We start from the raw sequence: 57671 nt of genomic DNA, 5'->3' as shown, positions 1-57671 counted from the left end.
CGCGGGCACCGCCGGCGGCATCAAGGTCACGACGTTCGGGTTGTTCGCCTTCATCGTCTGGGCCGAGCTGCGCGGCGAGCCGCGGGTCAACATCGGCCACCGGCGCCTGCCGGAGGGCGCGCAGCGCCAGGTGGTCGCGATCATGGCGCTCGGTGCCGGCATCGTCGCCGCGTCCACCTACCTCCTGCTGGTCATCACCCCGCACAGCTTGGACCAGGTGCTGTTCGAGGTCATCTCGGCCTTCGCCACGGTCGGCATCTCCACCGGCATCACGCCTGGCCTCGGCAGCCCCGAGCAGGTGGTGCTGGTGGTGCTGATGTTCATCGGCCGCCTCGGCCCCCTCACCCTCGGCTCGGCCCTCGCGCTCAAGGACCGCAGCCGCCGCTACGAACTCCCCGAGGAGCGAGTGATCGTTGGCTGACAGATCGAAGGACCCCGTCGTCGTCATCGGCCTCGGCCGCTTCGGCACCGCCCTGGCGCTGGAACTGACCCGCCGCGGCAACGAGGTGCTGGCCATCGACCATCGCCCCAAGGTGACCCAGCACCTGGCCGGCCAGATCACCCAGATCGCCACCGCCGACGCCACCGACATGGAGGCCCTGCAGCAGCTCGGCGTCCCCGACTTCTCCCGTGCCGTCGTCGGCATCGGCGGCGACCTGGAGGCGAGCATCCTGACGGCCTCCCTGCTGGTCGAGCTGGAGATCGACTCCATCTGGGCCAAGGCCATCAGCCGCCAGCACGGCCGCATCCTGGACCGCCTGGGCGTCCACCACGTCGTCTTCCCCGAACACGACATGGGCGAGCGCGTCGCCCACCTGGTCAGCGGCAGAATGCTCGACTACATGCAGGTGGACGACGACTTCGCCCTGGTCAAGACCCGCCCTCCCAAGGAGTACGTCGGCGTCCCCCTGGGCCGCACCAACCTGCGCCGCAAGTACGGCGTCACCATCGTCGCCGTCAAGACCAGGGAGGAGCAGTTCACCTACGCCGACGCCGAGACCGTCCTGTCCTACGACGACACCATCCTCGTGTCCGGCCGCACCGAACAGGTCGAACGCTTCTCCGAGCTCTGACGGTTCAGTGCCGCGGCGGGCGTCCGGACACCCGGCGCAGCACGTAGACCAGCGCCGACCCCGCGAACAGCGCGAGCGTCACCAGGATCCACCGGCCGAGGTAGGGACCGGTCCCGAGGGCCGCCGCCTCCCGGTACCCCCGGCTGGAGGCCCCGAGGACCAGCGGGAACCAGACGAGCAGCAGCAGCCCGGACAGGGCCGCCGGCACCCGCACATGGTTGACCACCGACGGCCGGCGGGGCAGGCGTCCGGTCAACGTGCGATCGGCCAGCGAATAGAGGGGCAGCAGCACCAGGTCGTGCAGGATCACCGCGCCGGCGAACCACAACGCGAACCCCGCGATGATGCCCGCGGCGACCACACGGCTGAGGACGTAGGCGGTCACCGCGAAGCAGGCGCACATGAGGACCGCGTGCCATGGAGCGGCACCGTACCGCGCCGCCACGCGCCGGAGCGGACCGGGACCGCCGGAGCCGCCGGGGCCGTTGCTGTGGGTGGGGGCGCCACCAGGGCCGGAGCCGGGCCTGGGGCCGGTCATGTGCTGGGCCGGTAGTCGAGTTCGCGTACCCACTTGGTGTTGTGCACGCCGGGGGCGCCCGGGACGATGATCCGGGCGGGGAAGCCGTGGTCGGGCGACAGGTCGGCGCCGTTGACGCGCAGGGCCAGCAGGGAGCGGGGGTCGGCCGTCTGCGCGGCGCTCAGCGAAGCGTGGCTGAACGCGCCGCCCTTCTGCAGGGAGCGCACATGGACGCCGTCGCCGCCGGCCGCGCCGCACAGCCGGGCCAGGTCGGCCAGCCGGACCCCCGTCCACTCCTGCTCGGTCGACCAGCCCTCCACGCAGGCGATCGGCAGCCGGTAGGTGTGCAGCGGCAGGGCCAGCAGGTCCTCGCGGGACAGCCGCACCTCACGGGTGCCGCGCACGGTCAGGCGCCAGCCTGGCCCGGTCTGCGCCGGTCCGATGCCGAGGCTCGCCGCGGTCTTGTTGACCTGGAAGTCGTTCGGCCCAGGGCCGTAGTGGCGCCCGTGCGGTGCGAGCAGGGCGGTGCGGCGCAGCGGGCCGTCCAGGGTCTGCCCGAAGGACAGGCCGAACAGAGCCGCCGAGGCACCGCCGACGAACGCCAGCAGCCCGCGGCGGGACATGGTCGGCGAGCCGGGCGCCGCGGGCACCAGGCCGTCGGGGTCGGGCGGCTCCGGCCGGGTGTCCCGCAGAGGGGTGCGCAGTTCCTGCCGGAAGCTTCGCGACCGCAGGGCCGTGACCGCCCGGGGCAGCTTCAGCGCCACGTGCGTCACCAGCGCCGCCATGAAGATCCACGCGCCGTACAGGTGCGCCGGGTAGAAGGAGAAAGGGAAGACGTAGAAGATCTGGATGTTGAGTATGCCGGTGACGAACTGGAACACCGCGCCACCGACCAGCAGCAGCAAGCTCCCCCGCTCCAGCAGTTGCGCCACCGACCGGGCGGGCGGCCACGCGAACAACTTGGGGATCACCGACCACAACTTGGCCAGCAACACCGGCACCAGCGTCAGCCCGAGAACGACATGCGTGCCCTGCGTGACGCGGTACAGCCACACCGGGCTCGTCGGCCAGTCGAAGAGATAGAACCCCAGCAGCCCGTGCTCAGGGGTGATGTCGTTCCCCGGCAGCCGCGGGTTGTAGGCGGCGTACGACAGCAGCCCCGTCACCGCCACGATCGGCAGCCCTGCCAGCAGCACCACCCCGAACACCGACGTCAGCCAGGGCCCACGCAGCGGGCTGCGCCAGAACCCCGGCCGGAACGGCCCCGGCGGCCGCTCCCGCCCGAGCACCCAGCCCTCCACCCGCGCCGCCCACCGGCTCACCGCGGCCCCCCGAACTCGGGGCGGAACGGCCTCGGCGGCCGTTCCCGCCCGGGCGTCCACGCCTTCGCCTGCACCGTCCGCCGGCTCACCGCGGTCCCGCCTTCACAGCCGGGGCTCGCGCGGGCGCGGCGGCGGACGGCCGGGACGTGCCGTCGATGGCGCGGAGCGCCGCCGCGAAGCGGGAGGCGGGAGCCCGCGCGGCGACCTCCGCGGCGTCGGCGGGGGTGTCGACGTCGCGCAGCTCAGGCAACGTCGCCACGGTCAGGCCGGCGTCTCGCAGCCGCCGCAACTGGGCGGCCCCGGTGCCGGGGACGGACATGGGAACGCCCAGCAGCAGCGCGGGGTCGGGGCGGCGCAGGCCGAGCAGCCAGAAGCCGCCGTCGGCGGCCGGGCCGAACACCGCGTCGTGCCCGGCGAGGGCGGCGGCGGCCACACGCAGCAGGCCCGGGGTGACCTGCGGGGTGTCCATGCCGATGAGCACGGCCGGCGCCGGGCGCAGGCGGTGGGCGTCGGTGAAGGCGGCCGCGAGCCGCTGGTCCAGCCCGTCGCCCCGTTGCGGGATCACGTCGAAACCGTCCGGCAGCCACGGGCCGGGGCGACCACGCAGGGCCAGCACCCGGTGCCGCACGCCGGAGGCCACAACCGCGTGCAGCGTGTCCTCCAGTGCGGCGGCGGCCAGCCGTGCCGCCTGACCGGGGGTGTACGCCGGGCACAGCCGGGTCTTGACCAGGCCGGGCACGGGCTCCTTGGCGATGACGAGGATCTGCGTCACGCCGTCTCCCGGATGACGCGCCGCATGTCGCCGATCGCCCGCGCGGTGCCGCGCACGGTGCCGGTCACCTTGGACCTGCCGGCCCGCGCCCGGTAGTCCACCTCGGTCTCGGCGACGACCCAGCCGGCGGCCGCCGCGCGCAGCACCATCTCCAGCGGGTAGCCGAACCTGCGGTCCCGGAGCTCCAGCGCGAGGAGATCCGCGCGACGAGCGGCCCGCATCGGCCCGAGGTCGCGCAACGGCACGCCGGTGCGTCTGCGCATCAGCCGGGCCAGCACCGCGTTGGCGAGCCGCGCGTGCGGCGGCCACGCCCCAGCCTCCTTGACGACCCGCCGCCCGAGCACCAGATCGGCCCGCCCGTCGAGCACCGGCCCCGCCACCCGGGGTAACTGCCGCGGATCGAGGCTGGCGTCGGCGTCCATGAAACAGACGACGTCCCCACGAGCCGCCAGCAGCCCCGCATGACAAGCCGCGCCGAACCCTCGCCGCGGCTCCCCGACCACCGTCGCCCCGAGCCGCGCCGCGACAGCGGCCGAGCCGTCCGTGGACCCGTTGTCCACCACGATGGCCCGGTACCCGTCCGGCACACGCTCCAGAACCCACGCGAGCGCGTCCGCCTCGTTCAAGCATGGCAGCACGACGTCGATGTCCATGCGCCCCACGTTACGGTCGCAAAGCCCCGCGAACTCTTACGAAGCGGTGACGTCCTCCCCGGGTATCCCCAGTTCAGCCCTACTGTTTAACCGTGGCAGGAAGATCAGGCCGGTGACGGACGGCACCCACGGCGAGTCCCGCGGCCCGTCCGCCGGCGCCCCGCCGCCGGGCCGCGGACCGGCGGCGCGGCCCCCGCGTCGCGTCCCGCCGGTGGGCGGGGCCGCGCCGGCGGGCGAGGCCGCGCCGGTGGGCCGGGAGGCGCGGCGGTGGCCGTGGGGGTCCGTGGACCGTGTGGCGGTGTGGGTCTGGGCGGGGCTGATCGTCGCGGGTTTCGCGGCGGGTGCCGTGTTGCACGGTGCGGGGATGCTCGCCATCGATCATCTGCCGCCGTTGCACGGGCACTTCCGGGTGCCGACCGTCGGCCTGCTGCCTGCCGCGGCCTTCGGGGCGCTCGCCGTCGCGCTGCTGCCCCGGCTGACCGGGCGGCTCGGCTTCGGCGCGGCCTCGATCGTGGCGTACGGGTGTGCCCTGGGCTGGACGGTGCTGCTGGCGGTGTCGGGCGACGCGCTCGCCGCGCCGTTCACGCATCCGCAGGAGTACCTCGCGGTGCTGCCCGCGGTGGGGGACGATCCGCTGGGCTGGCTGGCCACGTTCACCGGGCGGCTGCCGGAGTACCCCACGCACGTGCGCGGCCACCCGCCGCTGCCGGTCCTGGTGGTGTGGGCCCTCGCGGCGGCCGGCGCGCCGGGGCCGGTGTGGGCGGCGCTGCTGGTGATCGCGGTGGGCTGCTCGGCCGCCGTGGCGATCGGGCTGACCGTACGGCGGCTGGCCGGCGAGGAGACCGCGCGGCGGGCGCTGCCTTACCTTGCGCTCACCCCGGCCTCGGTGTGGATCGCCACCAGCATGGACGCGTTCTTCGCGGGCGCCGGGGCGTGGGGCGTCGCGCTGCTGGTGACCGGGCGGCGGCCCGTCACGCGGGTGGTGTCCTGCGGCGCGGCGGGGGTGCTGCTCGGCGCGCTGCCGTACCTGAGCTACGGCCTGGTGCCCTACCTGCTGATCCCCGTCGTGGTGGCCGTGGCCGTCCGGCCGCCGCTCCCCGCGGTGTGCGCGGCGCTGGCCGGCGCGGCGGCGGTGACGGCCGCGTTCGCCGCCGCGGGCTTCTGGTGGCCCGACGGTGTGGCGGCCACCCACGCCGAGTGGGCCGCCGACCCCGGGGCGGCCCGCCCGTACCTGTACTTCGTGGCGGCGAACCTCGCGGTGCTGGCCCTGCTCACCGGCCCCGCCACCGCCGCCGGCCTCGGCCGCGCCTGGCGCGGCCACGCGCCGCCGCAACTACGGGGCGGCCGGGGCCGGCCGTGGCGCCACCACAGCCCGAGCCTGACGGCCCATGAACGGCCAGGTCCGCGCCGCACGGGGACGAGGTCCGGCGGCCCCGTCGCCTCCGGGGTCACGCTACCGGTGGCCGCGGCGCTGATCGCGGTGGTGGTCCTCGACGTCAGCGGGGTGACGCGCGGCGAGGTGGAGCGCATCTGGGTGCCCTACGCCCTGTGGGTCACGGCGGCGGCCGCACTCGTGCCGGGTCGCCGCGCACTCGCGGCACACGCGGTGACCGGGCTGCTTCTCCAGGGCCTGGTGCTCTCCCCCTGGTGACGCGGCCGGTGTCAGCCGAGGGGGGCGGTGGCGAATTCGTGCATGCCCTGGGTGAAATCCATGCGGGCCCGGAAGCCCAGGTCCCTTGCCGCGCGGGCCGGGGAGGCGGTGACGTGGCGGACGTCGCCCAGGCGGTACTCGCCTGTGGTCACCGGGGGTGGGCCGCCGTGCGCCGAGGCCAGGGTGGCGGCCATCTCTCCTACTGTGCGGGGGCGGCCGGTGGCGATGTTGTAGGGGGTCAGGTGGCCGGGGTGGCCGGCGGTCAGGGCGGCGGTGTTGGCTTCGGCTATGTCGTGGACGTGTATGAAGTCGCGGCGCTGGCGGCCGTCCTCGAAGACCCGGGGGGCGCGGCCCGATTCCAGTGCCGACCGGAAGATGGCGGCCACGCCTGAGTACGGGGTGTCCCTCGGCATGCCGGGGCCGTAGACGTTGTGGTAGCGCAGCGCCACGGCGGTGCCGCCGGTCTCCCGTGCCCAGCCGGCGGCGAGGTGTTCCTGGGCGAGCTTGGTGGTGGCGTAGGCGTTGCGTGGGTCGAGCGGGGCGTCCTCCTCGATCTCGGCGGGGCGCAGCGGTGCGGCGCAGTGCGGGCAGCGGGGCTCGAAGCGGCCCGCCGCCAGGTCCTCGGCGGCGCGGGGGCCGGGGCGGACGCGGCCGTGCCGGGGGCAGTCGTAGGCGCCCTCCCCGTAGACGACCATCGACGACGCCAGCACCAGCCGGGTGACGCGGTGCCGGGCCATCGCGGCCAGCAGTACGGCCGTTCCGTACACGTTGACCGAGGCGTAGTCCGGGAGGTCCGCCACGTCCACTCCCAAACCGACCTTGGCCGCCTGGTGCGCCACGGCGTCCACGCCGGGCAGCACACGGTCCAGGTCCGCGGCGGTGCGCACGTCGCCGCCGGTGCGTGTGTCGAGGCCGGTCACCTCGTGGCCCGCCGCCTCCAGCGCCTTCGCCACATGAGTCCCGATGAACCCGGCCGAGCCGGTGAGCAGTACCTTCACGCCGCCGAGCGTAGGCGGCGCCTTCCCGCGGGGCACCGGCAGGCGCGCTTCCGTTCGCGGACCGTAAGACCCTCCTGGGTCACTCCTGAGCGAGCAGCGTTCGCTCGTCCACGGGGTTCTCGTGGGTGCCGGGGGTGGTGCAGGCGTGGGCGCCGGCGAGCGTGGCCAGGTGGAGGGCCCGTTCCGCGGGCAGGCCGTGCAGGTGCGCGTAGAGGTAGGCGGAGGCGAAGGCGTCGCCGGCGCCGTTGGTGTCCACCACGGGGGACTTCGGCACGGCGGCGGGCCGGTGGACGAGGGGGGTCGTGCGGGTGAGGAGGTAGGCGCCGGAGGCTCCGGCGGTGCAGATCACCTGGGTGGCGCGGCCGCCGGCGAGGATGTCGCGCATGGTGGCGGGCGGGTCGGTGAGGCGCGCGGCGGAGAGGAAGACGATGTCGGCGTGGCGGGCGAAGTCGCGGTGGTAGGGGTTCTCGCCGTCCCAGTCGTGCAGGTCGGTGGAGGTGGGGACGCCGAGGGCGTGCAGGTCGGGGAACAGGTGGCGGGAGAAGTCGGTGATGGACAGGTGGACGTGGCGGGCCCGCCGGACGGCGGGCAGGTAGAGGTCACGCGGCAGGCGGCGGCCGGGGACGTGGCGGGGGTCGAAGAGGGAGGTGCGGCGGCCGTCGGGGGCGACGAGCAGGACGCTGCGGCGGGTGCCTTCCGGGACGGTCCCGAAGGCGAACTCGATGCCGCGGGCGGTCAGGTGGCCCCGGACGAGGGCACCCTGGGGGTCGTCGCCGACGAGGTCGATCAGGATGGTGCGCAGGCCCAGGGCGTGGCAGCCGAGGACGACCCCGCTGCCGGTGTTGCCGATGCGGTCGACGGCGGGCGGGACGGTGTAGGTGTCGGCGTACGGGAGAGGCAGGCCGGGCACGTACACGGTGGTGTCCACACCGGCCCCGCCGACCACCACCACGTCGTAGACGGCGCCGCCCGGACCGGCTGCCACCTCCATCGGGGCCTCCCTCTTCTCCACTACGGTCGTGCCTCCTCGCACCCATGCCGCAGCAGGCGGAGCAGGTGGCGGGCGTGGGGGACGTCCCTGGCGGTGACGGCGGCGGCGTTCGCGAGGGACAGCAGGTCGTCGGCCGTGATGCCGGGACGGACGGTGCCCTGGTCCTGGGCGCGGCGGAGCAGGGCGCGGGCGGCTGATCTCATCGACTCGTGCCAGCGGGTGAACAATTCGGCGCGCTGGGTGCCTTCGGTGGCGGCCAGGGCCAGGGGGCGTTTGGTGGTGACGTGGGTGACGAAGACGTCCAGCCATTCGAACAGGGCGTCCGCCGGTGACGGGGCGCGCAGCAGCGCCGTGCCGTGCTCGGTCAGGGCGGTCACCTCCTCCGCGTACACGGCGACGAGCAGGTCGCCGCGGGTGGGGAAGTGGCGGTAGAGGGTCGCGTTGGCGACGCCGGCGTGGCGGGCGATGTCGTCCAGGGGGACCTCTGGGCCGTGCTCGTCGAACAGCTCCCTGGCCGCGGCGAGCAGCAGCGCCGCGTTGCGGGTCGCGTCGGCTCTGCGTGCCATCTCGCCGGCTCCGAGGGTTGTCGAACGGGGAACTCCCCGCTTACGGTAGTACCCATAAACGGGGAGTTCCCCGTTTCCGGCGACGAGAGGACCGCCATGCCATTCACCGCCGAGGATCGCGCGGCCGTCACCGAGCTGGTCGTGATGCACGGCCACCTGGTCGACGCCGGGGAGCTCGGGCGTATGCACGAGCTGTTCACCGAGGACGTGACCTACGACGTGACCGACCTCGGGGGCGGGACCGTCGTGGGGCTGGAGACGCTCCTTGAGGTCGCGCTGACGACGGGCGAGCGCAACCCGGTCGGGCATCACGTGACCAACGTCGTCGTGACCGAGGCCGGCGAGGACCGTGCGCGGGTGCTGTCCAAGGGGATCGGCGTCATGGCGGACGGCACCTGCGGCAGCGTCACCTACGAGGACACGGTGTCGCGCGGCGCGCAGGGATGGCGGATCAGCCACCGGAGGGTTATCGCCCGGCGCGCCCCCCTGGGTGCCGGGTGAGGCCCGTCAGCCGGTGACGATGCCGAGTCCTCGCGCGGTGAACCGGCCGACCAGTTCGGCCGCGCCGCGGGAGACGGTGCCGGGCAGCAGGAAGAACTCCTCCAGGAGGGCGCGGGCGGTGTCGTCGTCGATCACCGCGCAGTCCCAGATCACCTGGCCCTCCCCGGCCCGCACCTCGAAGGCGTAGAACCCGCAGCACGCCTTCTCCCGCGCGGCCAGGTCGCGCACCCACTCCTCCACGCCCGGCTCGGCCCGCAGGCGGAACCGGATCCCCTCGGCGGTCCGCTCCCGCCCGATCAGGGCCTGGGCGAACAGCCGCCGGTACTCGGCGAGGCGTTCCTCCACGGTGTCCGGGGCGCCGGTCATGTCGCAGACGACGGGGGTGGAAGACGGGGGTACGTCCACGGCGGGTCTCCTCGGTGTCGTGAGGTCTTGTGACGTCATGACCGGAACCCTAGAGTCTGGACCTAGGTCCAGAGTCAAGGGGTGAGTGGGTTGCGGATCGGACAGGTCGCCCGGGAGGCCGGCGTCAGCGTCGACACGGTCCGCTTCTACGAACGCCGCGGTGTGCTCCCCGCCGCCCCGCGCAAGCCGTCGGGCTACCGCGCCTTCCCGCCGTCCGCCGTGGCGAGGATCCTCATGGCCAAGACCCTGCAGGACCTGGGCTTCACCCTGGAGGAGGCCGCCGACGCCCTGCGCGCCCACGACACCGGCACCGCCACCTGCGACAGCGAACGCCGGCGCCTGGAGACCGTGCTCGACCGCATCGACGCGCGGATCGCCGCCCTCACCCGCGCCCGCGAGGACACCGCGGCGGCCCTGGACGACTGCCGCTCCGGCCACTGCCGGCTGGTCCCCGAGCGGGAACCGGAACTCAGCGAACGGCGACGTCCCAGATCTTGATCGTGCCGTCCGCGCCGAGGGTGGCGACGGACCGGCCGTCCGCGCTGAACACCACATCCTTCACATCGCCCGTGTGGCCGGTGAGCCGCCGTTTCAGCGTGCCGTCGGCGACGTCCCACAGGTGTGCGTCCAGGTTCTCGCCGTCCTGGTAGCCGTCCTGGTTGTACGCGGCGCCGGAGGCGGTGGCCAGGGTGCGGCTGTCCGGGCCGAGCCGCAGGACGAACCCCTCCCCCGAGGACCCGATGGGAACGGCGGTGTCCTCGAACCGGCCGGCCACGGCGCCGGTCCGGGTGTCCCACCGGAGGAGACCGTCGACGCCGTTGGCGGTGACGAGTGTCTTCCCACCGGCGGCGAACATCACCGTGTGGATCTCGTAGACGATCTCCCCGTCGAGGGGAAGCAGACGCCGTCCCCGTCCCGTCGTCAGGTCCCACACCCGATCCTCCGGGTCGGCGATCATGGCGAGGGCCCGGCTGTCGGCGCTGAACTCCAGCACCGACACCTGGTACGGCCGCCCGGACGCGACGGCGAGCCGGAGCCGCGGCTCTCCCGTCGCGGTGTCCCACAGCCAGGTGGTCGTCTCGTTCCACGGACCGCCGACGGTGGCCAGGGTACGGCTGTCCGGGCTGAACCTCAGCCAGGCGACCGCATGGACCGGGACACCCTTCACGTCGAGCCGGCGGCGCGGCCGGCCGGTGCCGGTGTCCCACAACCAGACGGTGCCGCCGATCTCGCTCACGGCCGCCAGGGTGCGGCTGTCGGGGCTGAAGGCGACCGACGCGACACGGCGGGTCGGCGTGGCGGCCGGCCACGGGAGGCGCCGTCCGGTCCGGACGTCCCACATCGTGACCTCGCGCCCGGCCTCGGGCGACTCCTCGGCGGTCACGGCGAGGAACCTGCTGTCGGGGCTGAACAGCGACTTCGAGCCGCTGAAGACCGGGTTGCCGCGGAGGCGGATCCGGTGCCTGAGCCGCCCGGTGGCGGTGTCCCACAACCAGATGCCGAATTCGGTTCTCATGACGTACGCCCCGCCGTACTCCTCGTCCACCAGCAGGGGCCTGCCGTCGTCGTCGCTGACCGTCGCGAGCGTGCGGCCGTCCGGGCTCAGCTTCATGGCGTACACCGAGCCGGCGGAGACGGTGCTTCTCGGCCTCGGCCCTCCAGGGCCGGCCCAGTCCCAGATCAGGACGGTACCGCTGTTCCCCCGGGTGGTGGCGAGGGTGCGGCCGTCCAGGCTGAACGCCGTGTCGGTCCCGGCGACCAGCGTGGCCCGGGACATGTCGTGGGGCAGGGCGCCGGTGAGCGTGTTCCACACGACCAGCACCACGGCCGCGAGGGCCGCGACGAACGCGCGCCGCCGCCATTTCGCCGTGCGCTCCCAGGTGAACGCCCGGGGTTCCGTCCCGGAGGGCTGGTTGGCCAGCCATTCCTGCACGCGGATGTGCTGGAACTGGTACGCGCCGCCCGACTGCCGCAGCAGTTCCTGTTCCCTCGCGTGCGCGAGGAAGGCGAGCAGCCGCACGGGCAGCCGGCCGCGTGCCGCCAGCACCAGACGGGCCACCAGGAACCTCGGCCAGGCGCGCGTCAGCAGGATCAGCAGCGCCAGCCCGAGGCCGACGAAGACCGTCACCGGCACCGTCAGCGCCCCGATGAGCGAGTCGCCGGTGGCGTTCGCCCGTGCCAGGTCGCCCGGCCGGGGTTCGCCCGACCAGCCGGTGCCGAGTGCCTCGGTGAGGCCCGCGACGATCGTGGCCAGCGTCAGGGCGGGGACCAGGACGAGGGTCGTCACCGCGCCCGCGGCCACCGCGCCGACCAGGGACGAACGGCGGTCCTGATCCATGAAGGCCCGCGGGCCGGCCTGCGCGGACCGCGACGGCGGGGCGTCCAGCCAACTGTGGGCGGCCAGGGCCAGACCGGTGACCAGGGCCAGCGCCACGGCCATCACCAGTTGCGTCCAGTAGTCCTCGACGGTGGCGGCCGTGACCGTTTCGACGTCGATCAGAGTGACCCCGGCGATGATGATCATGGTGGGGATCAGCAGGATCGTGGCCAGCGCCACCCCGGTGCGGAAGCCACGGCGCAGCCGGCCCCACGTCCCGGCGACCGTGAAGGACAGGCGTCCCGGCGCGCGGCCGGAGCCGATGAACCAGGCCACGACCGCCAGGACCGCGAAGACGACGCCGAGCCCGACCGCGATCGTGACACCGGTGGTGTCGCCCTCGTCCCCATCGGTTCGCAGGACGGCGGGCATGAGGGCGATCACGAGACCGAGCCCGCAGGCCAGGCCGACGCCGGGGGCGACCCACGGGGACAGCAGCCGCTGGCTGAGCAGCCACCAGGCCAGGTCGCGTTCGCGGTTGCGGTGGAGGTAGCGGGCCAGGAAGATCAGCCAGCGGCGGGCCTTGGCGGGGTCGTAGGGGCCGGGCCTGCCGGGGCCCTCGGGGGCGTACGCCGCGTCGACGGCGCCGTCCACCAGCCGGTCCTCGACGGCGTGCCGGGAGTCGAAGCGCCCCCGGTCGAGGAGTTCGGCCGGGTCACCGCCGAGACGCTGGTAGGAGCGGCGGGCCAGGGAGATCATCAGCGGGGTGGACAGGGCGGTGGCGAGCGGGCCGTCCGGCTCCTCCCGCAGCCGGGCGCGGACCGGCGCCCAGTCGGTGCCCGGGGGCCAGTCGATCTCGGTGAGGTAGGCGACGACGTCGTCCACGGGCACCGGGGCGACCTCGACCACGGGGGCCCGGCGCAGGGCGGGCACGCCTCCCTGGATGACGTCCTCGTACTCGGCGGACCGGCACGTCACCACGACCGGCCGTTCCTTTCCTATGGCACGGGCGATGCCCCGGACGGCGCTGCGCCGGACCGACTCGGGGATCTCGTCCAGGCCGTCGAGAACCGGCAGGAGCAGCCCGTGACCGGCGAGAAGGCGAGGGATGTCGGGACGGCCGTTGTAGTAGGAGACGGCCAGCGACTGCACGATCCACTCGTCCATCGTCTCGGCGACCGGGTCCCAGGAAGCGGCGGGGAGCAGCACGGGCAGCGGGTCGCCCGGCCCGCAGGCCTCCAGCAGCCCGAGGACGAGCAGCATCGCCAGCACGCTCTTGCCCGCCCCCGGCTCGCCGAGGACGATCAGACGCCCGCTGGGCACCCGGCCGTACTCCTCCGCGAGTTGCCGGGTGGCCGCCGTGAACCCGGCCTCCAACCGCCCGTCCAGCCGCAGCCGCACGACCCGCCCCGCCTCGGGCCGCGCCGCGTCCCCCACCTCCCGTGCGGTCGCCGCCCAGGCCAGCGGCAGCACGCCGCTGTCGCGCAGCCCGCGCCCCCGCGCCTCGTCCAGCCACTGGGCCCGCACGGTCGCCGCCAGGTCGTCGGCCAGTTCGGCGGGCCCGAGCTCCCGCTCACCTCCGCGGAGGTAGTCGGCGACGGACATGGCCAGCGCGGCGAGGCCGACGAGCAGGCTGATGAGGCCGACCCGGGAGTCCTTCGAGGCAACGTCCCCGTTGAACAGCCACACGGCTAATCCAATGAAAGCCGCACCAAATAGGAGAATTATCGCATTACGGAATTTACGCCGCTTTTCCCCGGGCATGCCCGGGATCCTAATCGACCGGGATTTACCTCAGGTCTCACCCCGGTATCACTTGCCCGCCCCCGGTCGCCGCTCGCACACCTCCAGGACTTTTCCTCTACGCCGTACTGCCGCCGGCGACCTGGAGTTGACAGGGAGACCCCGCTAAGGAGCACCGCACGATGTCGTCACAGCCGGGCACACCCCGGGGCAGACCGAAAGGGCATCCCCGGGCTCCGGCGGGATACGCTCCGCGGCGAAAATGGGCCGGGGGCGCGGTCACCACTCCGATTCTGGTCGGGGACACGCTACGCCGTCTACCGGACGCCTTCGTACGCGAGTCCGACGCGAGCAGGTGGCGGCAGAAGGATCCTCCGGACCTCACTCCCCCGGCCCGCCGCCGACCCCGGCGGCGGGCTTCGAGAGGTGTGTTACAGGCTGCACGGAAGCACCGCGCCGCCACCGGTGGACGTGGAACTCCAGCCTGTCGGCGCGGGCCTCCACGACGAAGTTGTAGCGGGTGAGGGTCTCGTGGCGGCACTGGATGGTGCCGTTCACCCAGGGGGTCTGGCTGACGCCGTGGTTCACCTCGTGATCCACGACGATCCAGCCGCCGCCGACGTCCTGCCTCAGGGAGACGCGCATGGAGAAGTCGACGGGACGGTCGCAGAAGTTCTTGGCGCCGTAGTCGATCCAGAAGCCGAACTGGTCGCGTTCGATGCGGGGGCCGTGGTAGCGCATGTCGCACCTGGGGCCGGGTGCCGTGCTCGCGGCGGCGGGGGGCACGGTGACGGCGGTCGTGAGTGCGGCCAGGACGACGGCCAGTACGGCACGGGGGCGCGCGTCGCGCATGATCTCTCCTCGAAGCGGGGGGTGGAGCCGCTCGACGGACGCACGGCACGGCTCGTCTCGCGACTCATAGTAGTTGATTGACCACTGACAGTGATAGCACTTGTGATCGTTTGAACGCTCGTTTAGATTTCTGTACGTGCCGTCAGAGGCTCGGACGTTCATCGAGGAGGCACGGCGGGCGCAGATCGTCGCCTGTGCCGTCGACGCCATCGCGACGCTCGGATACGGGAAGGCGTCGCTGGCGAAGATCGCCAAGCTGGCCGAGGTGAGCACCGGGGTGATCATTTATCACTTCGGGAGCAAGGACGAGCTGATCAGGGCCGTCGTGGAGGAGGTGGCCCGGATCGCGACCGAGATGATGGTGCCGCGGATCATGGCCGAGACCACGGCGGCGGGCGCACTGCGGGCGTACATCGAGTCGAACCTGGACTTCATGCGGCTGCATCCGCGGCCGCTGATCGCGCTTGTGGAGATCGTCGGGCACGGGCGGGCGGAGGACGGCGGACCCGGGCCGTACGCCGCCCAGCACGAGACCGCGCTCACCGATCTGGAGAAGGTGCTGGACTGGGGGCGGCGCACCGGGGAGTTCCGCGACTTCGCGATGCGGCCGATGGCGCTCGCGATCCGCGGGGCCATCGACGCCGTGCCCGCTGAGATGATCAAGAACCCTGAGCTGGACCTGCGGGACATCGCCCGCGAACTCGTCACCCTCTTCACGCTCGCGACCCGGAGCACACCATGACCCCCGCGTTGGAGACGTCACGCCTGCGCAAGGCCTTCGGCGAGAAAGTCGCCGTCGACGACATCGATCTGTCCATCCCCCAAGGTTCCTTCTACGGGCTCGTCGGCCAGAACGGCGCAGGCAAGACCACCACGCTGTCCATGGCCGTCGGGCTGCTGCGGCCGGACGGCGGCAGTGCGCGGATCTTCGGGGCGGACGTGTGGTCCGACCCCGCCAGGGCCAAGTCCCTCGTCGGGGTGCTGCCCGACGGCATGGCCATGCCCGAGCGGCTCACCGGGCGCGAGGTGCTCACCTACCTCGGCCTGCTGCGCGGGCTGCCACGTGAGGTGGTGGACCAGCGGGCGGCGGAGCTGCTGTCGGTGCTGGAGCTCGACGCGGCGGAGAAGACGCTGGTCATCGAGTACTCCACCGGCATGCGCAAGAAGATCGGCCTCGCCACCGCGCTGCTGCACGCGCCGCGGCTGCTGGTGCTGGACGAGCCGTTCGAGGCCGTGGACCCGGTGTCCGCCGCGACGATCAAGACGATCCTGCGCGGCTTCGTGGCCGGCGGCGGCTCCGTCGTGCTGTCCAGCCACGTCATGGCGCTGGTCGAGCAGCTCTGCGACCACGTCGCGGTCATCGACAAGGGGCGGGTCGCCGCGGCCGGCACCCTCGGCGAGGTGCGGGGCGGGACCACCCTGGAGGAGACCTTCGTCGGGCTGGTCGGCGCGGCCGACGGCGGGAGCAAGGAGCTGGCGTGGCTGTCGCGGTGACCATGGTCAGGATGAAGCTGGCCGTGCTGCGCCACTCCATGAACGGGCAGCGGGCGGGCTTCGTCGTGATGGGCGGGGTGACCGGCCTGGTCCTGGCCGGCGCGACGATCTGGCTCGGGCTGTCGGGCGCGGAGGTGCTGGCCGCCACGTACGCGGTGTGGATGCTCGGCTGGATCTTCGGCCCGGCGTTCGCCGGGGGCGGCGACGAGACGCTGCGCCCGGAGTTCTTCACCCTGCTCGGCCTGCCGCCGCGCCGCCTGGCCTCCGGGCTGCTGGCGGGGGCGTTCGTCGGCGTGGCGCCCGCGATCAGCCTGCTCGCCCTGACCGGGCTCACCGTCCACGGGGCCCGGCTGGGCGCCGGCGCGGCGCTGGTGTCGATCCCCGCACTGTTGCTGCAGCTCGCGGTGTTCGTCCTGGTGTCGCGGGTGGCGGTCGCGCTGCTCGGCCTGGCGCTTCGCTCGCGGGTGGGCGCGATCGGCGCCGGGCTGGCCAACGGCCTGATCCTGGCGCTGCTCGGGCAGATCTGGGTGGTGTTCGTGGCGCTCGGCCAGTCGGGCGGCGTGCCGCCGGTGGTCGGCGAGGTGGCACGCCACCTGCCGTCGGGCTGGGGCGTCGTCGCGGTGGAGGCCGCAGGGGCGGGCGACTGGGCTCGGACGGGCGCGGCGCTCGCCGCGCTCGCGGTACTGGTGGCGCTGCTGCTGGCCGCGTGGGCGGCGCTGCTGACCCGGCGCGCGGGGGCGGCGCGCACCGCCCCGAGGGGCCGGGTGCCGATCCGGGCCGCCACCGCGTCCGGCGCCGTGCTCGCCAAGGAGCTGCGCACCTGGTCGCGCGACCTGGTGCGCACCCACCAGCTCACCTTCGCCCTGGCGTACGGGGTGTTCTTCGCCGCCGCGCCGCTGCTGATCGGCATCCCCGACATGCTGCCGCTGGCCGGGCCGATCTTCGTGGTGATGGCCGCCGCCATGTCGGCCAACCTGTACGGCACCGACGGCACCGCGTTGTGGCTCACCCTCATGACGCCGGGCGCCAGGGACGTGCGGGGGCGGCAGCACGCGTGGCTGCTGACCGTCGCGCCGGTGGCGGTGGTGCTCACGATCGTGCTGACCGCCGTCGTGGACGGCCACTGGCCCGCGATGATCGCCCTGCTGGTGGCGCTGCTCGGCGGCGGCGCCGGGCTGGTGCCGCTGGCGTCGGTGTACGCGCTGATCCCCGGCACCGACCCGCACAGGCGCGGCGGCAACCCGCTGCGCTCCACCGAGGAGGACGGCGCGGTCACCGGCATGGTGTACGCCGTGCTCGCGCTGGCCGCGGTCACCGCCGTCCCCGCCACGGTGGTCGCCGCGCTGTACGGCTGGGCGGGTGTCGCGGTGGGGGTCGTGACGGGCGTGCTCTGCTACTGGGGGTTCGGGACGCTCGCCGAGCGGGGCCTGCTCGCCCGGGGCCCCGAGCTGCTCGAGACGATGCGCACCGGCCGCCGTCCCCCTCTGGCGCAGGGAGAACCGCGCAAGTGGACCCGGTTCGAGAACCTGCCGCGCCGCGACCGCGTCATCGTGGGCGTGTGCTACTCGATCGGCGCGATCCCCCTGTTCCCGCAGGGCGTCGTCCCGGCGATCTTCAAGGTGAACGGCGGGGGCGCCCGGTCGTGGTTCCTCGCGCTGTACCTGCCGGAGCCGTGGCAGTGGCCCACCATCGTGTTCATGATCGCTCTCGGTGTCGCCATCTACGCGACCGCCGTGATCATCCCGTTCCGCCGCAAGGCCGTCGCGGCGAAGGAGCCCGGCGGCGAGCGGGCCACCGTCCCCGCCGCCTGATCGTTTTCCTTTTCCTCCCTTTTCCCGGCATCCGCGGCAGATGGCTGCTTAACTAACCTCTGCCGCGAAGGCCGCTAATGCCGAAAGGCATCCCACAACTCCTATTCCTCGAAGTCAGCGTATGTGGCCTGGAGGCGCCGCCGCTAAAAATATGCGTTTATGTCGCTTATGGGAGCCGTTGGTGCGTCATCTTCGCGGAAATCCCCGTCCTCCCTGGACCCGCCCGTTGCCGCCGGGTCGTGCGATTTGCGAGGCAATCTGTGACAGACACCAAACGCCGTCTCGTTCAACTGATCCACCGCCACGCGGACGACCCGGGATCAGGGGTCGCCCTGGAGCAGGGTGAGCGTGCCGTCACCTACCGGGAGCTGGCGAAGCTCGTGGAGGAGCGGGCGCTCGAACTGGAGTCGCACGGGGTGCGCAGGGCCTTCGTGGCGGTCGAGCGGGTGAAGTCGGTGGAGTTCGTGCTGGATCTCCTCGCCGTGCTCACGGCGGGTGGCACGGTGGTGCCGATCGACCCGGACACGCCGGCGGAGCGGCGGGCGGTGTTCCTCGACCTGGCGCGGCCGGAGTTCCTCGTGGACGGCACGGAGGTGCTGCGCCTCGGCGGTCACCGGCACCCGGGGGTGCCGCCCGACGCGGCGTTCGTCTACTTCACCTCGGGGTCCACCGGCACACCCAAACCGGTGCTGACCTCGGCGGCGGCGGTCGGCGGCTTCGCCGAGTGGTTCGGGCCGGAGTTCGGCGTGCGGCGCCGCGACCGGTTCGCGTTCCTCACCGGGCTGAGCTTCGAGGCGGGGCTGCGTGACGTCTTCCCGCCCCTGGCGGCGGGGGCGACGCTGGTCCTGCCCGAGGAGGGCGCGGCGGCCGAACCCGAGGCCACGGTGGCGTGGCTGGCCCGGCGCGACATCAGCGTGGTGACGGCCGTGCCGTCCGTGGCGCGAGCGTGGCTGCGTCACGGGCGCGTGGTGTGCCCGGCGGTGCGGGCGGTGTTCTTCGTGGGCGAGCCGCCGGGCGGCGACCTGCTCACCGGGTGGCGTGCCCTGTTCCCGAACACGGCGCTGCGCGTCAACTCGTACGGCTCCACCGAGAGCGGGCAGGCCACCGTGTACAACCGCATACCGGACGACGCGGAGGCCGGGGCGGCCGTCCCGGCGGGCCGGCCGGTGCCCGGCACGCGGTACTGCTTCGTCGAGCCCGGGGCCGCGCTCGACGCCGCGCTGGTGCGGGAACGGCTGGACCACCCGGTGGACACCGGGGAGATCGTGCTGGTGAGCCGTTCGTGCAGCCACGGCTACCTCGGGATGCCCGCCGAGAACGCGGCCAGGTTCGCCGCCCTCGGCGACGGGGTCATCGCCTACCGGACCGGCGACCTCGGCCGTGTCGACGGGAACGGCGACCTGGTGGTCGTGGGCCGGGCGGACGACGAGGTGAAGATCAACGGGGTGCGGGTGCACCCCGCGGAGGTGCTGCGGGCCGTCCGCGCGCACCGGGCCGTGCGGGACGCGTTCGTCGCCGCGACCCGGACGGAGGACGGCTCGGCGAGCCTGACCGCGTACGTCGTGCCCGCCGGCGACCTGGACATCGCGGAGCTGCGGCGGCACCTGGCGAACACGCTGCCGGCCGCGATGATCCCCGCGCGGTTCGCCGAGGTGGCCGAGCTGCCGCGCACCCGGACCGGGAAGGTCGACCGGGCCGCGCTGACCGAGCTCGCCGGACGGGCGGCGCCCGCGTTCGCCGAGCCGTCCGGCGAGGAGGAACGCTGGGTGGCCGCGCGATTCGCCGAGCTGCTCGGCGTGGAGCGGGTGTCCGCGGCCGACGACCTGTTCGCCCTCGGAGGCGACTCGATCACGGCCACCAGGCTGCTGTCCAGGATCTGGCAGGACTTCGGCGTGCGGCTGTCCCCGCGCGAGCTGTTCACCGCCGCCACCGTCACCGGGGTCGCCATGATGATCATGGAGTACCGGCTCCTCGCGGAGGACCCCGGCGAACTGCGGGCGCTGCTCGACGCCCTGGACGGGACGGGCGAGGGCGACCTCCACCCCGAGGGCACGTCATGACCGAGCCGTCGCTGGCCGAGCGCCTGAGCCGCCTGTCGCCCGAGCAGCGCGCCAGGCTCGGCCGCATGATGCGGGACCGGGAGGCGCCCGCGGCCGGCGGCCCGCCCGCTCCCCCGGGCCCTGAGGCGCCCATCCCGGTGATCGACCGCTCGTCCGGTGTGCTGCCGATGTCGTTCGCGCAGCGCAGGCACTACTTCCTGCAGTGCCTGCGGCCGGAGAGCCCCGCGTACAACACCGTGGAGGCGGTGCGGCTGCGCGGGCCGCTGGACGCCGCGGCCCTGCGCGCGGCGGTGGCGGCGGTTGCCGCCCGGCACGAGGTGCTGCGGACCAGGTGCCTGCCCGGGCCGGGGGAACCCGTGCTGGTCGCGGACATGGACGGCGCGGCCGTCGAGTTCGCCGACCTGTCCCCCGGTGGGGCGGCGGCGGCCGGGGAGCTGTTCGCGCGGCTCGCGGAACGGCCGTTCGACCTGGAACGGGAGGCGCCGCTGCGTGTGACGCTGGCGCGGCTCGGCGAGGACGACCACGCGTTGCTGCTGGTGGTGCACCACATCGCGTCGGACGCGTGGTCGTGCCGGCTGCTGATGGAGGAGATCTTCCGCGGGTACACGGGGGTGGCAGAACCGCCGCTGCCCGTGCAGTACGCCGACCACGCGGCCTGGCAGCGGGCCCGGCTGGAGTCCGGCGAGGGGCGGGCCGCGCAGGCGTACTGGCGGGAACGATTGGCCGGCGCGCCGCCCGTCCTTGAGCTGCCGCTGGAGCGGCCGCGGCCCGCCGTGCGCTCCGACCACGGCGCCGAGCTGCACGTTCACCTCGGCGGGGACGTGCGGCGCCGGCTGCACGCCGCCGCGCGGGACGCCGCGGTCACGCCGTTCGCGTTGCTGCTCACCGCGTTCGGGTACGTGCTGCACCGGCACTGCGCCACCGGGGACGTGGTGGTCGCGACGCCGGTGTCGGGGCGCGACCGGGTGGAGACGGAGCGGCTCGTCGGCTGTTTCGTCAACACGATCGTGCTGCGGCTCGGTTTCGGCGCCCCGGAGAGCCGGCGGGACCTGGTGCGGCGGGTGTGGCGGCACACGCTGGACGACCTCGGGCACCAGGACGTGCCGTTCGAGCACCTGGTCGCCGAGCTCGGCCCGGACCGCGACCTCAGCACGGGCAGGCTCGCGCAGGTGATGGTCAACTACTACCCCGCCACCGAGGTCGAGGCCCGCGTACCGGGTCTTGAGATCCTGCCGCTCGACGTCGCGCGGGCGCGGGCCAAGTTCGACCTGACGTGCACCGTGGTGGACGCCCGCGACTCGCTGCGGGTGACGCTCACCTACGCCACCGACCTGCTCGGGCCGGACCTGGTGGCACGGCTCGGCGACCACCTGGTGGCCGTCCTCGAAGCACTGCTCACCGACCTGGACGCCCCCGCGGGCACACTGCCCCCGGTGCCGCCGGGCGACCCGGCCCCCGCGGCGGCACCCCCCGCCCGGGACACGACGCCCGTGCTGGCACGGTTCCACGCCCAGGTGGCGGCCACCCCCGGCCGGGTCGCGGTGCGGTGCCGCGAGGAGGCCGTCACCTACCGGGAACTCGACGAGCGGGCCGGGCGGCTGGCGTCCTCCCTGCGCGGCCGGGCCACACCCGGCGGACGGGTGGCGTTGCTGTTCGAGCGCTCGCCCGACTACGTCGCCGCGATCCTCGGCGCGCTGAAGGCGTGCGTGAGCTACGTGCCGCTCGACCCGGCGATGCCGCCCGGCCACCTCGCGGCGGTGCTGGAGGCGTCCGGCGCCGAGGTGGTGCTCACCCACGCGGAGGTGGACGCGACGGCCGTACCCGAGGGGGTGGCGGTGACGCGGATCGAGGACCTGGCCGCCCGGGACGGATCGGAGGGCACCGCCGGACGCTCCGGACCCGAGGCAGGAGCGGAACCCGCGGCCGGACGAACCGGGACCAACCACCGGACCGGAACGGGAACCCCGGCCGGACCAAGCGGAGCACAGCACGGGGCCGGAGCAGAACCCGCGGCCGGAGGAACCGGGACCGAGCACCGGACCGGAGCAGAACCCCCGGCCGGACCAACCGGGACCGAGCACCGGACCGGAGCAGAACCCCCGGCCGGACCAACCGGGACCGAGCACCGGACCGGAGCAGAACCCCCGGCCGGACGAACCGGGACCGAGCACGGGGCCGGGAAGGAGGATTCCGGCGGGCGCGTGGGTGCCGGTCCCGGGGAGGAGATGTACGTCCTGTTCACCTCGGGGTCCACGGGGCGGCCCAAGGGGGTGGTGGTCGAGCATCGGCACTTCTCCGCCTACCTGGACTCCGTCCTCTCGCGGATGCGGGTGCCTGAGGGGCTGCACTTCGCGATCGTGTCCACGTTCGCCGCGGACCTCGGGCTGACGAACCTGTTCGGTGCGCTGGCGACCGGGGGGACGCTGCACGTGCTGCCGTACGAGGAGGCGGCGGACCCCGGGCGGTTCGCGGCCTACTTCCGGCGGCACCCGATCGACTTCATGAAGCTGGTGCCGAGCCATCTGCAGGCCGTCGCCGAGGCGGGCCTGCTGGCCGACGTGGTGCCCGCGCGGTTCCTCGTGCTGGCCGGGGAGCCGTGCCCGCGGGACCTGGTGGACGCCGTGCGCGCGGCCCGGCCCGGGGTGGCGGTGTGGAACCACTACGGGCCGACCGAGACCACCGTGTCGGTGCTGGCGTACGAGATCCCGGCCTCGGCGCGGCGCGGGACGGCCGTTCCCCTCGGGTTCCCGCTGGACCACGCCCGCGCGCACGTCGTGGACGGTGAACTGCGCCCGGTCCCCCGGGGCACGGCCGGGGAACTGCTGATCACCGGGGGCAGCGTGGCCCGGGGGTACCTCGCCGCGGACGGCGCGGCCCGGTTCGTGCGTGACCCGTTCTCCGTGGACGCCCGGGCCTACCGCACCGGCGACCGCGCGCGGCTGCTGCCGGACGGCGCGGTGGAGTTCCTCGGGCGGCTGGACCGGCAGGCGAAGATCCGCGGGCACCGCGTCGAACCGTCGCACGTGGAGGCGGTGCTCCGACGCCACCCGGCTGTCGCCGAGGTCGCGGTGGACGTGCGGCGCGACCGGGAGGGGCGCACGTTCCTGGCGGCCTACTACGTGCCGGCACCCCGTAGGGAAACCTCCCCCGGGGACGGCTCGGACGGCCGCACGGCGACCATGACGGTCCCCCCGGCGGGAAACGGCACGGGAACCTTCGCGGGAAACGACTCAGACAGCCACGCGGCGACCACGGCGGACCCCGGCACGGAAACCGTGCCCAGAGGCGGCTCGGACGGCCGCACGGGAACCACGGCGGACCCCGACACCGAAACCTTCCCGGGAGGCGGCTCGGACGGCCGTGCGGGAACCGTGGCGGTTGCCGACTCGGACGCGGTGGAGTTGATGGAGTTCGCGCGGGGCGCGATGCCGCCGTACATGGTGCCGGGGGCCTGGACGGTGCTGGAGCGGCTGCCGCTCACTCCCAACGGCAAGGTCGACTGGGCGGCGTTGCCGGAGCCCGCGCCGGTCGTGCGGCGGCAGGCGGCGACGCCGCCGCGGGACGCGCGGGACGCGAGGATGTGCCGGATCTGGGCGGAGGTGCTGGGGCTCGGCGAGGTGGGCATCGACGACGACTTCTTCGAGTCGGGCGGGGACTCCTTCACCGCCATGCGGCTGGCCCGCCGGATCGGTGAGGACGTGCGGGTCATCTCGATCTTCCAGCACCCCACCGTGCGGCGGCTCGCCGACCACCTCGGGGAGGGCGCCGCCGGCGGGTACCTGTGGCGGCTCCCCGGCGCGGGCCGGGCGGCGCGGGTCACGGCGACGGTGGTCGCGGTGCCGTTCGGCGGAGGGACCGCGGCCGCGTACGCCGAGCTGGCCCGTGCGCTGCCGCCGGAGTTCCCGCTGTACGCCGTGGACCTGCCCGGCCACGACCCGGCCCGGCCGGACCAGCCGCTCGAACCGTTCGCCGTCACCGCCGAGGGTGTCGCGCGGGAGATCGCCGCCACCGTCGAGGGCCCGGTGGTCGTGTACGGCCACTGCGTCGGCGCGGCGCTGGCGTACGACGTCGCGCGGCGCGTGGAGGCGTCGGGCGGCGAGGTCGCGGGCGTCGTCCTCGGCGGGGCGTTCCCCGCGCCGCGCCTGCCCGGACGGCTGTTCGACCTGTGGGCGCGGCTGTTCCCGAGCGACCGCTGGCGCTCCGACCGGCTGTACCGCGACACGCTGCGCGGCATCGGCGGCCTCACCGGCGTGCTGGACCCCCGGGAGCAGGCCCTGACGCTACGCGCGGTGCGGCACGACGCGCGCGAGTCCGAGGAGCTGTACACCCGGCTGTGCTCCTCCCCCGGCCCCCGTACGCTGCGGGCGCTCGCCGTGGTCGGCGAACGGGACCGCATCACCGAGTTCCACGAGGAGCGGTACCGCGAGTGGGACCTGCTGTGCGCGGACACCGCCCTCGCCGTGATCCCCGCCGCGGGCCACTTCTTCCTCAAGCACCAGCCCGACCTCCTCGCCGCCGCCATCACCGGCTGGGCAGACCACCTGCTCGGCACCACTCCGGCCGGAACCCCGGCCGGCCACGACAAGGCCACGGACACCACTCGCACCGGCCGTCTCCCGGCCCCGCCGAGTGCTCAGCCGGCCCCGCCGGATCCGCTCCCCGCTCTACCGGGGTCTCCGCCCGCTCCGCCGCATCCTCTCCCCGCCCTAACGGGATCTCCGTCCGGTCCGCCGGATCCCCTCCCCCCTCTGCCGGGTTCTCCGTCCGGTCCGCCGGATCCTCTGCCCGCCCTACCGGGTTCTCCGTCCGGCCCGCCGCATCCGCTCCCCGCCCTACCAAGTTCTTCTCCCACCCCTAATGCGGCACCGGCCGAAGCCCCGCTCCATCCCTCCCACGCCATGGACGGGACTCCCCCCACCCCGCCACCTCCGGTGGTGTCCGCTCCCGCGGCCCGCCCGCCGCGCCGCCGTACGCGCACTCCTGCCGCGAACCTGCGGGGGTTCGCCCTCGTCACGGCCGGTCAGCTTGTGTCCATGACTGGCAGCAGGGCGCTGGCGTTCGCGCTCGGCATCTGGGTGTACCTCCAGACGGGGAGCGCCACGCAGTTCTCCGTCATCCTGGTCGTCGCGCTCCTGCCGGGGCTGCTCGCGCTGCCGTTCGCGGGGGCGGCGGCCGACCGGTGGAACCGGCGGACGCTGCTGATCGCGGCGGAGGCCGTCAACGCCGCGGGCACCGGGTTCTGCCTGGTGACGCTCGCCACCGGGTCGCTGCAGGTGTGGCACATCTACGTGGCCGCCGCGCTCGGCTCGGTCGCCACCTCGTTCCAGCAGCCGGCGTACCTGGCGGCCGCCGCGCAACTGATCCCCAAGCGGTACCTGGCCCGCGCCAACGGGGTCCTGCAGGTGGTGACGGCGCTGAGCCAGGCGGGCGGGCCGCTGCTCGGCGGGGTGCTGATCGCGTCGGCGGGCCTTCGCGGCGCCATGCTGGCGGACCTCGCGACGACGCTCGCCGCAACCGTCACCCTGCTCGCGGTGCGTTTCCCGGACCTGCTGTTCCGCAGGCGCGAGGAGTCGATCGGCAAGGAGATCGCCGGCGGCCTGCGGTACATCGCCCGGCGTCCCCCGCTGGTCGCCATGGTGGTGTTCTTCCTCGGGTACAACCTGATGCTGGGCTTCGCGCTGGCGCTGTTGCCGCCGATGGTGCTGTCGTTCGCGGGCACGGGCACGCTGAGCCTCGCCACGACGGCCGGCGCGCTCGGCGGCGTCGCGGGTGGCACGGTGATGGCGCTGTGGGGCGGTTTCGAGCGGCGCGCCACCGGCATGGTGGGCTTCGCCGCGCTCACCGGCGTCGGCATGGTGGTCGCCGCGCTGCGTCCCGAGCCTCCGTACCCGGTGATCGGCCTCGTCCTCGTCATGGCGTCCATCGCGCTGATCAACGGCCACTGGCAGACGATGATCCAGCTCAAGGTCGGCATGGAGCTGCAGGGCCGGGTGCTCGCCACCAACCGCATGACCGCCAACCTCACCGAGCCCCTCGGCTACCTCGCCGCCGGCGCGCTCGCCGACGCCCTGTTCGAGCCCGCCATGGCCCCCGGCGGCCCGCTGGCCGGGACGGCGGGCGGGCTGCTCGGCACGGGCCCCGGCCGGGGCATGGCCCTGATGATCGTGCTGCTCGGCGCCGCCCTGATCGCCCTGACGGTCATCGGCCTGCGCTGGCGCACCCTGCGCCGCATGGAGGACGTGCTGCCCGACGCCATCCCCGGCGCGGTCGTCACCTGGGACCGCGACGAGCTCCAGCGGGCCTCGGACGCCCGGCTGGAGGAGCCCGCGGCGGGGCGGTGAGCCGGACGTACAGTACTGCGCATGGGTATGGACATCACCGAGGCGCGCACGTTGTGGGACCCGATGCCGGGCTGGCTGGACACCGCCAGCTACGGCCTGCCGCCCCGCCCGGCCTTCGAGGATCTGCAGCGGGCGCTGGCCGACTGGCGGGTGGGCCGCACGAGCTGGTGGCCGTGGAACGACGCCACCACCCGGGCCAGGGCCGCGTTCGCCGCCATGACGGGCGTCGCGCCCGAGGACGTCGCGGTGGGGGCCACGGTGTCCCAGATGCTCGCCCCCGTCGCGTCGTCCCTGCCGCCCGGGTCCCGCGTCGTCGCCCCGCAGGAGGAGTTCACCTCCAACCTGTTCCCGTGGGCGGTGTCGGCCGACCTGCGCACCGTCCCGCTGGACCGGCTGGCCGACGCCGTGGACGCGTCCACCCGGGTGGTCGCGTTCAGCCTGGTGCAGTCCGCCGACGGCCGCGTGGCCCCCGTGGAGGACATCCTGTCCGCCGCCCGCACCTATGACGCGCTGGTCTGCGTGGACGCCAGCCAGGCCTGCGGCTGGTTCCCGGTGGACGCGTCCCGTTTCGACGTCCTGGTCTGCGGCGCCTACAAGTGGCTGATGGCCCCCCGCGGCGCCTCCTACGGGTACCTGTCCCCGAGGGCCCGTGCCGCCATGCGCCCCACCGCCGCCAACTGGTACTCCGGCGCCGACCCCGCCACCTCGTTCTACGGCCCCCCGCTGCGCCTCGCCGAGGACGCCCGCGCCTACGACCTCTCCCCCGCCTGGTTCTGCCACGTCGGCGCCGCCCCCGCCCTGGAACTCCTCAACGACATCGGGGCCGACCAGATCCACGCCCACAACACGGCCCTGGCGTCCCGCTTCCTCACCGCCCTCGACCGCGAACCCACCGGCAGCGCCATCGTCACCGTGGACGTCCCCGGCGCCGAGGACCGCCTGCGCGCCGCCGGCATCCGCACCTCGATCCGCGCCGGCAAGGTCCGCGCGTCCTTCCACGTCTACACCACCACCGACGACGTGGACCAGGCGGTGAAGGCCCTGACCGGCTGACACCCCGCGGCGATCACATGTTCCCCGCCGTCCTCGCGGGGCAGGGACCGTCCGTCAGGACGGCGGCGAAAGGGGAGGCCAGGGTGCGGTGGCCGGGTTCACGGATGCGGAAACGGTTCCGCTGCACACGGGCGGCACGCAGGTCGCTGGGGCTCGCGGACCTGCGGCCGGGTCAGCTCGACGCCATGACCGCGCTCGCCGAGGGGCGCGACACCCTGGTGGTGATGCCGACCGGCAGCGGGAAATCGGCCATCTACCAGGTGCCGGCGCTGCTGCTGCCGGGGCCCACGCTGGTGGTGTCGCCGCTGATCGCCCTGCAACGCGACCAGGTGGAGGCGCTGCGCCGGCGGGCCGAGGTGGCGCGCAGCGTCAACGCCGGCACGCCGGCGCGGGAACGGGCGGCCACCTTCCAGGCGCTGCGGGCCGGGACGGCGGAGTTCCTGTTCTGCGCGCCCGAGCAGCTCGCCCGGCCCGACGTGGTGCGCGAGCTGGCCGCCGCGGCGCCGTCGCTGATGGTGGTGGACGAGGCGCACTGCGTCTCGGCCTGGGGGCACGACTTCCGCCCCGACTACCTCCGTCTCGGCGCGGTCGCGGAAGCCCTCGGGCGTCCCGCCATCGCGGCCCTGACCGCGACCGCGGCCCCGCCGGTGCGCGCCGAGATCATCGAACGGCTCGGCATGCGCGACCCGGTGACGATCGTCCGGGGCTTCGACCGGCCCGGCATCTCCCTGGAGGTGCGGCGGGTGAGCGGCGACGCCACCCGCGACGTGACGGCGGCCGTCCTGGCGCAGCCGTCCCCCGGCATCGTCTACACCGCGACCCGCAAGAGAACCGGCGAGCTGTCCGAGGCGCTGCGCCGCGCCGGGCTGCGCGCCGAGGCCTACCACGCCGGACTGCCGCGCGCCGAGCGGGACGAGGTGCACGAGCGCTTCATGTCCGGCGGGCTCGACGTCGTCGTCGCCACCAACGCGTTCGGCATGGGCATCGACAAACCCGACGTCCGCTACGTGATCCACGCCGAGACCCCTGGCTCCCTGGACGCCTACTACCAGGAGATCGGCCGCGCCGGCCGCGCCGGCGACCCCGCCCGAGCGGTGCTCTTCTACCGCCCCGAGGACCTCGGCCTGCACCGCTTCTTCACCGGCGCCGTCCCCGGCACCGGCCCCCTGACCCGCGTCGCGGAAGCCGTCGCCACCGCCGGCCACGCCGACCGCGGCCAACTGGCCGAGCACGCCGGAGTGTCCCCCCGCCGCCTCACCCTCCTGCTGGACCTCCTGCACCAGGCCGGCGCCGTCCACCTCGGCCCCCGCGACATCACCCCCGTCCCCGACGGCCCCTCCCCCGCGGCCGCCGCCGAACAGGCCCGCGCCCTCGCCGCCCGCCGCCGCGACGTCGAACGCACCCGCCTGGAAATGATGCGCCGCTACGCCGAAACCGACGACTGCCGCCGCCGCCTCCTCCTCGGCTACTTCGGCGAAGCCCTCCCCACCCCCTGCCACAACTGCGACACCTGCTCAACCGGCACCCCCGCCGCCCCGGCGCCCGCCGAGGGCCCGTTCCCCGTCCACGCCCACGTGGAACACGACCTCTGGGGCCCCGGCCAGGTCATCCGCCGCGACACCGACCGCCTCACCGTCCTGTTCCAGCAGGCCGGGTACCGCGAACTCCTCCTGGAGACCGTCCTCGAACAGCGCCTTCTGCGGGAGACGGGATAGATACGTCCCCACCGCCGACGAACGGATCCGGGGCGAGTCCCTGAACGGGCGCCTGGACCGGCGGGCGGTCATGGCTCATGGGCGGCGTCCACGGCACGCAGGACGACCGGGACGGCCGAGGGCTCGGTCAGTCGTTCGAGGATCTTCCTGAATCGTCTCCTGCCGAGGACGCGGTCGAGCTCGGCGAGCTGACGCAGGGCCGGGACCGCCACCTGGTCGTCGGTCTCGATCGCGAGCGCGAAGCCGCGCAGGGTCGGCGCCACCGCCCCCTCGGAGCGGCCGTGGAGATGCTCCAGACGTCCCAGTGCGCAATGGACCCGCGCCAGGCCTCCCCGGTCCTCCAGCTCCTCGAAGATCTCCTTGGCGCGGTCGTACCAGTCGCGGGCCTCGATGAGGCGGTTCTCCTCGACATGGAGCATGCCGAACTCGTGATACGCGCGGGCGATGCCGTCCCGATCACCGACTTCCTCGGCGACGGCGAGGGCCCGGCGGTACTCCTCCCAGGCACGCGGCAGGTCGCCCCTCGTGCTGGCCAGCATGCCGAGCTGGTGGTGCACGGTGCCGGCGGCCGCGCGGTCCCCGGCGGCGGTGAGCAGGGCCAGGGCACGGTTGTAGTGGGCCTCGGCCTGGCCGAGGTCCTCCGCCTCGTGGGCGATCATGCCGAGCAGGTGCTCACCGCGGGCCACGTTGGGGAGGTCGCCCGCCTCGTCGTCGATGCGCATGGCGCGGCGGCAGTGGTCCGTGGCCTCCTTCAGCTCGCCCTGTTCGTAGGCGAGCATGCCGAGCTGGTGATGCCCGGACGAGACGCCGGTGCGGTACCCCGCCTCGGTGGCCAACTCGATGGCCCTGCGGTAGTGACCGGCCGCCTTCTCCGGCTCACCGAGCCCGTGCTCCACCACGCCGAGCTGGTGGAGCGTGCCGGCGATCCGTTCCCGCTCCCCCAGCTCCTCCTCGATGGCGAGCGTGGCCTCGTAGTGCCCGCGGGCCGTGACGTTGTCCCCCATGAGGACGTGGACGTTGCCGAGGTGGTGGCGCGCCCGGGCGACCTCGGCCATGTCCCCGGCGGCGGTGAACTCGGCGAGGCCGCGCTCGTACCTGGCGATCGCGGCCGGGTAGTCGCCGATGTGCTCGTCCAGTATGCCGAGCTGCAGCTCGGCCGAGGCGGCGTCGATCCGCTCCCCCGCCTCGCCGAACAACCGCACCGCCTCCTCCAGGAGCCCGCGCGCCTCGGCGGGACGGCCGGTGTCCTGGGCGATGACCCCGGTGCCGTACATGAAGATGGCCCGGTTGTGGCCGTCGAGGTCCTGCCAGGCGAGGGTGTCCCGGGCGATCCGTTCGGCACGGGCGAAAGCCCCTGTGGTCTGCAACCTGTCGCACAGCCCGGCGGTCACCATGGCGGCGTCGCCGGTCCTGCCCGCCTGACGGAAGTGGTACCGCGCCTCGGCGAGGTCCTCGACGACCCGCCACTCGTCCCCGGCGTCGCGCTCCAGCCGGAGCCAGTGATCCGCGGCACGGGCGTGCGCCTCCCTTGAGGCGGGCAGCGCGCCCGCCAGCCAGCGGTGGACCAGCCGTCCCGCTCCGGGGACGGGGGCGAGCAGGCCCGCCGCGTCCAGTCTGGCGACGGCGCCCGCACAGGTGCCGTGCTCATCGTCGGCGGCCGGGCGGCGGAACACCGCGAGAGCGCTCAAGGCCTCGGCGTCCTCCTCGGTGAGATCGGCCAGGAGACGGGCGGCGCCCGTCTCGTGCGTCACGAGGTCCGCCGCCATGCGGATCGCGGCGTTGAGTCCGTGCTCCCGTGCCTCGCCCAAGGTCCTTCCGAGAGCAGCCAGCGTCCGGTCCAGCCGTTCACGCAGGTCCGGGTGCCATGGCCGGTCGCCGCGGAGAAGGGCGTCGACGTAGCCGAGCGCCACCGGGTGACCGCCGATCCGCTCGAGCACCCGGTCCACCGCCCAGGCCGGCACCCGGCCAAGACCGGGGAGCCGGGTGGCGAGCAGGCGTGCCTCACCGGGGGACAGCGGGCCGAGGTGGTACGGCGCCAGCCGCTCATGGGCGGCGCCGGGCAGCGTGACCGGGTGACGGCCCGTGAGGATCAGCCGGAACGCCGGGGGGCCCTGGATCCACGCGGCGAGAAGATCCGCCAAGCCGCCATCGGGTGGTGTCGTCCCGTCAGACCTGGCGGTCATCCGATGCAGTGCCGTCTCCACCACGAGGATGACCGTCTCGTCGTCCCGCCACGCCGCGCGGAACGCGACCAGCCGTTCCCGCCACGGACTGGCCTGGTCCCTGACGCGCGCGGCGGCCGGCCCGGTGAGCAGGCCGGCCAGGGCCCGCAGCACCCCGTCCGCGCCGCCGTCCCCAGGCGCCAGGACCACCGCCCGCCCCAGCCGTTCCACCAGGTCGTTCACCACGACCGTCGTGCCGGACCCGCCGATGCCGTAAACCATGAGTCCGGCGCCGACGCCCCGCCAGAGCCGCGCGAGGTCACGCAGCACGGCCCGGCGCACGACGTGCGGGGGCACCGTCTCCTTGGCCGCCGTGTCCTGTGTTCCCGGTCGCGGCGGTGACCGGTCGGCGAACAACCCCGCCGTGTCCTGCGTGCCCGGCGGCACCTGGGCCTGCGGCGCCGACCCGTTGACGAACAACCCCGCCGTGTCCTGCGTGCCCGGCGGCACCTGGGCCTGCGGCGCCGACCCGTTGACGAACAACGCCGGCGTGGGCCATTCCGACAGGTCGGACGGACCCGGCCGCTGCCGCAGCCGCCGTCGTGCGTCCGACACGGCCTGGAGGACATCCGCTCCGCTGCCCGCCATGTCCTGGTACATCTCCGCGCAGAACCGGCTGGCGTACCCGTCGCTCACCGGTGCCGTCATCGCCAGCACCGCCGGAACCCCGGCGTCCACCAGCGCCGCCGCCATTCCCGTCAGCGCCCGCGCCCGCGCGAAGCTCCCCGGTTCGTGCGTCTCCGCCCCGGTCGAGCAGCCCGCGAGCACCACCACCGGCGCCGCCTCCTCCCCGAGCGCCCCCGCCAGCCGCTCCGACGTGACCATGTCGACCGCCCCGAGCGCGTCCTCAAGCAGCAGCGCCCCCGCCCGCGCGTGACACGACAGGTGCACGATGTCGTACAGCCGGGCCCGCAGATGCCGCCCCATCTCGCCCAGCGTGTCACCGCCGTCCACGACGTCGACCACGATCCGTCCCGCGTCCACCCCTGGCCGCAAGGCGCCGAGGACCCGCAGGACATCGGCGTCCACATCCAGCAGCGGTAACCTTTCGTCCCCGTCCGGGCCGGCGAACGCCGCCAGGATCCGCAACACCCCGCCCGCCTGCGGCGTCCCCCGCCGCACCGCCCCCCGCCGCACCCGGTACATCCGCGCTCCCGGCACCAGCGCCAGCGGCTCCTCCTCCCCCGGCAGCACCACAACCTCCCACGGAACCCCCGCCAGCTCCGCGTCCTCGACCTCCACCCCCACGTCCAGCCGCTCTCCCCCGCCCGTCAGGGCCTCCCCCACCGCCCCGCCGAAGAACTCCTCCCCCACCGCAAGCCCCAGCACCCGCACCGCGTACTCCACCGCCCCCGTGACCGGCGCCACCTCCCCCGTCACCGGATCCAACGTGGTCAGCGTCGGCCGCCTCCGCCGCAACCGATCCAGCCGCCACAACCGCTCGTTGACGGTGGCCGTCAGCCCTCTGTGCCGGTGGGAAGCGACCAAGCCGCCGTCCTCGCCGTACACAAGGGTCTCCCCGGCGCCGACGCGAACCCGGAGCAGCGGCACAGGACGTCACCGCGCCGCACGGCCAGCCGGACGGGGGCGTGTGAGCAGATCATTCACTGGGCACCCATCCGAGAACGGTGTTCAGCAGCCCGCAGGGCTTCGGCGATCTCGTCGGCGCGGCGGCCGAGCGTCTCGCCGGTGCGGTCGCGCAGGTCACTGTAATAACGGGTGCGGGCGAACTCGGGCAGGGGAACGTCGTCGATGAGCACCGGGATGAAGAGCTGCCCGGTCTCGATGGCACGTTGCATCAGCACGTAGTACTCGTTGGTGACCCACCCACTGGCGACGGACGCCTTGCTGAAGACCAGCAGTCCGTGCGCCGCGTCCCGGATGGCCTGCTCCACCGCGTGGACCAGCGGGACACCCGGCCGCATCACGACTTCGTCCAGCACCACGCCGACGCCCCGGCACCCGAGATGTTCCACGAGGTCCCTGACGAGAGACGCATCGTCATGGGAGTAGGACACGAACACGTCGTGGTTCACGTCACCTGCCTGGTCCGCTGCGGGGAGGGACGCCGGGACGGCCGTCCGCCCGGCACGGCGGCGGCTGATCTGACCGCGTAGGGGAACCCAGGCGAAGTAGGCGCCCGCGATGCCGGCAAGAGTGCCGATCAGGGTCAGGGCGAACCCAGCCATGTCCATACCAAGCAGGCTAATCTGCGTAGGCGAGCCGTGGCGCTAGGTAGCCGAAATCGGCCGACTACGGGAAACACGGCAAACCTTCGCCCGGTGGTGAGCGTCCCACCGGCAGAGGACGGGACGACGGACGCGGGGCGGGACAGGATGGCCGAGCCGGGCGGCATCACCTACGAGGTGTTCATCGTGCACGCCCAGGCCGACCTGGAGTGGGCCCGCCGGTTGCAGGCCCGATTGTCCGGGGACGGGGTGCGGGCGGCGCTGGAGCACTACCTGCCCGGCGACATCATCGTCCGGCGCGTCGAGGACCTCATCCGCGCGTCGGCCGCCGTCGTCTTCGTGTACAGCCGGCACACCGAGGCCGACCCGATGATGGCCGCCAAGTACGCGGCCCTGCTCACCGGCCCCGGCGAGCGGAGGTTCATCCCGGCGCTCGTGGACGACGTCCCCCTCGGGCCGTTCGCCGCCGCCCGCCATCCGCTGAACTTCCGCGGCGAGGACCAGGAGACGCCGTACCGGGACCTGCTCGACGCGATCCGGGAACAGCGGCCTCCGGGTGAGCCGCTGGAGCCCTACAAGCATCACCGGCCCGAAGGGGCGCGGGAGGCGCTGCTGCGCATCGGCCGGGACACGGTGACATTCGGCCCGGTGGACGGCGACCCCGTGTCTGCCCATGTGCCGGGCCCGCTGACCCACGTACTGGAAGAACGGCTGTGGCAGCTCGACCGGGCCCGCATCGGCCGCCCCGAGGGGACGCTCACCAAGAGCGGCGTCCCGGCGGAACACCCGGGCACCCTGCTGGACCTGCGGTCGCGTGAGGCGGGCGCCGCCCTGGGCGGCGTCTTCCTGTCCGGGCCGGCCGGCGAGGCGGTGGCCACGGCGGTGGCCGAGGCGGCCGGGCGGAACAGCACGGTGCGGCTCGGGCTCCAGGTGGACGGCGAACTGACCGGGTTGCCCTGGGAGACGCTGACCCTCCCGGGCGAGACGCGGCCCCTGGCTCTGCACCCCTGCGTGGACCTGTTCCGTCACCTGCCCGCCGGCTGCCACACCCCCGCGATCGGCATCCTGGCTCCGCTGCGCATCCTCGCCGTCGCGGCGGCCCCGGACGGGCCGGAGGGCGGGCCGTTGCTGGACCTGGAGGCGGAGCTGCGCCGCGTCCTCGACGCGGTGGACGAAGCCCGGCGGCACGCGGCCGCGCACGTGCGCATCCTCAACCAGGGCACCTTGGCCGCCGTCGTGGACGCGCTCAAACAGGAACGTTTCCACGTGCTGCACATCTCCTGCCACGCCGCGCCCGGCGTGCTGCTCCTGGAGGACGAGCAGGGCGGCGTCGACAAGGTCACCCCCGACCGGCTCGTCCGGGCGATCCCCCGGGACCGAGGCGTCCCACTGGTGGTGCTGTCGGGCTGCTCCACCGCGCTCGACATCCGGACGGCCTCGGCCGGCGACGACGCCACCGAACAGGGTGAGGCCGCACTGAGCGGGCTGGCGCGGGAGCTGTCAGCCGCCGGGGTCCCCTCCGTGCTCGCCATGACCGCGCCGGTGACCGACCGGTACGCCAGCCTCCTCACCGCGGCCGTCTACCGCGAACTGGCGATCCGCCCCCAGCCCGACGTGCTGAGCGCCCTGTCGGAGGCCCGGCGCACCCTGGAGGAAGACCGCAGGACCGCGCCGGACGGCAGCAGGGACGCCGACCTCGCCGAGTGGGCGACCCCCGCCCTGTTCCTGCGCGGCCCGTCGATCCCGCTGTACGACGTCCACCGCGGCGTCGACACCGACGTCCAGCCACCACCCGCCGTGTCCCTCGACCCCGGTGTCGTCGTCCGCCCCGTCGGCGACTTCGTCGGCCGCCGCACCGAACTGCGCACCCTGCGATCCGCATTGCGCGACCGCCCCGGCGTGCTGCTGCACGGTATCGGCGGCGTGGGCAAAAGCACCCTGGCCGCCGAACTCATCGGCTGGCTCGGCCCCGACGCAGGCCTCGTCGTCTCCATCGTCGGCCGCACCTCCCCCGACCAGGTCCTCGACACCATCGCCGCCAAGCTCCTCACCGCCACCGCCACCGCCGGCTCCCCAGCCGGACCGCTACGCGAACTCAGCCAGTTCCTGCGCCGCCTGGACCACCCCTGGCAGGCCCGGCTCGACGCCCTCGTCCAGACCCTCGGCACCGTGTCCCCCTGGCTGCGGCAGCGGATCGCCGCTCCCCCGATCACTCTGCTGCTGGACAACTTCGAGGACAACCTGGACCGGGACGCCGGGTTCTCCTTCCTCGACGAGGAACTGGCCGCCTTCCTCGCCGCGTGGATCCGGTCGCCACGGGGCACGCGACTACTGGTCACCAGTCGTTTTCCTTTTGTGTTGCCGGGGGGTGCGGAGGGGCGGTTGGTGGTGTGGCATGTGGGTCCGTTGTCGTGGAGTGAGGCGCGGAAGTTGATGTGGCGGTTGCCGGGGTTGGATGGGTTGTCTGGTGGGGAGCAGGAGCGTGCGTGGGTGGTGGTAGGGGGTCATCCGCGGGCGTTGGAGTATGTGGATGCGTTGTTGCGGGGTGGGCGTGCGCGGTTCGCCGATGTGGGTGAGCGCCTGGAGGGCCTGGTGCGGGAGCGTGGGGTGGCGGATGTGGCGGGGTGGTTGGGGGTGGGGCGGGGGTTGGATGGTGCGTTGGCTGAGGCGGTGACGCTGGCGGTGGATGACGCGTTGGTGGGTGAGCTGGTGGGGTTGCTGGATGATTTGCAGCGGCGGGTGTTGGTTGGGGTGTCGGTGTATCGGCGTGCGGTGGACCGGGCCGGTCTGGTGTGGCCGGTGAGTACCGAGACGCCGCCGGATCCCGATCGGGAGCGGCGGCTGGAGCGGTTGGGTGAGTTGTTGCGCCGGGCGCGGGTGCAGGATCCGGGGGCGGGGGTGGAGGACCTGGGGTTGGGTGCGGGTGAGCTGGTACAGGCTCAGGTGGATGCGGCGGCGGCTCGGGTGGTGCCGTTGGTGGAGCCGGGTGGGGTGGATGCGGCGGTGGAGGTGTTGGCGGGGTTGGGTTTGGTGGTGCCGGGGGTGGATGAGGAGGGGGTGGGGGTGTTTGTGGTGCATCGGTGGACGGCGGAGGCGTTGGCGCGTCCGGAGGTGACGCCGGGTGAGGTGGTGGTGGCGGCGCATGCGGCGGCGGCGCGGTACTGGCGTTTCCGGGTCCAGACCCGGCCGCAAACCGCCCAGCAGGATGTGCAGGACATGGTGGAGGCCCGGTATCACCATCACCGGGCGGGGGATCTGCGGGCGGCGGCCGGGGCGACGGATTGGGTGTGTGAGCGGTTGCGTACCTGGGGGGCGTGGAGCTGGGAGCAGCAGCTCTACGTAGAGACGGTGTCGTGGTTCGCTGACGGCAGCCGTGAGCAGGCTGCCGGGTTCCACCAGCTCGGCCTGATCGCCCAGCGGTGGGGGGAGTACGACCGGGCGCTGGAGTGGTACCGCAAATCCCTCACCATCAAAGAGGACCTCGGCAACCGCGCCGGCATGGCCGCCAGCTACCACCACCTCGGCAGGATCGCCCAGGAGCGGGGCGAGTTGGACCAGGCGCTGGAGTGGTACCGCAAATCCCTCACCATCAGCGAGGATCTCGGCGACCGCGCCGACATGGCCGCCACCTACCACCACCTCGGCACGATCGCCCAGGAACGGGGCGACTATGACCGGGCGCTGGAGTGGTACCGCAAATCCCTCACCATCAAAGAGGACCTCGGCGACCGCGCCGGCATGGCCGCCAGCTACCACCACCTCGGCAGGATCGCCCAGGTGCGGGGGGAGTTGGACCAGGCGCTGGAGTGGTACAGCAAAGCCCTCACCATCAACGAGGACCTCGGCAACCGCGCCGGCACGGCCGCCAGCTACCACCACCTCGGCATTGTCGACCAGGACCGGGGTGAGTACGACCAGGCGCTGGAGTGGTACCGCAAAGCCCTCACCGTCAACGAGGACCTCGGCAACCGCGCCGGCATGGCTGGCAACTACCACCAGCTCGGCAGGATCGCCCAGGAACGGGGCGAGTACGACCAGGCGCTGGAGTGGTACCGCAAAGCCCTCACCGTCAACGAGGACCTCGGCAACCGCGCCGGCATGGCCGCCAGCTACCACCAGCTCGGCGTGATCGCCCAGGTGCGGGGGGAGTTGGACCAGGCGCTGGAGTGGTACCGCAAAGCCCTCACCATCAAAGAAGATCTCGGCAACCGCGCCGACATGGCCGCCAGCTACCACCAGCTCGGCGTGATCGCCCAGGTGCGGGGGGAGTCGGACCAGGCGCTGGAGTGGTACCGCAAAGCCCTCACCATCAACGAGGACCTCGGCAACCGCGCCGGCATGGCCGCGACGCTCAGCCAGATCGGAGTGCTGTGCACCAAGACCGGGCAACCGGCCGACGCAGTGGCCTACAACCTGCACAGCCTGAGCATCCGAGCCCAGCTCGGGACACCGCAGATCTCCATCGACCTGTACTGGCTGCGCGAGCAGCGGCAGGCGCTGGGGAAGCGAGAGTTCCGACGCATCCTCGCCGAACAACTGGACCCCGCGTCCGTCGACGTGGTTCTTGCTCGACTGGATGCGGGCTGAAGAGTGTTCTGGTCAGCGGTTGAGGAGGGGGCCGGAGCCGGTGGAGCCGCGGACTATCAGTTCTGGTTGGAAGATCAACTCGGTGTTCTTGGGCTTTGTGCCGTTGATCTCTTCCAGGAGCGTTTGGACGGCGGCGGCGGCCATGGGGCCGATGGGTTTGCGGATGGTGGTCAGAGGGGGGTCGGTGAAGGCGATGAGTGGGGAGTCGTCGAAACCCACTACCGAGACGTCGCCGGGGACGGTCAGGCCTTGGGTGCGGGCGGCTCGGATGGCGCCCAGGGCCATCAGGTCGCTGGCGCAGACGATGCCGGTGCAGCCTCGGTCGAGCAGGGCGGTGGCTGCGGCTTGGCCGCCTTCCACGGTGAACAACGAGTGCTGGATCAGGTTCTCGCAGTCCTTCACGCCCAGCAGTGAGGACATGGCTTCGGTGAAGCCTTCGATCTTGCGGATGACGGGGACGAAGCGGCGCTGGCCGAGGGCCAGGCCGATTCGCTGGTGGCCGAGGGTGACGAGGTGCTGGACGGCGAGTTTGGCGGCCGTGCGGTCGTCGGGGGAGATGAAGGGGGCCTCGATCAGCGGGCTGTAGCCGTCCACCAGGACTATGGGGAGGCCGCGGTCGGTGAGGCGGGTGTAGCGGTCCATGCGGGCGGTGGTGTCGGCGTGGAGGCCGGAGACGAAGACGATGCCGCTGACGTCTCTTTCCAGGAGGAGTTCGGTGAACTCGTCCTCGGGGGCGCCGCCGGGGGTTTGGGTGCACAGCACGGGGGTGTAGCCATGGTGGGTCAGCGACTTCTCCACGGCTTGGGCGAAGGCCGGGAAAATGGGGTTGTCCAGTTCGGGGGTGACCAGGCCGATCAAGCCGTTGCTGCGCTGGCGGAGGCGTTGGGGGCGTTCGTAGCCCATGAGGTCCAGGGCCGTCAGGACCAACTGGCGGGTGTGGGCGGAGACGCCGGCTTTGCCGTTGAGGACGCGGCTTACTGTGGCTTCGCTGACGCCTGCTTGGGCGGCGATGTCGGTCAGGCGGGCGTTTCCGTGCACGTTGTGTACTTTACGCACTGTCGGCCGTCCACCACGCGGCGGACTCCGGGGGAAGGATCACGGTGCGGGTGTCCGCCGCAAGCGTGGTGGTGGCGAGGAGAAGGGTGCCGGGCACAGGGACGGACACGGGGGACGCGGAGACGTTCACGGTGCAGGTGAAGGGGCCGCGGGTGAAGACCAGGGTGCCGGGTGGGGACGCCTGCCAGGTGAGGGGGCCGTCGCCGAGGGCGGGGTGGGTGCGGCGGAGGTGGAGTGCCTCTTTATATAGGTGCAGGGTCGAAGCCGGGTCGGCCAGTTGGGACTCGACGGTCAAAGAGGCCCAGGAGGCGGGGGCGGGGAGCCAGGTGCCGGTGATGCCCGGGGGGCTGAAGCCGAACGGCGGCTCGGTGTGGGCCCAGGGCAGCGGGACGCGGCAGCCGTCGCGGCCGTGGCCGGGGGCGCGGAGGCGCTGGGGGTCCTGGCAGACCTCGTCGGGAAGGTCGAGGACTTCGGGGAGGCCGAGTTCCTCGCCCTGGTAGATGTAGGCGGAGCCGGGGAGGGCGAGCATCAGCAGCGCGGCGGCGCGGGCGCGGCGCAGGCCGGCGGGGCCGTCGCCGTAGCGGGTGACGTGGCGTTTGACGTCGTGGTTGGACAGGACCCAGGTGGCGGGGGCGCCGACGGGGGCGACGGTGGCGAGGGACTCGTCGATGACGGCGCGCAGGGCGGTGGCGTCCCAGGGGGCCTTGAGGAAGTGGAAGTTGAACGCCTGGTGCAGCTCGTCGGGGCGGACGTAGCGGGCGAGGCGTTCGGGGGTCTCGGCCCAGGCCTCGGCGACGCCGATGCGTTCGCCGGGGTAGGAGTCGAGCAGGCGGCGCCAGGAGCGGTGGATGGCGTGCACGCCGTCCTGGTCGAAGTACGGCAGATCCACGCCGCCGAGCATCTCGACGTGGCCGGCGACGCCGACGTCGGGCAGACCGGGGGCCTTCACCATGCCGTGCGCCACGTCGACGCGGAAGCCGTCCACGCCGAGGTCGAGCCAGAAGCGCATGACGGAGGCGAACTCCTCGTGCACCTCGGGGTGGTCCCAGTTGAGGTCGGGCTGCTGGGGGGCGAACAGGTGCAGGTACCACTCGCCGTCGGGCAGCCGGGTCCACGCGGGGCCGCCGAAGACGGACTCCCAGTCGTTGGGCGGCAGTTCCCCCGTCGCGCCGCGGCCGGGGCGGAAGATGTAGCGGTCGCGCTCGGGGGCGCCGGGGGCGGCGGCCGTGGCGGCGGTGAACCAGGCGTGCCGGTCGGAAGTGTGGTTGGGCACCACGTCGATGATGACGCGAAGGCCGTGCCGGTGGGCGTCCTCGATGAGGGCCCGTGCGTCGGCGAGCGTGCCGAAGATCGGGTCGACGTCGCGGTAGTCGGCGACGTCGTACCCGAAGTCGGCCATCGGTGAGGTGTAGAACGGGGTGAGCCAGACGGCGTCCACGCCGAGCTCCGCGAGGTAGCCGAGCTTGCCGCGCACCCCGAGCAGGTCGCCGATCCCGTCGCCGTCGCCGTCGGCGAAGCTGCGGACGTAGACCTGGTAGATGACGGCGTCGCGCCACCACCGGGCAGAGGTGGTCACCGGCTGGGCGGCGCGGGCGAGGTCGGTCATTCGGGACCCCCGATTCTCCGAAATTTCAGGACCTAACATCAGGCCTTGGTGGCTCCGGCGGTGAGGCCGGTCACCAGGTGGCGCTGCACGAGGAGGAAGACCACCGCCGCGGGGGCGGCGATCAGCACCGAGGAGGCGGTGAGCAGTCCCCACTCGGCCTTGTGCTGGCCGACGAACTGCCCGAGCCCGACGGCCAGGGTGTACTTGTCGTCGCCGGTCATGAACGCGGTGGCGTACGCGACCTCGGCCCAGGCGGTGATGAAGGAGTAGAACGCCGCCACCGCGAGGCCCGGCTTGGACAGCGGCAGGATGAGCCGCCAGAACGTGCCGAAGTGGGTCAGCCCGTCCACCCGCCCCGCCTCGTCGATCTCCACGGGGACGGTGTCGAAGTACCCCTTCATCATCCAGGCGCAGAACGGCACGGCCGAGGTGAGGTAGGCGATGACCAGGCCGGGGAACTGGTTGATCAGCCCGAGCCCGGCCAGCAGGTTGTAGATCGGCACGATGAGGATGGCCACCGGGAACATCTGGGTGATCAGCAGCATCCACATGATCGACCGGAAGCCGGGGAAGCGGAACCTGCTGACCGCGTACCCGGTGCTGGCCGACATCGCCACGCCGAGCACGGTGGTGAGCGCCGCGACCAGCAGGGAGTTGAACAGCCACCGCGGGAAGGCGGTCTGGGTGAGCACCTGGACGTAGTTGGCCAGCGTGGGGTTGTCGAAGATCTGGATCGTGGTGCTCTGCCAGGCGTCCCGCGGCTTGATCGAGGTGAGGACCAGCCAGGCGACCGGGAACGCGGCCACCAGGCTCGCCGCGACGAGGGCGGCGTGCAGGGCGACGGACGCGCCGCGCGAACGCGTGGAGCGGGTGGCGGCGCGTGCACCGCGGGCCGTGGTGACGCTCACCATGCCTCCCCTGCGCGGCGCAGGGCGCGCCGGTAGACGACGGCCATGACGACGAGCAGCGCCAGGATGAGCACTCCCCACGCGGCCGATCCCGAGTAGTTGCGTATGCCTTCGAACGCCTGCCGGTAGGCGTAGGTGACGAGGATCTCGCTGGACCCGCCTGGCCCGCCCTTGGTGACCAGGAAGATGACGGGGAACTGGTTGAACGTCCAGATGGTGCCGAGCAGCACCACGGTGCTCGACACCGGCCGCAGCCCCGGCAGCGTGATGTGCCGGAACCGCTGCCAGGGCGAGGCGCCGTCCACCTCGGCCGCCTCGTACAGCTCACGCGGGATGGCCTGCAGCCCGCCGAGCAGCGCCAGCATCATGAACGGCACGCCGAGCCAGACGTTCACCGCGATGACCGACGCCTTCGCCCAGAACGGGTCGTCCAGCCAGCTGATCCCGGCGAACCCCACGGCGCGCAGCATGGCGTTGACCACGCCGAACTCGCCGTTGAGCAGGTAGCGCCAGATGAACGCCGAGACGAACACCGGCACGGCCCACGGCAGCACGAGAAGCATGCGGTACAGGGACCGCAGCCGCATGGGCCGGTTGAGCAGCAGCGCGAGCCCGAGGCCGATGCCGTAGTGCAGCGCGACGCAGGCGACCGTCCAGACGACGGTCCAGCCGAGGCGGGACAGGAACTCGGCGGAGGTGACGATCGCGGTGTAGTTGGCCAGGCCGACGAACTCATAGGTGGACGGGATGACGTTCATCCCGATGGTCCGCCCCATGGTGGCCTCGGTCGCGTCGGTGAGCGACAGGTAGATCCCGCGGGCCAGCGGGTACCCGACCAGGACCAGCGTGACGATCACCACTGGGGCGCACATCGCCCAGGCGTACCAGTGCCGGGCGAGCGCGCGTCCCACCCCGCCGCGCATCGGGTCGCGGGCCCGGCCGCGGGCGGGGGTGCCCGCGGCCGTCCCGTCGACGACCTGTGCCGTCATGGGTCAGAGGCTCCAGCCCTTGAGCAGACCCTGGTAGGCCTTGGCGACGCCCTGGAGCATGGGCTCGGCGCCCTGCTGGCCGGCGGCGAGCTTCTGGTAGCCCTCGACCAGCGGCTGGAAGAGCTGGCCGGCCTCGGGGATCCAGGGACGCTCGACGGCCGCGGCCATCGGCTCCTTCCAGCGGCCGATCATCTCGTTGGCTGCGGCCTCCGGCATGGTGTAGGCGGACTGGCGGGTGGGCAGCAGGCCGAGCTTGCCGGCGATCTTGGCCTGGCTCTCGGCGGAGTCCATGAACTGCACGAACAGATACGAGGCGTCGAGGTTCTGCGAGCCGGCGTAGACCGCGTAGTCGTGGCCGCCGGTGGGGGCGCCGGCCTTGACCGACCCGGCCGGGACCGGGGCGATGCCGAAGTTGTCCGGGTCGTCCTTGAAGACCTTGCCGCCGAGGTTGTCGGTGTTCGACCACGGCCCGTTGAAGATCATGGCCACCTTGCCTTCCTTGAAGGCGGCCTGGGCGTTGTTGTAGCTGTCCTGGATGGCGGGCTTGGTGGCGGCGCCGGACGTGATGAGGTCCTCCACGACCTTGACGCCGGCGACCGCCTGCGGGGCCGCGACGGTGATCTTCTTGGTGCTCACGTCGAGCAGGTCGCCGCCCTCGCCGTAGATGAACGGCAGCAGGAAGTAGGCGTCGATGTTCAGTGCCAGGCCGTCGGCGCCGGTCTTGGACTTGACGTCGAGCGCGGTCTGCTTGAGCTCGGCGAACGTCTTCGGCGGCGCGTCGTGCCCGGCCTTCTTCAGCAACTCCTTGTTGTACAGGAGGCCGAGGGTGTCGGTGACCTGCGGCACGGCGTAGGTCTTGCCGTTGAACTTGCCGCTGCTCGCCGGGCTGGCCAGGAAGTCCTCGGGCTTGTCGACCGCGGGGGTGCCGTCCAGGGGGGCGAGGTAGCCGAGGGAGGCGAACTCGGCGACCCAGCCGACGTCGGCGCGCAGCACGTCCGGCGCACCGGAGCCGCTCTGCGCCGCCGTCTTGAACTTGTTCTGCGCCTCGGCGAACGGCACGTTGACGTAGTTGACCTTGATCTTGGGGTACTTGGCCTGGAAGTCCTTGATGAGCTCCTGGAAGACGGGCCCCTCGTTGGTGGCGTCCGAGGTGTCCCACCAGGTCACCTGGCCCGCGGGCTCCGCGGCCCCGGTGGCCGTCGCGGCCGGTTGCTCGGGGGTCCCGCCGCCGCAGGCGGATACCGCCAGCGCCAGCGCCGCGGCCGCCGCCGCGGCCGAGATGGCTCGCCGCATGTGTGCACTCCTTGCTGAAAGCGTCATTGCCCAAGGGGTCGGCGCCACCGTCCGCGTCCCCGGGAGCGGGACGGTGACACCGGGGTACGCGGAACGTAACAGTCAGGTGAACGGGCGTGAAAGACCTTTCGGAAACTTTCTGCAAATTGTGATGTCCTCGTCATTACGCCCCCGTCACCCACCCGGACCAGGACAGGTACCACCACTCCGCCACCGCCCACCGCACAACCTCAAACCCACACCTGTGACCTCAACGGTTGCAACCGTCCTGACGTCGATAGACGGCCTTTGGTCAAGTAACTGGTAGATGAGCGATTTCTCACTCCACGTATGGACATGGCGCCCTGGTACGCGATGTACTACCTCATCAATCACAATGACGGCTGGGATCCGGGCTCTGTTGCCCGGGAGGAACGAGTGACGATGAGTACCGTCGTTCTCGACAACGTGACGAAGGTGTACCCAGGGGGCACTCTCGCGGTCGATCGATTGAGCTTGCGCGCGGAGGAAGGTGAGTTACTCGTCCTGCTCGGACCATCCGGGTGCGGCAAGTCGACATTGCTGCGGATGATCGCGGGACTTGAGGAGATCACCTCCGGCGACCTCTATCTGCACGGCAGGATCGCCAACGACCTGGCCCCACGCGACCGCGACGTCGCGATGGTCTTCCAGAACGGCGCGCTCTACCCGCACCGGACCGTCCGCGGGAACCTCGCCTTCCCGTTGGAGATCGCCAAGGCCGACCCCGCGATGGTCAGGGAGCGCGTGGTCGAGCTCTCCCGGGCCCTGCACATCGACGAGACGCTGGAGAGACGGCCCGGCACACTGTCGGGCGGCCAGCGCCAGCGGGTGGCGATGGGCCGGGCGATCGTCCGCCAGCCGTCCTTGTTCCTCATGGACGAACCGCTGTCCAACCTCGACGCCTCGATGCGCACCGAACTGCGGATGGAGATCTCCTCACTGGTCCGCGCGCTCGGCGTCACCACCATCTACGTCACGCACGACCAGGTCGAGGCGCTCACCCTGGCCGACCGCATCGCCATACTCAACCGGGGCGTGCTGCAGGACGTCGGCACCCCGGCGCAGATCTACAACGACCCGGCGACGGCGTTCGTCGCGGCGTTCCTCAGCTCCCAGCAGCTCAACCTGCTGTCGGCGACGGTGCGCACCCCGCAGAACCAGTACATCCTGCTGGACTTCGGGCTCCACCAGATCACCATGCCCTGGACCGACCCCCGGGCGTACGCGGTGTCCCAGCACACCGGCAGCCAGATCATCGTCGGCATCCGCTCCGACGGCCTCGCGCCGATCCCCGAGGGGGTGGACGGCCCCCACTTCGCCGGCCGGGTGCGCACGCTGGAGTACCACGGCCACGAGTGGCTGGCGTACCTGGAGGTCGGCATCCCCGCGGTGCCCGCCCCCGAGCCGATGCCGAAGCACCCGGCCAACGGGCACGCCAACGGGCACGCCAACGGCAACGGCAACGGGCACGGCACCGCGGCCCGCATGCGCTCCCTGGTGCGCCGCCTGACCGGCGGCGACGACGAGCCCGCCGAGGACGCCCCGCCGATCACCGGCAGCGGCCACCACCGCCGCTCGGACCTCGTGGTACGGCTCGGCGGGCGGCCGGTGTGGCGCGCGGGCGAGCACGGCCGCGTCGCGGTGGACCTCAGCCGCATCATGCTGTTCACCATGGCGGGCGACCGCATCGACCCGCCGCGCCGCTGACCGGGCCGTCCCCGCCACGGGTGCCACGCCTCCGCGTCAGGCGACCGTGTGGCCGCTCGCGGCCACCAGCAGCGTGACGATCTCGACGACGCGCAGCACCTTGTCCAGCTCCACCTGGTGGAACGGCGGCCCCTCCGTGCGCGCCACCACCAGATGCAGCCCCACCGGCCGCACCGGCAGGCTCAGCAGGTGGAGCGACCCCTCGCTGAACATCGCAGGGCGCAGCGGCGTCAGGTCGGGCATGTCTTCCACGCCGGGTGCCTGCCAGCTCCCGTGCACCACCTCGCCCGTGCTGGAGTCGACGGCGACGGCCCACTGCGCGCCCACCAGGTCGGGCACCGCGTCGACCAGGGTGACGAACGCCCGGTCGGCGTCGGTCGCGACATGGCCGATCAGATCGTAGTCGGGGCTGCTGCCCGGCACCTCACGGGTCGGCCACGCGCCGTCCACCCGCACGCCCGGCACGACGGCCAGCCGCTCGCGCAGCTCCTCGGCGGAGAAACCCCCGGGCCAGGACACGGTGAAGTCGTCCACCGCCCGGCCCGCGTCGCGTTCCAGCACCGTCACCTGCAGGATGTCCGCGCCGAGCACGCCGAAGGCCCGCGCCACCTGACCGAGCACCCCCGGACGGTCGGGCAGCGACACCCGTACCCGAAGCACCATCCACATACCTCCATACCGGTCTCACGCCACAGAGTGCCGGACAGAGGTTTCTACCATGTTCCCAAGTTATGTCCGGAATAAGTCGCACTCAGTACTGATAGGCACCTGAGTCCGGGTTCCTGGACCGGGGGACGGCCCGCCCCGCCGCGTCGTACGCCAGCCCCGCGCCGCCGTACCACGACAGGCCGACCGGCACGCCGCGGCCGATGGCGGGCGAGCCCGCGCGCAGCCGCAGATCGCTCCGGCTCCGGAACAACGGGTCGGCCCGCACCGACCGGCGTCCGGGCCGGAAGTCCTCGAGCGCGCCGAGGTAGACCCCGCCCGCGTCGTCGATGCCGGAGCCGTCCTCGAAACCGATGATGCCGCCCACCCGCACCACGTTGTTGCGCAGGGTCAGGATGCGGCCCGAGCAGCCGTCCGCGCACGAGAAGCCGATGGTGTGGCTCGCGGGCAGGTAGACGGAGTTGTGCACCGCCACCGTGCCGCGCACCGGCCCCACGGAGTGCCCCGCGCCGCGGGTGACGAGGAACGATCCACGCGAGCGCGAGGACGTCACCACGTTGTGCGCGAACAGGTTGCCCGTGGCGGTGCCGCCGGGCTCGTGACCGAGCTCGGTGAAGGTCTCGTTGTCCCTGGCGACGTTGTGCGCCACGACGTTGCGGTCCCCGCCGTACACCTCCACCGCCGCGCCGTCGGCCACGTAGTCCTTGCTGCGCGCGTAGCTGCCGGTGATGAGGTTGCCGACGACCCGGTTGTCGTCGCCGTTGAGCAGCACGCCGAACGCGCCGGAGTCGTTGTCCGGCTGGTCGTCGTCGACGCTCATGCGGTCGTTGCCGCGCATCTGGCTGCCCCGCAGCACGTTGCGCGCGCCGTCCGGGGTGAACCACACCCCGGTGACGTTGCGGTCGGCGTAGACGTCCCACAGGTCGTTGTAGCGGCCCTCGACGCGGAACCCGGCCCAGCCGCACCGCGAGGCCCGCAGCTCCGACACCCGGAAGTACGACCCCGCCACCACGACGCAGTCGTCCCCGGTGGCGGTGATCCGCGGCCGCGCCCCCGATCCGTACGCCCCGACGACGATCGGCCGCGCCGCCGTGCCCTTGCCGCTCAGTTCCAGCGTGCCCGTCCACCGCCTGCCGCGCCGCAGCAGCAGGGTGTCCCCCGGGCGCAGGTCCGCCTCGCCGGCCCGGCCGAGCGACCGCCACGCGTCCTTGGGGCCGGTGCCCCGCGCGTCGTCGTCCCCCTGGGAGGCGTCCACGTAAAAGGTGCGGCCCGCGGCCGCGTGACCGGTGCCGGACGACGCGAGCGCGCCGCCGGACAGGGGGTGTGCCGCCGGGTCGGCGAGCAGCACGGTGATCAACGGTAAATACAGTCCTGCCCGCCAGAATTTCGGCGCCATAACCCCACACTCGGTAATCAGATGATCGCTGCCGCACACGGTAGCGGTCCACGCACCGCTCCGCGAGAGCCCACGACGGCCACCGGGGCACGAAACGCGCCCGGCGACCCCGGAAGACGTCCCCGCGGGCCCCGAACCGCGCAGGACGCCCCTGAGCCCGGCCCGGCGGCCTGGACGCGGCACGACCCTGAAGATCCGCCGCTTGGGACGCTGTGCGGTGCCCGGACGGGGGCCCGGGGAGTTTGCCGGTGCTTGGTGAGCTCTTTCCCATCTCGCGGGATCTTGCGTGGGTGTGGCGGCAGTAGCCTTTGCGAATGTCCCGCCGATGGGCGGCCCTCTGGCCCCGGACGATCAGAGGGCAGGTCACCTTCCTCACCCTCGTGCTCACCACGGTGTTCCTGACCCCGCTGGGTCTGGCGGCGGACGCGGTGATCAGGAACGCCGTCGCGCAGTCCCTCTGGCGCGAGACCCGGGCCGCCGCGGCCCACACCGTCATGGCCTACCACGACGCGACGCTGCGCAACCCGATCCCCGTCCCCGCCGGGTCGCGTGTGCTCGTGCAGCTCATCGGACCGGGCCGTCACGTGCTGGCCGCCACCGAGTCGGCCAGGGGGCTGCCGGTGCTCGGGCACCCGCCGGCGGGGGTCCCCGACCGCGCGATCGACTTCCGCACCTGCCCGGCGGGGCACGGCGAGTGCTACCACGCGACCGCGATCCTCACCGGAGGCGGCGTCGACGCCCCGGTGGTGTACGCGGCCTCCCCCACACCCGGGCTGCTGCGCGGCCACCTCATCGACGTGTCGATCGGCGTGCAGATCGCGCTGCTGGTCGCGCTGGTCGGCTGGGTGGCCACCAAGGCCGCCGACCGGGCCCTCGGCACGATCGACAACATCCAGGCCGAGCTCGCCCACATCACGGTGAGCGATCTGTCCCGCCGGGTGTGCGAACCGCCGGGCGACGACGAGATCTCCGATCTCGCCCGCACCGTCAACTCCACCCTGGCCCGCCTCGAGCACTCGGTGGAGCAGCAGCGCCGTTTCGCCGCCGACGCCTCCCACGAGCTGCGCACCCCCATCGCGGGCCTGCGCGCCCAGTTGGAGTACGCCCGGCTGCACCCGGAGGACACCGAGCTCGGCACCCTGGTGGAGGGCACGCTGCGCGACACCGACCGCATCGAGGCCATCATCACCGACCTGCTGTTCATGGCCCGTCTCGGCTCCAGCGGCCCCGCCGTGCAGGAGTGCGTGGACCTCGGGCGCCTCGCCACCGAGGAGATCCGGCGCCGCGGGTGCCGGGTGCCGGTCACCGCGGAGCTGCAGGACGGCGTCGTGGTGCGCGGCGTGCCCACCCACCTGAGCCGGGTGCTGGCCAACCTGCTCGACAACGCCCAGCGGCACGCCGACCGGGTGGTGACCGTGGAGGTGCGCGGAGCGCGCGGCATGGCCGAGGTGTCGGTGACCAACGACGGCGACCGCATCGCCGTCGCGGACCGCGAACGGGTCTTCCAGCGGTTCACCCGGCTGGACGAGGCCCGCAGCCGGCACCGGGGCGGGACCGGGCTCGGGCTGGCCATCGCGCGGGACGTCGCCATCGCGCACGGCGGGACGCTGCAGGTGGAGGACGCCTCGGCGGGCACGCGATTCGTGCTCCGGCTGCCCGTCGTGGAGTGAGCGCGGGTAAAGCCCTCCCCAAGAGTTAACACGAGCGACGCTGGGTGTTCAGCTCCGGCTCTCCTTACCGGAGAGGACCGATGGTTAGCGTGCCTGACACCCACGAGCGTGCCTAAGAGGCGAGCGCTCGCTTTTCGCCTATCAGGGAGTAACCGTGCGAGTCCTGGCCGTCGTCCCCGCCCGCGGAGGTTCCGTGGGCGTCCCGCTGAAAAACCTCGCGAAGGTGGGGGGCGTGCCACTGGTCACACGCGCGGTGAACGCCTGTGTGGCGGCCGAGCTCGTGGACGAGGTCGTCGTCAGCACCGACCACGCCGGCATCGCCGAGGCCGCCGCCGCGGCGGGCGCGCGGGTCGTCGACCGCCCCGCCGAGCTGAGCGGCGCCAGCGCCTCCTCCGAGTCCGCCGTGCTGCACGTGCTCGGCCAGGTCGGCGAGGAGCCCGAGGTCGTCGTGCTGGTGCAGTGCACCAGCGCCTTCATCGACCCGGCCGACCTGGACGCCGCGGTGGCCAAGGTCCTCGCGGGCGGCGCCGACGTGGTGTTCTCGGCCCTCCCGACCCACGAGTTCGTGTGGAACCAGGCCGGGGAGGGCGTCGGCGGCGTCAACCACGACCCCGCGCACCGGCCCCGCCGCCAGGACCGCGCGCCCGAGTACCGCGAGACCGGCGCCTTCTACGTCATGCGCGCCGCGGGCCTGCGCGAGCACGGGCACCGTTTCTTCGGCACCGTCGCGGTGCAGGAGGTGCCGGCCGGGCACGCGGTGGAGGTCGACTCCCCCGAGGACCTGGAGATCGTCCGGGCGCTGGCGCCGGTCGTGGACCGCCCGGGCCCCATCGACGTGGACGCCGTGATCACCGACTTCGACGGCGTGCACACCGACGACCACGTCTACGTGGACCAGGACGGCCACGAGTCCGTCGCCGTGTCCCGCACCGACGGGCTCGGCATCGACCTGCTCAAGCGGGCCGGGGTGAAGGTGCTGGTGCTGTCCACCGAGCGCAACCCCGTCGTGTCGGCCCGGGCCCGCAAGCTCGGCGTGCCGGTGCTGCAGGGCCTGTCGGCCAAGCACACCGCGCTGCGCGACTGGCTGAGCATCGAGGGCCTGGACCCGGCCCGGGTGGCCTACGTCGGCAACGACGTCAACGACCTCGGCTGCCTGGACCTGGTCGGCTGGCCGGTCGCCACCCCCGACGCCCACCCCGAGGTGCGCGCCGCCGCCCGGGTCGTGCTGACCCGCCGGGGCGGCGACGGCGCCGTACGCGAGCTGTGCGACCGCGTGCTCGCCGCCCGTCCCGCCGACACCGCACCCACCGCCACCACCGCGCCCGCCACAGCCACAGCCACAGCCAGCGCCAGCGCCAGCGCCACAGCCACCGCACCCGTCGCCACCGTCACCGCGCCCGCCGTCACCGCCGTCGCCGCGCCGGCGCCGCAGGTTGAGGCGGCCCCGGTCGCGATCGGCGAGGCGCTGGTCGGCCCCGGGCAGCCGGTGTACGTCATCGGCGAGATCGGCATCAACCACAACGGCGACCTGGACATCGCGCGCCGCCTCATCGACGTGGCCGCCGACGCCGGCTGCCAGGCCGTGAAGTTCCAGAAGCGCACCCCCGAGATCTGCGTGCCGGTCGAGCAGCGCGACCTGATCCGGCAGACGCCGTGGGGCGAGATGACCTACCTGGAGTACAAGTACCGGGTGGAGTTCGGCGCCGACGAGTACGCCCAGATCGGCAAGTACTGCACCGAGCGCGGCATCGACTGGTTCGCCTCCCCGTGGGACGTGCCGTCGGTGGACTTCCTGGAGGACATGAACGTCGTCGCGCACAAGGTCGCCTCGGCCAGCGTGACCGACCACGAGATGCTCCGCAGACTGGCGGAGACCGGCAAGCCGATCATCCTGTCGACCGGCATGTCGACGCTGGAGGAGATCGACGCGGCCGTGGAGATCCTCGGCACCTCCAAGCTCGTCATGATGCACGCCACCTCCACCTACCCGCTGCCTCCCGAGGAGGCCAACCTGCGGGCGATCGTCACGCTGCGCGAGCGGTACGGCGTGCCGGTCGGGTACTCCGGCCACGAGCGCGGCCTGCAGATCTCCCTGGCGGCGGTCACCCTCGGCGCGGTCACCGTCGAGCGGCACATCACGCTGGACCGTACGATGTGGGGGTCCGACCACGCCGCCTCGCTGGAGCCGAGCGGACTGGAGCACCTGGTGCGCGACATCCGCATCATCGAGACCGCTCTCGGTGACGGTGTCAAGCGGGTGTTCCCCGGCGAGGAGGCCCCCAAGTCCCGGCTGCGCCGCGTGACGGTCTGACCGGGTGCCGAGGAGACCAGTGACCCTTCGCGGAGGCCGCCGGTGATCACCCTTTCCGTGGTGGTGCCGGTGCGTGACGTCGAGCCGTACATCGCCGACGCCCTCACCTCGCTGGTGCGCAACGCGCGCGCCGACTTCGAGTTCATCGTGGTCGACGACGGCTCGGCGGACGAGACACCCGAGGTCGTCGAGGACTTCCGCGGCGAGCTGCCCGGCCTCACCGTGTTGCGCAACACGGTGGCGGCCGGGCTGGCCGACGCGCGCAACCTCGGGCTGTCCCTGGCGTCCGGGCGGTACGTCACGTTCCTGGACGGCGACGACTGGGTGGCGCCGGGGTACCTGTCCAAGCTGGTCGAGGCCATCGACGGGCTCGGGTGCGACTTCGTGCGGGTGGACCACGTGCAGGTGGAGGGGCGCAAGCGCACCCTGAACCGCGCGCCGGAGCACCGGCGTGGGGTGGTGCTCCCGCCGCGGGACGGCATCCTGCCGCTGAACACCAAGACCATGGTCGACTACCCCTACGCGTGGGCGGGGATCTACCGGCGCTCGCTCGGCGACCTGCTGACGTTCCCCGGCCACCTGCACACCGCCGAGGACCGGCCGTGGATCTGGCGGCTGCACCGCGAGGCGCGGTCCTTCGCGGCGGTGTCGCTGGCCGGGGTGTTCTACCGGCGGCTCGTGCCGAACTCCCTCACCCAGATCGGCGACGCCCGCCAGCTCCACTTCTTCGACGCCTTCGAGCTGGTGTTCGCGCAGGTCCGCGACGAGGACGACCTGATGCCGAAGGCGGTGCGCAGCTTCTGCGCGCTGCTGGCCCACCACCTGGAGCTGTCCGACCGGTACTCCCCCGAGCTGCTGCGGCGCTTCACCGCGCGGGCCTCGGAGGTGCTGGCAAGCCTGCCTCCCGCGCTGGTGGCGGGCAGCGGGCTGGAACAAGAGCGGGCCGAGCTGTTGCGCCCGCTCCTCCCCCACGACGCTTATGCCGAGGTGCGCCTGCCGTGACCCAGGTCTTCTACAGCTCGACGCTGTTCGGCGCGATGACCCTGGCCGCCGCCATCGACGACGGGCGGTTCGGGCCGCGCGCCGGGCGCAGGCTGCTGCTGGTGTCGAACAACGCCGCCATCCCGGAGATCACCCCCGGGGTGGACGAGACCGAGGGCTTCGCGGCGATCCGGTCCCGGTTCGACGACGTGCGGTCGTGGAACGAGATCGTGGCGCCGCTGCACCCGTCGGACTGGAAGGCCCGCCAGGCCGAGCTGCCGATGCTCGGGCGGCTGCTGCGCGGTGACCTCGGTCTCGGCGACGGGCCGTCCGAGCTGGTGGTGGAGTCGATCGCGGTGCCGCCGTCACGCACGCTGGCGGCGCTGATCCGCGACTGCCCGATCACGGTGTACTCCGACGGGCTGATGAGCTACGGCCCGACCCGCGACCCGCTGCCGACGGAGATCGCCGGGCGCATCACCCGGCTGCTGCACCTGGACCTGGTGCCCGGCCTCGCGCCGCTGCTGCTGCGTGAGGCCAGGGTGGCGCCGCAGGCCGTGCCGGACGCCGCGTTCGCCGAGGTCATCGGGGCGATCAACGCGCCCGAGGGCCTGGAGGGCGAGGTGGTGATCCTCGGGCAGTACCTCGCGGCGCTCGGCATCCTCACCGACGACGAGGAGGCCGCGACGCACGCGGCCATGCTGGAGGCGGTCGTGGCGCGCGGGCACAGGACCGTGCTGTTCAAGCCCCACCCGGCGGCCGGGCGGCGGCACGCCCGGCGCATGCGGTCGGCGGCGGCCGCGCTCGGGGTGGAACTACGGGTCGCGCCGGAGACCGTGCCCGCCGAGGTGTGCGTCAAGGCGCTGCGCCCCCGGCTGGTCGTGGGGTGCTTCTCCACCGCCCTCGTCACCTCGCACCGGCTGTTCGGCGCGCCGGTCGCCACCATGGGCTGCGAGACCGTGCTCGAACGGCTCTCGCCGTACGAGAACAGCAACCGGATCCCGGCCACGATCATCGACGCCACCCTGCCCCGGCTGGCCCGCGACGGCTCGATCACCGACCCACCGGCCGCCGACCTGCCCGGCCTGGTGGAGGCGGTCGGGTACTGCATGCAGAGCGAGCAGTACCCGGAGCTGCGCGAGGCCGCGGTGCGCTACCTCGCCGCCCACGGCCCGCAGGCCCGCTACTTCAAGAACCGCCGCCTCGGCGCGCTCGGCCTCATCGACTCCCCGCCCCGACGCCCCGGCCGCGGCGGCGCCCTCAGCCGCCTGCGCCGCGCCCTCACCCGCTGAGCCCGCGGGACCCTCTCGAAACAGCACGCGGCGGTGGTCACGGAATGTGACCACCGCCGCGTGCGTGCGGGGCTTTCGTCAGGAGATCGCCTTCAGGTAGCGGCGGACGCGGCGGCTGGCGCGGTAGCCGGCGCGCAGGACGTTCGGCGGGAGCTCCACGCGCAGGCGGGCGCGGCGGCGGGCGGCGGCGTGGGCGGGGCCGTCCAGCAGGGGGCGCACCGGGGCGAGGCGCCCGGCCCTGGCCTCCTCCACCAGGGCGGCCACCCGGGGCACCCAGTCGCTGACCGCGGAGTCGTGGAAGTAGTTGGCGTCGCACCAGGCGGGGGTGGGCCGCCGGAAGCCCGCGGAGGTCAGGTCCTCAAGGGTGCCGAGGCAGCCGCTGTCCTCGAACACCAGGTTGATCATCTCGGCGCTGACCCCGAAGTCCGACAGCACCAGCAGCGGCACCTCGGCGGCGATCGCCTCCAGCGCCGCGGTGGAGCTGACCGTGACGAAACCCGCCGCCGCGGCCAGGTGCTCGTGCATCGCGCCCGCGGCGAACCGCACCGCGCCGGGGGGCACGACGCCCGCCGCGACGAGGTCGCGCCACAGCCGCTCGTAGTGGTGCCGCTCGTTGTGGGTCTGCCGCTCGGTCTCCAGCGCCCGCAGCTTCACCACGACGTCCAGGTCGGGACGGCGGGCGGCCAGCGCGGCGAGGGCGACCAGGATGCCCTCGCGCTCCTCGCGACGCCGCGGCACCTTCGCCTGGGTCGCGAACACCACCCGGTCGCCGGTCCCGGTCGACGCCGGGCGAGTGACGACGTGGTCGAGGTAGGGCAGCCGGGCGAGGGCGACGGTGCCGGCCGCGCCGAGCTCCTTGCCGATGCGGCCGAACTCGGCGACCTCCTTGCCGCTGTGCACGACGAACACGTCGCACCCGCCGCGGTACAGCCATGCCTTCTCGGTGGCGGGGATCGAGATGCCGGGCAGGCCCGACACGAACACCGGCCGCGGGCTCATGCCGCCGAACACGCCGCTGACCAGCACGTCCACCACCGGCCCCGTGCAGGCCACCAGCACCACGTCGGGCCTGGTGCGCTCGGCGAGGCGGCGCAGGCCGCGCGCGGAGGTCACGGCCGGCGGCTCACCCGCGCCGAGGCGGGTGCCGCTGACCGCGGCCGCGATCTGCGCGGGGGACGGGGTGATCGGCGTGCGCACGACGGCGAGCGTCCGCGTCCATTCCGCCGGGAGTTGGTCGAGCAGGCCCGCCGCCCACTTCAGATAGCTGTCGGAGTCGGCGACGGCGAGAACCCGGGTCAAGGAGCAGCCCTTTCGTGCGCGAACATCTGGAGGTGCGACCGGAGCGAGTCGGTGGCCGATGGCGTCCACCAGTCGTCCGGGACGTCGACGGTCTCCACCCGCACGCCGCGCGCCGACAGCAGCACGCGCAGCGAGGTCACCGCGGTGGAGGGAAGACTGAGCACACGCTGGCCGGGACGCAGATCGCGCAGCGTCATCTCGACCGGCGCCCCGCCGTCGTACACGGTGACTCCCGGGTGGTCACGTACCGCGGCCAGGTCCCCGGGATCCTCCCGGCGGTGCGGGTAGTAGGCTACCGGACCTTCCAGTGCGAAGAGCCAGGAAAGATAACGATCCCGGTGGATCAGGCCGTTGCGCACCAGCGAGGTGCCGAGCACGACGGTGCTCTCGGGCGGCCGGGGGTGCGCGACGGCGGGCTGGGAGCGCAGCCACGCGAAGTCGTGGGTGACCAGGTCGATCCCGATCCCCCGTACGGACGCGGCGAGGCCGTCCGGGACGGGCAGGGCGGTGAAGATCGTCAGCCGGCCGGACCGGGCGGCGGCGCGCAGCCGCAGCGAGGCGGCGGCGCCGAGGGCGCGGCGCGTCCAGGTGGCGCTGGCCCGGGCGCGCAGCAGCGGCGTGCCGGGCCGGGCGGTGAGCAGCTCCAGCAGCCGGATGGTGGCGAGGCCGTCGTCGACCACCACCAGGCGGCGCGGCGCGGCGCCGAGCGAGGTGAGCTGCATGCGGCCGGAGAAGGCGTCCCCGAGCACCCACGACTCACGGCGGCCCGGACGGGGCATGTGGTCGTCGGCGGTGGACAGCCGCAGGCCTTCGGGCAGGGCGAGGGCGGCCAGCTCCCTGCGGGTCACCCGCAGGCCCGGCAGCTTCGCCCTGGCCACCACCTGGAATTCGGGCCCCACCAGTCCGGCGTGCCGCGCCTCGACCGCGCAGAGCAACTGGAGAGGCGACTCCACCCAGGCGACGGCCGACCCCTGCTCCCGCACGCGGCTTCGACCGATCCTCTCCACGCCGGGTAATGAGACGTTCACGACGCAGGCAATCTAGTGCCACGACGCTACGTGACGGGTAACGTGCGGTGAACGGCGGACAACAGGCGAAGGTCATGCGGTCCGGGGGTGAGCACGGACCCAAGATTTGCCGACTCCGGGCCGGAACGGCATGAGTGGTTTGTCCTGTTTGCGGCTCTTTGTCCGATGTATTACTGTGGGGGGACTCCACCTGGAGGAACGTCCCGCCGAGGGAGTTCCGCCTGGGTGGAGATCGCCGGAGCGAGGCCGGTCCGCCGCGGAGATCCCTCTCCCGCCGACACGTTCCGGACGCCGAGTCCGCTTTCTCGCGGAGCCGGGGACCCACTTCTTTCGGGGTGAATCGGCGCGTCGTTCCCACGGACGCGCTGTAGGGCGTCTTCCAGGCCCGAACCCGTCAGCTAACCCGGTAGGCGCCTTTGGAAGAAGGAGTCTCCCTTTGTCATCGTTCACGCAGCGACTCATGGATGCCCCACGACATCGCGCGATCGGACTGGCCCTCGGCGGGCTGGTCCTTGCCCAGGTGGTGACCGGTACCGCTCTCGCCCACGCGGACGCCGCTCCCGGCGACGCCGTCGCGAAGGTCGCCTCGGCAGAGGCGCACGGGGAGCCGCGCTCCGCGGCCCGGGTCACCGCCGCGCAGGTGCTCGACCTCGCCAGGAGCCAGGTCGGCATCTCCGAGAACAGCCTCGGTGGCGGCACCAAGTTCCAGGCCTGGTACATGAGCAGCCCGCGCGCGCTCCAGACCATCGCCAGGGACACCGGCAGGATCGCCGACTACGCCAACGCCCCGTGGTGCGACATGTTCGTCTCCTGGGTCGGCGAGCAGCTCGGCCTCCAGGACACGATGGGCCAGGACGCCTACACCGTGCAGCACGCCAAGTGGTTCGAGTCCAAGGGCCGCTTCGGCAGCGTGCCGAAGCCCGGCGCCGTGGTGTTCTTCGACTGGAACGGCGGCGGCATCGAGGGCATCGACCACGTCGGCTTCGTCGTCAAGGACAACGGCGACGGCACCATCGAGACCGTCGAGGGCAACACGGGCAACGGCAAGGTCGAGGTCCGCACCCGCCCGACCTACCAGGTGGCCGGCTACGGCTACCCCGCGTACGCGGCCTGACGGCGGTCCCCCCGCCGTAGCCGGGCGGGCGTCCCGGCTCACCCACTCCCATGGGACGCCCGCCCTCCCCGCCGCCGTACGGCCGAATCAGCCCGCAACCGGCCGTACGGCGGCATCTCCATGTCTTCTTCCGCGGAAGACTGTCCGGTAGCGATGGGAGCGCTCCCAATACCGGCAATGGCCTTTTTGCCGCTTATCATCGCATTCCGCGCTTCTGGGAACCCCAGGAGTAACAGTTAGGTTTCGGCATATTGACGCCAGCGTTGCCCATCGGGGACTCTTCGTGGGAGCGCTCCCAAATCTCGCCCGCGGGACCATGCCCCGCGGTTCACGACTTGAGGGATCCAGCACATCGCGGGGCCCGACTGTCGGGGCCGGCCCTCGATGCATCTCCCAATGATCGGGCAACCACCTTGAGAGGGGTCCGGAATGATGAACACAATGCGCCGCGGCAGGATGCTCGCGGTCGCATCGGTGATGACCGCCGCGCTCGTCACCAGC

The 57671-nt window shown here is 73.0% G+C and carries 41 protein-coding genes and 1 riboswitch (2 of these 42 only partly in view); of the genes, 20 read left to right on the top strand and 21 right to left on the bottom strand.

Features of this window, described 5'->3' with window-relative positions; translation table 11 throughout:
- Positions 1-421, top strand: partial view of a potassium transporter TrkG gene (locus tag ABGB17_RS01300; RefSeq protein ID WP_347625805.1) — the end only. Its footprint begins 932 nt before the window's first position; only the last 421 of its 1353 coding nucleotides appear in the window; its start codon lies beyond the left edge, outside the window; it ends in the stop codon at positions 419-421.
- Positions 414-1073, top strand: a complete 660-nt coding sequence (locus ABGB17_RS01295) for a TrkA family potassium uptake protein (protein ID WP_347625804.1) — start codon at positions 414-416, stop codon at positions 1071-1073. Before ABGB17_RS01300 ends, ABGB17_RS01295 begins: the two co-directional genes overlap by 8 nt.
- Positions 1074-1077: 4 nt before the next feature.
- Here the strand turns inward: ABGB17_RS01295 and ABGB17_RS01290 are convergent, their stop codons facing one another.
- The 4 genes from ABGB17_RS01290 to ABGB17_RS01275 all read right to left on the bottom strand — a co-directional run bounded on the left by ABGB17_RS01290 (position 1078) and on the right by ABGB17_RS01275 (position 4337).
- The gene (locus ABGB17_RS01290; RefSeq protein ID WP_347625803.1) at positions 1078-1611 is read right to left on the bottom strand and encodes a hypothetical protein; all 534 of its coding nucleotides are present in this window, start codon (positions 1609-1611) and stop codon (positions 1078-1080) included.
- Positions 1608-2912 (bottom strand): molybdopterin-dependent oxidoreductase, encoded by a 1305-nt coding sequence (locus tag ABGB17_RS01285; protein WP_347625802.1) that lies wholly within the window; start codon positions 2910-2912, stop codon positions 1608-1610. The genes ABGB17_RS01290 and ABGB17_RS01285 overlap by 4 nt, the downstream gene beginning before the upstream one ends.
- A gap of 85 nt (positions 2913-2997) precedes the next feature.
- Entirely contained in the window at positions 2998-3684 is a 687-nt protein-coding gene (locus ABGB17_RS01280; RefSeq protein WP_347625801.1) for a TIGR04282 family arsenosugar biosynthesis glycosyltransferase, read from the bottom strand.
- Positions 3681-4337, bottom strand: coding sequence for a glycosyltransferase family 2 protein (locus ABGB17_RS01275; RefSeq protein WP_347625800.1), 657 nt, complete (start codon positions 4335-4337; stop codon positions 3681-3683). Before ABGB17_RS01275 ends, ABGB17_RS01280 begins: the two co-directional genes overlap by 4 nt.
- A gap of 112 nt (positions 4338-4449) precedes the next feature.
- Here ABGB17_RS01275 and ABGB17_RS01270 point away from each other — a divergent pair, with 112 nt between their 5' ends.
- Positions 4450-5988 carry a hypothetical protein gene (locus ABGB17_RS01270; protein ID WP_347625799.1) on the top strand — a complete coding sequence of 513 codons (1539 nt, stop codon included), beginning with the start codon at positions 4450-4452 and terminating at the stop codon, positions 5986-5988.
- An 11-nt stretch (positions 5989-5999) separates the two neighbouring features.
- On the opposite strand, the gene ABGB17_RS01265 is transcribed toward ABGB17_RS01270, so the two are convergent.
- The 3 genes from ABGB17_RS01265 to ABGB17_RS01255 all read right to left on the bottom strand — a co-directional run bounded on the left by ABGB17_RS01265 (position 6000) and on the right by ABGB17_RS01255 (position 8543).
- Positions 6000-6986 carry an NAD-dependent epimerase/dehydratase family protein gene (locus ABGB17_RS01265; protein ID WP_347625798.1) on the bottom strand — a complete coding sequence of 329 codons (987 nt, stop codon included), beginning with the start codon at positions 6984-6986 and terminating at the stop codon, positions 6000-6002.
- Positions 6987-7065: 79 nt separating this feature from the next.
- A complete protein-coding gene (locus tag ABGB17_RS01260) occupies positions 7066-7977 on the bottom strand; it encodes a carbohydrate kinase family protein (RefSeq protein ID WP_347625797.1) in 912 nt (303 codons plus the stop codon).
- A gap of 20 nt (positions 7978-7997) precedes the next feature.
- Positions 7998-8543: a helix-turn-helix domain-containing protein gene (locus tag ABGB17_RS01255; protein WP_347625796.1), complete on the bottom strand. Its 546-nt coding sequence runs from the start codon at positions 8541-8543 to the stop codon at positions 7998-8000.
- 96 nt (positions 8544-8639) lie between these two features.
- Here ABGB17_RS01255 and ABGB17_RS01250 point away from each other — a divergent pair, with 96 nt between their 5' ends.
- Complete coding sequence (locus ABGB17_RS01250) at positions 8640-9044, top strand: nuclear transport factor 2 family protein (protein ID WP_347625795.1); 405 nt, start codon at positions 8640-8642, stop codon at positions 9042-9044.
- Between the two features lie 6 nt (positions 9045-9050).
- Here the strand turns inward: ABGB17_RS01250 and ABGB17_RS01245 are convergent, their stop codons facing one another.
- Entirely contained in the window at positions 9051-9449 is a 399-nt protein-coding gene (locus ABGB17_RS01245) for a hypothetical protein (RefSeq protein WP_347625794.1), read from the bottom strand.
- A 90-nt stretch (positions 9450-9539) separates the two neighbouring features.
- Between ABGB17_RS01245 and ABGB17_RS01240 the strand changes: the two genes are divergently transcribed.
- On the top strand, positions 9540-9947 hold the full coding sequence (locus ABGB17_RS01240) for a MerR family transcriptional regulator (protein ID WP_347625793.1): 408 nt from the start codon (positions 9540-9542) through the stop codon (positions 9945-9947).
- Here ABGB17_RS01240 and ABGB17_RS01235 read toward each other — a convergent pair.
- Both ABGB17_RS01235 and ABGB17_RS01230 read right to left on the bottom strand, forming a co-directional pair.
- Complete coding sequence (locus ABGB17_RS01235) at positions 9919-13455, bottom strand: NACHT domain-containing protein (protein WP_347625792.1); 3537 nt, start codon at positions 13453-13455, stop codon at positions 9919-9921. The genes ABGB17_RS01240 and ABGB17_RS01235 overlap by 29 nt on opposite strands.
- A gap of 435 nt (positions 13456-13890) precedes the next feature.
- Positions 13891-14361: a hypothetical protein gene (locus tag ABGB17_RS01230; RefSeq protein WP_347625791.1), complete on the bottom strand. Its 471-nt coding sequence runs from the start codon at positions 14359-14361 to the stop codon at positions 13891-13893.
- Positions 14362-14497: 136 nt separating this feature from the next.
- Between ABGB17_RS01230 and ABGB17_RS01225 the strand changes: the two genes are divergently transcribed.
- The 7 genes from ABGB17_RS01225 (at position 14498) to ABGB17_RS01195 (ending at position 28835) form a co-directional block, all read left to right on the top strand.
- Positions 14498-15103 (top strand): TetR/AcrR family transcriptional regulator, encoded by a 606-nt coding sequence (locus ABGB17_RS01225; protein ID WP_347625790.1) that lies wholly within the window; start codon positions 14498-14500, stop codon positions 15101-15103.
- Positions 15100-15855 (top strand): ABC transporter ATP-binding protein, encoded by a 756-nt coding sequence (locus ABGB17_RS01220; RefSeq protein ID WP_347625789.1) that lies wholly within the window; start codon positions 15100-15102, stop codon positions 15853-15855. Before ABGB17_RS01225 ends, ABGB17_RS01220 begins: the two co-directional genes overlap by 4 nt.
- Entirely contained in the window at positions 15840-17666 is a 1827-nt protein-coding gene (locus ABGB17_RS01215; protein ID WP_347625788.1) for a hypothetical protein, read from the top strand. Before ABGB17_RS01220 ends, ABGB17_RS01215 begins: the two co-directional genes overlap by 16 nt.
- Before the next feature lie 260 nt (positions 17667-17926).
- Positions 17927-19726 carry a non-ribosomal peptide synthetase gene (locus tag ABGB17_RS01210; protein WP_347625787.1) on the top strand — a complete coding sequence of 600 codons (1800 nt, stop codon included), beginning with the start codon at positions 17927-17929 and terminating at the stop codon, positions 19724-19726.
- Positions 19723-26067, top strand: coding sequence for an MFS transporter (locus tag ABGB17_RS01205; RefSeq protein ID WP_347625786.1), 6345 nt, complete (start codon positions 19723-19725; stop codon positions 26065-26067). Before ABGB17_RS01210 ends, ABGB17_RS01205 begins: the two co-directional genes overlap by 4 nt.
- A gap of 21 nt (positions 26068-26088) precedes the next feature.
- Entirely contained in the window at positions 26089-27120 is a 1032-nt protein-coding gene (locus ABGB17_RS01200; protein WP_347625785.1) for an aminotransferase class V-fold PLP-dependent enzyme, read from the top strand.
- A 104-nt stretch (positions 27121-27224) separates the two neighbouring features.
- Complete coding sequence (locus ABGB17_RS01195) at positions 27225-28835, top strand: RecQ family ATP-dependent DNA helicase (RefSeq protein ID WP_347625784.1); 1611 nt, start codon at positions 27225-27227, stop codon at positions 28833-28835.
- A gap of 68 nt (positions 28836-28903) precedes the next feature.
- On the opposite strand, the gene ABGB17_RS01190 is transcribed toward ABGB17_RS01195, so the two are convergent.
- The gene (locus ABGB17_RS01190; protein WP_347625783.1) at positions 28904-32608 is read right to left on the bottom strand and encodes a tetratricopeptide repeat protein; all 3705 of its coding nucleotides are present in this window, start codon (positions 32606-32608) and stop codon (positions 28904-28906) included.
- A 53-nt stretch (positions 32609-32661) separates the two neighbouring features.
- Positions 32662-33252 (bottom strand): toll/interleukin-1 receptor domain-containing protein, encoded by a 591-nt coding sequence (locus ABGB17_RS01185; RefSeq protein WP_347625782.1) that lies wholly within the window; start codon positions 33250-33252, stop codon positions 32662-32664.
- Positions 33253-33342: 90 nt separating this feature from the next.
- Here ABGB17_RS01185 and ABGB17_RS01180 point away from each other — a divergent pair, with 90 nt between their 5' ends.
- Positions 33343-37833 carry a tetratricopeptide repeat protein gene (locus ABGB17_RS01180; RefSeq protein ID WP_347625781.1) on the top strand — a complete coding sequence of 1497 codons (4491 nt, stop codon included), beginning with the start codon at positions 33343-33345 and terminating at the stop codon, positions 37831-37833.
- A gap of 12 nt (positions 37834-37845) precedes the next feature.
- On the opposite strand, the gene ABGB17_RS01175 is transcribed toward ABGB17_RS01180, so the two are convergent.
- The 5 genes from ABGB17_RS01175 to ABGB17_RS01155 are packed head-to-tail and all read right to left on the bottom strand — an operon-like array spanning position 37846 to position 43685.
- Entirely contained in the window at positions 37846-38871 is a 1026-nt protein-coding gene (locus tag ABGB17_RS01175; RefSeq protein ID WP_347625780.1) for a LacI family DNA-binding transcriptional regulator, read from the bottom strand.
- A 10-nt stretch (positions 38872-38881) separates the two neighbouring features.
- Positions 38882-40495 carry a glycoside hydrolase family 13 protein gene (locus ABGB17_RS01170; RefSeq protein ID WP_347625779.1) on the bottom strand — a complete coding sequence of 538 codons (1614 nt, stop codon included), beginning with the start codon at positions 40493-40495 and terminating at the stop codon, positions 38882-38884.
- A 38-nt stretch (positions 40496-40533) separates the two neighbouring features.
- Positions 40534-41406: a carbohydrate ABC transporter permease gene (locus ABGB17_RS01165; protein WP_347625778.1), complete on the bottom strand. Its 873-nt coding sequence runs from the start codon at positions 41404-41406 to the stop codon at positions 40534-40536.
- Positions 41400-42392 carry a sugar ABC transporter permease gene (locus ABGB17_RS01160; protein ID WP_347625777.1) on the bottom strand — a complete coding sequence of 331 codons (993 nt, stop codon included), beginning with the start codon at positions 42390-42392 and terminating at the stop codon, positions 41400-41402. Before ABGB17_RS01160 ends, ABGB17_RS01165 begins: the two co-directional genes overlap by 7 nt.
- A gap of 3 nt (positions 42393-42395) precedes the next feature.
- The gene (locus ABGB17_RS01155; protein ID WP_347625776.1) at positions 42396-43685 is read right to left on the bottom strand and encodes an extracellular solute-binding protein; all 1290 of its coding nucleotides are present in this window, start codon (positions 43683-43685) and stop codon (positions 42396-42398) included.
- Positions 43686-44108: 423 nt separating this feature from the next.
- On the opposite strand from ABGB17_RS01155, the gene ABGB17_RS01150 reads away from it, so the two are divergent.
- Complete coding sequence (locus ABGB17_RS01150; RefSeq protein ID WP_347625775.1) at positions 44109-45413, top strand: ATP-binding cassette domain-containing protein; 1305 nt, start codon at positions 44109-44111, stop codon at positions 45411-45413.
- Positions 45414-45449: 36 nt separating this feature from the next.
- Here ABGB17_RS01150 and ABGB17_RS01145 read toward each other — a convergent pair whose 3' ends face one another.
- Both ABGB17_RS01145 and ABGB17_RS01140 read right to left on the bottom strand, forming a co-directional pair.
- Entirely contained in the window at positions 45450-46076 is a 627-nt protein-coding gene (locus tag ABGB17_RS01145; RefSeq protein WP_347625774.1) for an amino acid-binding protein, read from the bottom strand.
- Between the two features lie 88 nt (positions 46077-46164).
- Positions 46165-47427 (bottom strand): hypothetical protein, encoded by a 1263-nt coding sequence (locus ABGB17_RS01140; RefSeq protein ID WP_347625961.1) that lies wholly within the window; start codon positions 47425-47427, stop codon positions 46165-46167.
- 362 nt (positions 47428-47789) lie between these two features.
- Here ABGB17_RS01140 and ABGB17_RS01135 point away from each other — a divergent pair, with 362 nt between their 5' ends.
- From ABGB17_RS01135 to ABGB17_RS01120, 4 genes are all read left to right on the top strand, one after another.
- Positions 47790-49145, top strand: coding sequence for an ATP-binding protein (locus ABGB17_RS01135; RefSeq protein WP_347625773.1), 1356 nt, complete (start codon positions 47790-47792; stop codon positions 49143-49145).
- Between the two features lie 154 nt (positions 49146-49299).
- Positions 49300-51456 (top strand): N-acetylneuraminate synthase family protein, encoded by a 2157-nt coding sequence (locus tag ABGB17_RS01130; RefSeq protein ID WP_347625772.1) that lies wholly within the window; start codon positions 49300-49302, stop codon positions 51454-51456.
- A 42-nt stretch (positions 51457-51498) separates the two neighbouring features.
- Positions 51499-52458: a glycosyltransferase family 2 protein gene (locus ABGB17_RS01125; protein ID WP_347625771.1), complete on the top strand. Its 960-nt coding sequence runs from the start codon at positions 51499-51501 to the stop codon at positions 52456-52458.
- Positions 52455-53729, top strand: a complete 1275-nt coding sequence (locus tag ABGB17_RS01120) for a polysialyltransferase family glycosyltransferase (protein WP_347625770.1) — start codon at positions 52455-52457, stop codon at positions 53727-53729. The genes ABGB17_RS01125 and ABGB17_RS01120 overlap by 4 nt, the downstream gene beginning before the upstream one ends.
- Positions 53730-53807: 78 nt before the next feature.
- Here the strand turns inward: ABGB17_RS01120 and ABGB17_RS01115 are convergent, their stop codons facing one another.
- Positions 53808-55028: a DUF6716 putative glycosyltransferase gene (locus ABGB17_RS01115; RefSeq protein ID WP_347625769.1), complete on the bottom strand. Its 1221-nt coding sequence runs from the start codon at positions 55026-55028 to the stop codon at positions 53808-53810.
- Positions 55025-56035: a hypothetical protein gene (locus ABGB17_RS01110; RefSeq protein WP_347625768.1), complete on the bottom strand. Its 1011-nt coding sequence runs from the start codon at positions 56033-56035 to the stop codon at positions 55025-55027. Before ABGB17_RS01110 ends, ABGB17_RS01115 begins: the two co-directional genes overlap by 4 nt.
- Before the next feature lie 300 nt (positions 56036-56335).
- A riboswitch (cyclic di-AMP (ydaO/yuaA leader) is annotated at positions 56336-56484 on the top strand.
- Between the two features lie 32 nt (positions 56485-56516).
- On the opposite strand from ABGB17_RS01110, the gene ABGB17_RS01105 reads away from it, so the two are divergent.
- Both ABGB17_RS01105 and ABGB17_RS01100 read left to right on the top strand, forming a co-directional pair.
- Positions 56517-57170 carry a CHAP domain-containing protein gene (locus ABGB17_RS01105; RefSeq protein ID WP_347625767.1) on the top strand — a complete coding sequence of 218 codons (654 nt, stop codon included), beginning with the start codon at positions 56517-56519 and terminating at the stop codon, positions 57168-57170.
- A 429-nt stretch (positions 57171-57599) separates the two neighbouring features.
- Positions 57600-57671, top strand: the 5' portion of a protein-coding gene (locus ABGB17_RS01100; protein WP_347625766.1) for an extracellular solute-binding protein. The gene runs 1269 nt beyond the window's last position; the window shows 72 of its 1341 coding nt (coding positions 1-72); the start codon lies at positions 57600-57602; its stop codon lies beyond the right edge, outside the window.

It is taken from the genome of Sphaerisporangium sp. B11E5 (assembly GCF_039871875.1).
GTDB lineage: Bacteria > Actinomycetota > Actinomycetes > Streptosporangiales > Streptosporangiaceae > Sphaerisporangium.
Note: the sequence above shows the minus strand (reverse complement) of the source record. Positions and strands in the feature narration are given on the sequence as shown.

Bases quoted from the DNA above. Each gene is read 5' to 3' on its own strand.
- ABGB17_RS01290 (WP_347625803.1), bottom strand. From the start codon at position 1,611: ATGACCGGCCCCAGGCCCGGCTCCGGCCCTGGTGGCGCCCCCACCCAC.
- ABGB17_RS01275 (WP_347625800.1), bottom strand. From the start codon at position 4,337: ATGGACATCGACGTCGTGCTGCCATGCTTGAACGAGGCGGACGCGCTC.
- ABGB17_RS01260 (WP_347625797.1), bottom strand. From the start codon at position 7,977: ATGGAGGTGGCAGCCGGTCCGGGCGGCGCCGTCTACGACGTGGTGGTG.
- ABGB17_RS01255 (WP_347625796.1), bottom strand. From the start codon at position 8,543: ATGGCACGCAGAGCCGACGCGACCCGCAACGCGGCGCTGCTGCTCGCC.
- ABGB17_RS01250 (WP_347625795.1), top strand. From the start codon at position 8,640: ATGCCATTCACCGCCGAGGATCGCGCGGCCGTCACCGAGCTGGTCGTG.
- ABGB17_RS01230 (WP_347625791.1), bottom strand. From the start codon at position 14,361: ATGCGCGACGCGCGCCCCCGTGCCGTACTGGCCGTCGTCCTGGCCGCA.
- ABGB17_RS01220 (WP_347625789.1), top strand. From the start codon at position 15,100: ATGACCCCCGCGTTGGAGACGTCACGCCTGCGCAAGGCCTTCGGCGAG.
- ABGB17_RS01205 (WP_347625786.1), top strand. From the start codon at position 19,723: ATGACCGAGCCGTCGCTGGCCGAGCGCCTGAGCCGCCTGTCGCCCGAG.
- ABGB17_RS01200 (WP_347625785.1), top strand. From the start codon at position 26,089: ATGGGTATGGACATCACCGAGGCGCGCACGTTGTGGGACCCGATGCCG.
- ABGB17_RS01195 (WP_347625784.1), top strand. From the start codon at position 27,225: ATGCGGAAACGGTTCCGCTGCACACGGGCGGCACGCAGGTCGCTGGGG.
- ABGB17_RS01185 (WP_347625782.1), bottom strand. From the start codon at position 33,252: ATGGACATGGCTGGGTTCGCCCTGACCCTGATCGGCACTCTTGCCGGC.
- ABGB17_RS01170 (WP_347625779.1), bottom strand. From the start codon at position 40,495: ATGACCGACCTCGCCCGCGCCGCCCAGCCGGTGACCACCTCTGCCCGG.
- ABGB17_RS01165 (WP_347625778.1), bottom strand. From the start codon at position 41,406: ATGGTGAGCGTCACCACGGCCCGCGGTGCACGCGCCGCCACCCGCTCC.
- ABGB17_RS01160 (WP_347625777.1), bottom strand. From the start codon at position 42,392: ATGACGGCACAGGTCGTCGACGGGACGGCCGCGGGCACCCCCGCCCGC.
- ABGB17_RS01155 (WP_347625776.1), bottom strand. From the start codon at position 43,685: ATGCGGCGAGCCATCTCGGCCGCGGCGGCGGCCGCGGCGCTGGCGCTG.
- ABGB17_RS01150 (WP_347625775.1), top strand. From the start codon at position 44,109: ATGAGTACCGTCGTTCTCGACAACGTGACGAAGGTGTACCCAGGGGGC.
- ABGB17_RS01145 (WP_347625774.1), bottom strand. From the start codon at position 46,076: ATGGTGCTTCGGGTACGGGTGTCGCTGCCCGACCGTCCGGGGGTGCTC.
- ABGB17_RS01135 (WP_347625773.1), top strand. From the start codon at position 47,790: ATGTCCCGCCGATGGGCGGCCCTCTGGCCCCGGACGATCAGAGGGCAG.
- ABGB17_RS01105 (WP_347625767.1), top strand. From the start codon at position 56,517: ATGGATGCCCCACGACATCGCGCGATCGGACTGGCCCTCGGCGGGCTG.